50 protein-coding genes and 4 pseudogenes (2 of these 54 only partly in view) are annotated in these 56,693 nt (G+C 70.0%); 22 read left to right on the top strand and 32 right to left on the bottom strand.

Annotated elements, in window-relative coordinates; translation table 11 throughout:
* From OG453_RS36645 to OG453_RS36610, 8 genes and pseudogenes are all read right to left on the bottom strand, one after another.
* Positions 1–71, bottom strand: a pseudogene (locus OG453_RS36645) (alpha-amylase); its annotated part reaches 526 nt to the left of the window's first position; the annotation flags it as partial.
* A 34-nt stretch (positions 72–105) separates the two neighbouring features.
* Complete coding sequence (gene pulA / locus OG453_RS36640) at positions 106–2,814, bottom strand: pullulanase-type alpha-1,6-glucosidase (RefSeq protein ID WP_323178705.1); 2,709 nt, start codon at positions 2,812–2,814, stop codon at positions 106–108.
* A 116-nt stretch (positions 2,815–2,930) separates the two neighbouring features.
* Positions 2,931–4,328, bottom strand: a pseudogene (locus tag OG453_RS36635) (alpha-amylase family protein); the annotation flags it as partial.
* A gap of 352 nt (positions 4,329–4,680) precedes the next feature.
* Entirely contained in the window at positions 4,681–5,739 is a 1,059-nt protein-coding gene (locus OG453_RS36630; RefSeq protein WP_266872850.1) for a LacI family DNA-binding transcriptional regulator, read from the bottom strand.
* Positions 5,727–7,385, bottom strand: coding sequence for a glycoside hydrolase family 13 protein (locus tag OG453_RS36625; protein WP_266872849.1), 1,659 nt, complete (start codon positions 7,383–7,385; stop codon positions 5,727–5,729). Before OG453_RS36625 ends, OG453_RS36630 begins: the two co-directional genes overlap by 13 nt.
* 57 nt (positions 7,386–7,442) lie before the next feature.
* Positions 7,443–8,333 (bottom strand): sugar ABC transporter permease, encoded by an 891-nt coding sequence (locus OG453_RS36620; RefSeq protein ID WP_266872848.1) that lies wholly within the window; start codon positions 8,331–8,333, stop codon positions 7,443–7,445.
* Between the two features lie 5 nt (positions 8,334–8,338).
* Entirely contained in the window at positions 8,339–9,349 is a 1,011-nt protein-coding gene (locus tag OG453_RS36615; protein ID WP_266872847.1) for a carbohydrate ABC transporter permease, read from the bottom strand.
* Positions 9,350–10,621 (bottom strand): extracellular solute-binding protein, encoded by a 1,272-nt coding sequence (locus tag OG453_RS36610; RefSeq protein ID WP_266872846.1) that lies wholly within the window; start codon positions 10,619–10,621, stop codon positions 9,350–9,352.
* Positions 10,622–10,956: 335 nt separating this feature from the next.
* Between OG453_RS36610 and OG453_RS36605 the strand changes: the two genes are divergently transcribed.
* The 4 genes from OG453_RS36605 (at position 10,957) to OG453_RS36590 (ending at position 16,126) form a co-directional block, all read left to right on the top strand.
* Positions 10,957–11,991, top strand: a complete 1,035-nt coding sequence (locus OG453_RS36605; RefSeq protein WP_135331887.1) for a LacI family DNA-binding transcriptional regulator — start codon at positions 10,957–10,959, stop codon at positions 11,989–11,991.
* A 189-nt stretch (positions 11,992–12,180) separates the two neighbouring features.
* Positions 12,181–13,560: an alpha-amylase family protein gene (locus OG453_RS36600; RefSeq protein WP_266872845.1), complete on the top strand. Its 1,380-nt coding sequence runs from the start codon at positions 12,181–12,183 to the stop codon at positions 13,558–13,560.
* 106 nt (positions 13,561–13,666) lie between these two features.
* Positions 13,667–14,611 carry an aldo/keto reductase family oxidoreductase gene (locus tag OG453_RS36595; RefSeq protein WP_266872844.1) on the top strand — a complete coding sequence of 315 codons (945 nt, stop codon included), beginning with the start codon at positions 13,667–13,669 and terminating at the stop codon, positions 14,609–14,611.
* Between the two features lie 123 nt (positions 14,612–14,734).
* Positions 14,735–16,126 (top strand): NADP-dependent succinic semialdehyde dehydrogenase, encoded by a 1,392-nt coding sequence (locus OG453_RS36590; RefSeq protein WP_266872843.1) that lies wholly within the window; start codon positions 14,735–14,737, stop codon positions 16,124–16,126.
* Between the two features lie 34 nt (positions 16,127–16,160).
* On the opposite strand, the gene OG453_RS36585 is transcribed toward OG453_RS36590, so the two are convergent.
* The 7 genes from OG453_RS36585 to OG453_RS36555 form a co-directional block, all read right to left on the bottom strand.
* On the bottom strand, positions 16,161–17,339 hold the full coding sequence (locus OG453_RS36585) for a 4-hydroxybenzoate 3-monooxygenase (protein ID WP_266872842.1): 1,179 nt from the start codon (positions 17,337–17,339) through the stop codon (positions 16,161–16,163).
* Between the two features lie 169 nt (positions 17,340–17,508).
* Entirely contained in the window at positions 17,509–19,044 is a 1,536-nt protein-coding gene (locus tag OG453_RS36580; protein WP_266872841.1) for an alpha/beta hydrolase, read from the bottom strand.
* Positions 19,045–19,176: 132 nt separating this feature from the next.
* Positions 19,177–20,901: an acyl-CoA dehydrogenase family protein gene (locus tag OG453_RS36575; protein WP_266872840.1), complete on the bottom strand. Its 1,725-nt coding sequence runs from the start codon at positions 20,899–20,901 to the stop codon at positions 19,177–19,179.
* A complete protein-coding gene (locus tag OG453_RS36570) occupies positions 20,898–21,491 on the bottom strand; it encodes a PadR family transcriptional regulator (protein ID WP_266872839.1) in 594 nt (197 codons plus the stop codon). The genes OG453_RS36575 and OG453_RS36570 overlap by 4 nt, the downstream gene beginning before the upstream one ends.
* A 124-nt stretch (positions 21,492–21,615) precedes the next feature.
* Positions 21,616–22,908 (bottom strand): MFS transporter, encoded by a 1,293-nt coding sequence (locus OG453_RS36565; protein ID WP_266872838.1) that lies wholly within the window; start codon positions 22,906–22,908, stop codon positions 21,616–21,618.
* Positions 22,905–24,020 carry a PLP-dependent cysteine synthase family protein gene (locus tag OG453_RS36560; protein ID WP_266873263.1) on the bottom strand — a complete coding sequence of 372 codons (1,116 nt, stop codon included), beginning with the start codon at positions 24,018–24,020 and terminating at the stop codon, positions 22,905–22,907. Before OG453_RS36560 ends, OG453_RS36565 begins: the two co-directional genes overlap by 4 nt.
* Before the next feature lie 111 nt (positions 24,021–24,131).
* Positions 24,132–24,506 (bottom strand): hypothetical protein, encoded by a 375-nt coding sequence (locus OG453_RS36555; protein WP_266872837.1) that lies wholly within the window; start codon positions 24,504–24,506, stop codon positions 24,132–24,134.
* Positions 24,507–24,678: 172 nt separating this feature from the next.
* Between OG453_RS36555 and OG453_RS36550 the strand changes: the two genes are divergently transcribed.
* Positions 24,679–25,068 carry a hypothetical protein gene (locus OG453_RS36550; RefSeq protein ID WP_266872836.1) on the top strand — a complete coding sequence of 130 codons (390 nt, stop codon included), beginning with the start codon at positions 24,679–24,681 and terminating at the stop codon, positions 25,066–25,068.
* 240 nt (positions 25,069–25,308) lie between these two features.
* Positions 25,309–26,559, top strand: coding sequence for a cytochrome P450 (locus OG453_RS36545; RefSeq protein WP_266872835.1), 1,251 nt, complete (start codon positions 25,309–25,311; stop codon positions 26,557–26,559).
* Positions 26,560–26,584: 25 nt separating this feature from the next.
* Here the strand turns inward: OG453_RS36545 and OG453_RS36540 are convergent, their stop codons facing one another.
* A complete protein-coding gene (locus tag OG453_RS36540) occupies positions 26,585–27,868 on the bottom strand; it encodes a lipase family protein (RefSeq protein WP_266872834.1) in 1,284 nt (427 codons plus the stop codon).
* A gap of 114 nt (positions 27,869–27,982) precedes the next feature.
* Positions 27,983–28,381 (bottom strand): helix-turn-helix domain-containing protein, encoded by a 399-nt coding sequence (locus tag OG453_RS36535; protein ID WP_266872833.1) that lies wholly within the window; start codon positions 28,379–28,381, stop codon positions 27,983–27,985.
* A gap of 99 nt (positions 28,382–28,480) precedes the next feature.
* Between OG453_RS36535 and OG453_RS36530 the strand changes: the two genes are divergently transcribed.
* Positions 28,481–29,125, top strand: coding sequence for an NAD(P)-dependent oxidoreductase (locus OG453_RS36530; RefSeq protein WP_266872832.1), 645 nt, complete (start codon positions 28,481–28,483; stop codon positions 29,123–29,125).
* A gap of 7 nt (positions 29,126–29,132) precedes the next feature.
* Here OG453_RS36530 and OG453_RS36525 read toward each other — a convergent pair whose 3' ends face one another.
* Positions 29,133–30,023, bottom strand: a complete 891-nt coding sequence (locus OG453_RS36525; RefSeq protein ID WP_266872831.1) for a helix-turn-helix transcriptional regulator — start codon at positions 30,021–30,023, stop codon at positions 29,133–29,135.
* Positions 30,024–30,287: 264 nt separating this feature from the next.
* On the opposite strand from OG453_RS36525, the gene OG453_RS36520 reads away from it, so the two are divergent.
* On the top strand, positions 30,288–31,139 hold the full coding sequence (locus OG453_RS36520; protein WP_266872830.1) for an aldo/keto reductase: 852 nt from the start codon (positions 30,288–30,290) through the stop codon (positions 31,137–31,139).
* Between the two features lie 246 nt (positions 31,140–31,385).
* Positions 31,386–32,282, top strand: a complete 897-nt coding sequence (locus OG453_RS36515; protein ID WP_266872829.1) for a class I SAM-dependent methyltransferase — start codon at positions 31,386–31,388, stop codon at positions 32,280–32,282.
* A gap of 195 nt (positions 32,283–32,477) precedes the next feature.
* Here the strand turns inward: OG453_RS36515 and OG453_RS36510 are convergent, their stop codons facing one another.
* Positions 32,478–33,635: a nuclear transport factor 2 family protein gene (locus OG453_RS36510; protein ID WP_266872828.1), complete on the bottom strand. Its 1,158-nt coding sequence runs from the start codon at positions 33,633–33,635 to the stop codon at positions 32,478–32,480.
* A 112-nt stretch (positions 33,636–33,747) separates the two neighbouring features.
* On the opposite strand from OG453_RS36510, the gene OG453_RS36505 reads away from it, so the two are divergent.
* The 3 genes from OG453_RS36505 to OG453_RS36495 all read left to right on the top strand — a co-directional run bounded on the left by OG453_RS36505 (position 33,748) and on the right by OG453_RS36495 (position 35,919).
* A complete protein-coding gene (locus tag OG453_RS36505; protein WP_266872827.1) occupies positions 33,748–34,629 on the top strand; it encodes a LysR family transcriptional regulator in 882 nt (293 codons plus the stop codon).
* Between the two features lie 302 nt (positions 34,630–34,931).
* On the top strand, positions 34,932–35,186 hold the full coding sequence (locus OG453_RS36500) for a hypothetical protein (RefSeq protein ID WP_266872826.1): 255 nt from the start codon (positions 34,932–34,934) through the stop codon (positions 35,184–35,186).
* A 148-nt stretch (positions 35,187–35,334) separates the two neighbouring features.
* Positions 35,335–35,919, top strand: a complete 585-nt coding sequence (locus OG453_RS36495; protein WP_266873262.1) for an NUDIX domain-containing protein — start codon at positions 35,335–35,337, stop codon at positions 35,917–35,919.
* A gap of 915 nt (positions 35,920–36,834) precedes the next feature.
* Here OG453_RS36495 and OG453_RS36485 read toward each other — a convergent pair.
* From OG453_RS36485 to OG453_RS36470, 4 genes are all read right to left on the bottom strand, one after another.
* Entirely contained in the window at positions 36,835–37,146 is a 312-nt protein-coding gene (locus OG453_RS36485; protein ID WP_266872825.1) for a hypothetical protein, read from the bottom strand.
* Between the two features lie 223 nt (positions 37,147–37,369).
* Positions 37,370–37,861: a hypothetical protein gene (locus tag OG453_RS36480; protein ID WP_266872824.1), complete on the bottom strand. Its 492-nt coding sequence runs from the start codon at positions 37,859–37,861 to the stop codon at positions 37,370–37,372.
* A complete protein-coding gene (locus tag OG453_RS36475) occupies positions 37,854–40,148 on the bottom strand; it encodes a CHAT domain-containing protein (RefSeq protein WP_266872823.1) in 2,295 nt (764 codons plus the stop codon). Before OG453_RS36475 ends, OG453_RS36480 begins: the two co-directional genes overlap by 8 nt.
* A 235-nt stretch (positions 40,149–40,383) precedes the next feature.
* A complete protein-coding gene (locus OG453_RS36470) occupies positions 40,384–41,970 on the bottom strand; it encodes an ISL3 family transposase (protein WP_266872822.1) in 1,587 nt (528 codons plus the stop codon).
* Positions 41,971–42,182: 212 nt separating this feature from the next.
* On the opposite strand from OG453_RS36470, the gene OG453_RS36465 reads away from it, so the two are divergent.
* Complete coding sequence (locus OG453_RS36465) at positions 42,183–42,419, top strand: hypothetical protein (protein WP_266872821.1); 237 nt, start codon at positions 42,183–42,185, stop codon at positions 42,417–42,419.
* 211 nt (positions 42,420–42,630) lie between these two features.
* Here OG453_RS36465 and OG453_RS36460 read toward each other — a convergent pair whose 3' ends face one another.
* Together OG453_RS36460 and OG453_RS36455 are read right to left on the bottom strand one after the other, a co-directional pair.
* Positions 42,631–42,861 carry a hypothetical protein gene (locus OG453_RS36460; RefSeq protein ID WP_266873286.1) on the bottom strand — a complete coding sequence of 77 codons (231 nt, stop codon included), beginning with the start codon at positions 42,859–42,861 and terminating at the stop codon, positions 42,631–42,633.
* Between the two features lie 724 nt (positions 42,862–43,585).
* Positions 43,586–43,702: pseudogene (locus OG453_RS36455) on the bottom strand (AraC family transcriptional regulator); the annotation flags it as partial.
* A 77-nt stretch (positions 43,703–43,779) separates the two neighbouring features.
* Here OG453_RS36455 and OG453_RS36450 point away from each other — a divergent pair.
* Positions 43,780–44,112 (top strand): hypothetical protein, encoded by a 333-nt coding sequence (locus tag OG453_RS36450; RefSeq protein WP_266872820.1) that lies wholly within the window; start codon positions 43,780–43,782, stop codon positions 44,110–44,112.
* On the opposite strand, the gene OG453_RS36445 is transcribed toward OG453_RS36450, so the two are convergent.
* Both OG453_RS36445 and OG453_RS36440 read right to left on the bottom strand, forming a co-directional pair.
* Complete coding sequence (locus OG453_RS36445; RefSeq protein ID WP_266872819.1) at positions 44,109–45,281, bottom strand: hypothetical protein; 1,173 nt, start codon at positions 45,279–45,281, stop codon at positions 44,109–44,111. The genes OG453_RS36450 and OG453_RS36445 overlap by 4 nt on opposite strands.
* A 332-nt stretch (positions 45,282–45,613) precedes the next feature.
* Positions 45,614–45,778, bottom strand: a pseudogene (locus tag OG453_RS36440) (pirin family protein); the annotation flags it as partial.
* A gap of 95 nt (positions 45,779–45,873) precedes the next feature.
* Between OG453_RS36440 and OG453_RS36435 the strand changes: the two are divergent.
* Positions 45,874–46,986, top strand: a complete 1,113-nt coding sequence (locus OG453_RS36435) for a site-specific integrase (RefSeq protein ID WP_266872818.1) — start codon at positions 45,874–45,876, stop codon at positions 46,984–46,986.
* Between the two features lie 148 nt (positions 46,987–47,134).
* On the opposite strand, the gene OG453_RS36430 is transcribed toward OG453_RS36435, so the two are convergent.
* Positions 47,135–47,992: a hypothetical protein gene (locus OG453_RS36430; protein ID WP_266872817.1), complete on the bottom strand. Its 858-nt coding sequence runs from the start codon at positions 47,990–47,992 to the stop codon at positions 47,135–47,137.
* Positions 47,993–48,564: 572 nt separating this feature from the next.
* On the opposite strand from OG453_RS36430, the gene OG453_RS36425 reads away from it, so the two are divergent.
* From OG453_RS36425 to OG453_RS36410, 4 genes are read left to right on the top strand one after another with little or no spacing between them, the layout of a single operon-like run.
* Positions 48,565–48,795 carry a hypothetical protein gene (locus OG453_RS36425; protein ID WP_266872816.1) on the top strand — a complete coding sequence of 77 codons (231 nt, stop codon included), beginning with the start codon at positions 48,565–48,567 and terminating at the stop codon, positions 48,793–48,795.
* Entirely contained in the window at positions 48,792–49,631 is an 840-nt protein-coding gene (locus OG453_RS36420; RefSeq protein ID WP_266872815.1) for a hypothetical protein, read from the top strand. Before OG453_RS36425 ends, OG453_RS36420 begins: the two co-directional genes overlap by 4 nt.
* A complete protein-coding gene (locus OG453_RS36415; RefSeq protein WP_266872814.1) occupies positions 49,628–50,560 on the top strand; it encodes a hypothetical protein in 933 nt (310 codons plus the stop codon). Before OG453_RS36420 ends, OG453_RS36415 begins: the two co-directional genes overlap by 4 nt.
* Entirely contained in the window at positions 50,557–51,654 is a 1,098-nt protein-coding gene (locus OG453_RS36410) for a serine hydrolase (protein ID WP_266872813.1), read from the top strand. Before OG453_RS36415 ends, OG453_RS36410 begins: the two co-directional genes overlap by 4 nt.
* Positions 51,655–51,836: 182 nt before the next feature.
* Here OG453_RS36410 and OG453_RS36405 read toward each other — a convergent pair whose 3' ends face one another.
* On the bottom strand, positions 51,837–52,802 hold the full coding sequence (locus OG453_RS36405) for a pirin family protein (protein ID WP_266872812.1): 966 nt from the start codon (positions 52,800–52,802) through the stop codon (positions 51,837–51,839).
* 112 nt (positions 52,803–52,914) lie between these two features.
* On the opposite strand from OG453_RS36405, the gene OG453_RS36400 reads away from it, so the two are divergent.
* A complete protein-coding gene (locus tag OG453_RS36400; RefSeq protein WP_266872811.1) occupies positions 52,915–53,262 on the top strand; it encodes a tetratricopeptide repeat protein in 348 nt (115 codons plus the stop codon).
* Between the two features lie 81 nt (positions 53,263–53,343).
* Here OG453_RS36400 and crcB (OG453_RS36395) read toward each other — a convergent pair whose 3' ends face one another.
* Genes crcB (OG453_RS36395) through OG453_RS36385 form a run of 3 tightly spaced genes read right to left on the bottom strand, consistent with a single transcriptional unit; the run spans position 53,344 to position 54,521 of the window.
* Positions 53,344–53,718 carry a fluoride efflux transporter CrcB gene (gene crcB / locus OG453_RS36395; RefSeq protein WP_266872810.1) on the bottom strand — a complete coding sequence of 125 codons (375 nt, stop codon included), beginning with the start codon at positions 53,716–53,718 and terminating at the stop codon, positions 53,344–53,346.
* Positions 53,715–54,122 (bottom strand): fluoride efflux transporter CrcB, encoded by a 408-nt coding sequence (gene crcB, locus OG453_RS36390; RefSeq protein WP_266872809.1) that lies wholly within the window; start codon positions 54,120–54,122, stop codon positions 53,715–53,717. The genes crcB (OG453_RS36395) and crcB (OG453_RS36390) overlap by 4 nt, the downstream gene beginning before the upstream one ends.
* Positions 54,123–54,155: 33 nt before the next feature.
* The gene (locus OG453_RS36385; protein ID WP_266872808.1) at positions 54,156–54,521 is read right to left on the bottom strand and encodes a helix-turn-helix transcriptional regulator; all 366 of its coding nucleotides are present in this window, start codon (positions 54,519–54,521) and stop codon (positions 54,156–54,158) included.
* A 95-nt stretch (positions 54,522–54,616) separates the two neighbouring features.
* On the opposite strand from OG453_RS36385, the gene OG453_RS36380 reads away from it, so the two are divergent.
* Together OG453_RS36380 and OG453_RS36375 are read left to right on the top strand one after the other, a co-directional pair.
* Positions 54,617–56,596, top strand: coding sequence for a heavy metal translocating P-type ATPase (locus OG453_RS36380; protein ID WP_266872807.1), 1,980 nt, complete (start codon positions 54,617–54,619; stop codon positions 56,594–56,596).
* A 94-nt stretch (positions 56,597–56,690) separates the two neighbouring features.
* Positions 56,691–56,693: the start of a hypothetical protein gene (locus OG453_RS36375; protein WP_266872806.1), read on the top strand. The gene runs 591 nt beyond the window's last position; the window shows 3 of its 594 coding nt (coding positions 1–3); it begins with the start codon at positions 56,691–56,693; its stop codon lies beyond the right edge, outside the window.

Below are 56,693 nucleotides of genomic sequence, written 5' to 3'. Positions count from 1 at the left end.
TAGAGGGTCGGGATGCCGCGGAAGGTCCACATCAGGGCCATGTTCTCGGCCCAGGCGTCGGCGCCGCCCGCGCGGCGGGTCACGGGGGCCGCTGGGCCCCCTCGTTCAGCCCCGCTCAAAGACGGCGACCGTCCGTGCGGGGACGCTGAAGGTTCCTGAACTCGGGTCGTACGAAGATGACTTGACCACCGGGTCGGCGCCCTTCGCCTGGACCGGGTGCAGGGCGTACGCGGTGTCCTTGTGCGCTGCGACCCGCTGGGACTGCGCCTCAGGAGTGGCGTTGAAGACGATCACCAGGTCGCCGAGCTCCATGGTGATGACGCCGGGTGTCTCGGCGGAGGTCCCGGAGAGCGGGAAGGAGAGACGGGACTGGACCTGGTCGGCGGTTGCCAGGGAGAACGCGGGCTCGGTCGCGCGCAGCTTCACCAGGTCCTGGTACGCGGCCGACGCCCCGTTGATCTCCGCGCACCCCGGGGTCAGGGTGCCGGATGTCAACAGGGGCTTTCCGTAAGGCCACTTGTCCTTGTTGTCGGCGGCCGGGGGCAGTCCGCGTCCGAAGCCGTTGCCGTCCTGGCAGTTCCAGTGGATGGCGTTGAACCAGTCCCCGCTGTCGTAGGAGTTCCGGTCGAGGGACTTGGAGCGCAGCAGGTCGCTTCCGGCCTGGGAGAGGGAAGGGCCTTGGGCGAGGGTCGCGGTGGCCATCGCGAGCACCTGCATGCGGGAGCGCTCGGCCGCCGTGGTGTCCGCCGGGAGCTTGAAGGCGAGCGCGTCGTACAGCGATTCGTTGTCGTGGGCGTCGGCGTAGGAGAGGGCGTCGCCGGGGGCGGCCGCGTATCCGGCCGGGGCGCCGTTGTAGTCGACCTCCGAGCCCTGCACGCGGCGGCCGGCGGAGTCGGTGAAGGTGTACCCGGCCAGGTTGCCGGTGAGGGCCACCTTGAGGAGGTCCTGGTAGCGCAGGAGGCGGGCCTTCTGCTCGGCCGGAGTGCCGTTGGCCTTCGAGGAGTTGGGGTCGGTGTAGAGGCCGCTCGCGAACCCTTGGACGCCCGGGTCCTCGTCGAAGGGGCCGCCGCCGCGCACCGCGTCACGGCCCCGGTCGGAGAAGGTGGCGATGCCCGTGCCCGCCATGTTCTTCTGGGTGGCCTGCACGAAGCGGGCGTCGTCGGCGATCTCTCCGAAGTTCCAGCCCTCCCCGTAGAGCACGATCTTCTTTCCGTCGACGCCGTCCTTCTCCAAGGTCAGCGCGTCGACGGCCTTGCGGACGGCGAGGATGTTGGCCTTGGGGTGGTGGCCCATCAGGTCGAAGCGGAAGCCGTCGACCTTGTACTCCTTGGCCCAAGTGACCATCGAGTCGACGACGAGCTTGCCCATCATGGCGTTCTCTGGCGCGGTGTTGGCGCAGCAGGTGGAGGTCGCGACGGTCCCGTCGGCGAGCAGCCGCTGGTAGTAGCCGGGCACGATCTTGTCGAGTACGGACTTGTCGGCCTGGCCGGAGGCGACCGTGTGGTTGTAGACGACGTCCATCACGGTGCGCAGACCGGAGCCGTTCAGGCCCTGGACCATCCGCCGGAACTCGACCGTGCGCCGGGTGCCTTCCGGGTCGCTGGCGTAGCTGCCTTCCGGCACGGTGTAGTGCAGCGGGTCGTAGCCCCAGTTGTAGGCGTCCTTGGCGGCGGTCTTGGTGATGCACGCCTGCTGCTCGTCGGAGTCCGGTGCGAGTGCCGTCAAGTCGCAGTCGGGGGTGGCCTGTTCGGCGGCGCGCTCCGGGATGGTGCCGATGTCGAACGCGGGCAGAAGGTGCACGTACGACGTGCCCGCGCCGGCCAGCTTCCGCAGGTGCTTCATGCCGTCGGACGCGGTGTCCGTGAACGCCAGGTACTTGCCGGGATGCTTGGCCGTGCGGTCCTCCACGGAGAAGTCCCGGATGTGCAGCTCCTGGATCTGCGCGTCCCGCAGCGGCGTCGCCTTCGGCTTCTTCAGCCGATCCCATCCCGCGGGGGCGAGCTTCGGGTCGCCGAGGTCGACGGCGATGCTGCGCTCCGAGTTCGCGGTGAGCGCGGTGGAGTAGGGGTCGGTCACCTTGTTCGTGACGACCTTCTGGACGCTGGGCGCCCACACCTTCACCACGTACCGGTACGGCTTGCCCGACCAGCTGTCGGCGCCGGTGACGGACCAGACCCCGCTCGCGTCGTCGCGCCGCATCGGCACGCTCTTGCCGTCGAGTTCGAGGGCGACGGACTGGGCGGTGGGGGCCCACACGGCGAGGGTGGTACGGCCCTGGCGGAACTGCGGGCCGAGGGTGGCCTTGGTCGCGGCCGCGCTGTAGAGGTCGTCGAGGACACCCTGGGTCTGTACGCCGGTGGCGGCGAGGAGCTTGCCGTCGGCGTCGCTGCGGGTGGCGACGAGCTGGCCGGTGAGCGCCCTGCGGACACGGTCGCGGTCGCGCGGGTCGACGGTGAACGCCGCGTACGCCTTCAGGTGCGGGTACTTCTTCTTCTGGGCGTCGGTGAGGCCGCCTTCGGCCGGGGTCAGGCGTATGCGCTGCCCCTCACCGGAGAGCTTGCCGTCCTTCACCGTGAGTCGCCCGTCGCGCGAGTACGCCAACTCCTGGGTGGCGGCCTCTCCTTGGACGTCCCAGGCGAGGGTGTTCCGGTCGATCCACTGGGCCTTGGACTTGGCCAGGTCGACCTCGGCTGCCGCGTCGGCGGCGGCGACCGACACCCGGGGAACTGCGGCCACCGAGGAGGTGAGGGGCGCGACCGCGGCGAGCAGGGCGAGAGCCGTGGTGACGACGGTGCGGCGCGGGGAGCCGGTCAAGGGTGCTTCTCCTTTGTGCGGAAAGTGCGGAAAGTGCGGCCGCCCGGCGGCGGGGAGGAGCCGGGCGGCCCGATTTATGGGGGGGGGAGAGTGCGGGTGCCGTGTGACGGCACTCAGCAGCTCTTGGCCCCGGTGTGCAGGGCGAGGGCGGTGTTCGCCGCCACGGTGGCCGTGAACCGGCCGGAGGCGTCCACCGTGACGCTCTTGCCGCTCTGGACATCGCAGTAGCTGCCCGCTGCGAGAGACGTCTGGAAGGTCTGGCCGACCGATGAGCCCTCGTGGTTGATGACCACGTACGCCTTGTCGCCGCGGCCGAACGCGATGGCGTTGTTGCCGTTGTCCCACCAGTTGGTCATTCCTGTTCCGCTCGCGGTGTTGCGGAACTTGACCATGCTGCGGATCTCGGGCCAGGCGTGCTGGCACTTCCAGCCGTCGCTGTAACAGGCGTTCACCTGGCCGCCGTTGGGCGATCCCGCGTCACTGCTGCTGAACTCGTAGCCGGAGTGCACGTCCGGACTGCCGTAGGGCAGGGCCAGCATGAAGACGTGGGCGAGGGTGTAGTTCGCGCCGTCCTTGTAGCTGAGGGTCTGGCCGTGGCGCTCGGTGTCGTGGTTGGCGACGAAGACCGCGGAGGAGCCGCTGGACATGTAGCCCCAGCCCTCGCCGAAGTTCTTCAGGTAGGCGAGCTTCTCGTTGTTGAAGACGCGCTTGAGGTCCCAGCCATAGCGGAACTCCTGGGCGTCGCCGGTGGCGGTGTACTCACTCGGGGAGACCGCCTCGCCCGCGCCGTAGATCGTCTCCTGCTTCCAGTGGACGCCGGGGTTGCTCAGCCGGGACTTGATGTTCTTCAGGTCGTCCACGGGGATGTGCTTGGCCGCGTCGACCCGGAAGCCGTCGACGCCCAGGGACAGCAGGTCGTTGAGGTAACCCGCGATCCGTCCCCGGACGTACTCCTCACCGGTGTCGAGGTCGGCGAGTCCGCCCAGTTCGCAGTTCTGGACGTTCCAGCGGTCCTGGTAATTGCTGATGTCCGCCCGGCAGTTGTCCATGTCGAAGACCGAATACGTGCCCGGGTAGTCGTACTTGGTGAAGGCGGATCCCGCCGAGCCGGTGCCCGAGGCGTTCGTCATGTGGTTGATCACCGCGTCGGCGACGACCTTGACCCCCGCGGAGTGGCAAGTGTCGACCATGTTCTTGAACGCGGCCCGGTCACCGAGCCGGGTGCCGATCTGGTAGCTGACCGGCTGGTACGCGGCCCACCAGGCGTCGCCCTGGATGCGCTCCTGGGGCGGCGAGACCTGCACATGGCCGTAGCCGTCCGGGCCGAGGCGATCCGTGCACTCCTTGGCCACGGAGGCGAACTTCCACTCGAAGAGGACCGCGGTGACGTCCTTGCCGCCGGGCGGGGCGGCCTGCGCCGGCGACGACCCGCCGACGATGCCGAAGGCGGCTCCCGCCACCAGGGCGAGCACGCCGGCCATCGGTCTGCGGGATCTGGTCTTCCGGACAGCCATGAAGGGCCTCCTGCAGCAGAGAGGGATGACCTTGTCCGGCAACGCGCCGTGCCCGTAAGGCCGTTGAAGGATGTTGCAGAAATATTTCAACGCCGTTTTCGGTCGAGACCGTACGACTCCCATGGACCCCGGTCAACCCTCTGGACGCACTCTCGCCCCGGGCCCGGCATCTCTGGGGGTTCCATGAGCCTTCATGGGCCTTCATGGACCTTCAATGGGTCGCAAGACCTTACGCAAGTGATTGCGACGGTGTTACGTTCAACCACATCCCCGGTCCGAGCAGTCGGGGGACCCGGACAACGGGCCCCACGCGCCCGGCTGTTCGGACCGGGGCCCTGATGCGCCGTCTCGCTCAGCGGCGTGGCTGCGCCGTGGAGCCGCGCACCACCAGCTCGGGCTGGAAGACGAACTCCGTGTGCTGCACCGGGTTTCCCTGGATCTCCTCGAGCAGCGCGCCCACGGCGGCGGTGGCCATCGCCTGCACGGGCTGGCGCACCGTGGTGAGCGGCGGGTCGGTGAACGCGATCAGCGGCGAGTCGTCGAAGCCGACCACGGAGATGTCACCGGGCACCGAGAGGCCCCGCTGGCGCGCCGCGCGGACGGCGCCGAGCGCCATCATGTCGCTGCCGCAGACCATCGCCGTACAGCCCTGGTCGAGCAGCGCGCTGGCCGCCGCGTGCCCGCCCTCGACGGTGAACAGCGTGCGCTGCACGAGCTGCTCGGCCTCCCCCTGTGCCAGGCCGAGAAGGTCGTGCAGCGCCGCCGTGAACCCCTCCGCCTTGCGCAGCGAGGGGACGTACCGGGTCGGGCCGATGGCCAGGCCGATCCGCTCGTGCCCCAGATCGACGAGATGGCGCACCGCCATCCGCGCGGCCGCCCGGTCGTCGGGCGAGACGAAGGACACGGGGATGTGCTCGTTGAAGCCGTTGATGAGCACGAACGGCACGCCGCGTCCCGCCAGTTCGAGGTACCTGGCGGGGTCGGCCGTGGTGTCCGCGTGCAGTCCGGAGAGGAAGACGATGCCGCTGACCCGGCGCTCCTCCAGCTGCTCGACCAGTTCGTCCTCGGTGGCGCCGTCCGGCATCTGGGTGCAGAGCATCGGGGTGTAGCCGTGCCCGGACAGGACCTGCTCGATGACCTGGGCGAAGGCCGGGAAGATCGGGTTGCTGAGCTCGGGCACGACGAGCCCGACCAGGCCCGCGCTGTGCCGCTTCAGCCGCACCGGACGCTCGTAGCCCAGGACGTCGAGGGCCGCGAGCACCCGGCGCCGGGTGCCGGTCGCCACGCCCGGCTTGCCGTTGAGCACCCGGCTCGCGGTGGCCTCGCTGACCCCGGCCTGGGCCGCGATGTCCGCGAGCCGCGGGGCGCCTCGATCGGCGCCCCGCGGCGGGGAGAACGTCACACCGCCCACCAGACGGTGGTGTCGGCGGGCAGCTCGACCTTGCCGGCTGCGGTCTCTGCGGGCTCCACGTCGGCGTTCGCGAGCAGGATCCGGCCGGGAGCCGGGATCCGCACCGCGGCGCCGGTGGTGTTCGCGGTGCACACGAAGCCCTCGCGGCGAAAGGCGAGCACGCCATCGGGCGCCTCCAGCCACTCCAGCGAGTCGCCCGCGCCGAGCCCCGGCTGCGTACGACGGATCGCGAGCGCCCTGCGGTACAGCTCCAGGGTCGACCCTGGGTCACCCGTCTGCGCCTCGACGCTCAGCTCGCCCCACCCGTCGGGCTGCGGCAGCCAACTGCCGCCCACGCCGAAGCCGTAGCTCGACCCGTCAACCGTCCACGGTATGGGCACCCGGCAGCCGTCACGGAAGCCGTCCTGCCCGCTCGCCCGCACGAACGACGGGTCCTGGCGCACCTCGTCGGGCAGGTCGGTGACGTCCGGAAGACCCAGCTCCTCGCCCTGATAGACGTACGCCGAACCCGGCAACGCGAGCATCAGGAGCGTCGCCGCGCGGGCCCGCCGCAGGCCTAGCTCGCGGTCGCCGGCCTCGCGCAACTGGGTGCCGAGCCCCGGCGGGTTGGCGAACCGCGTCGCGTGCCGGGTGACGTCGTGGTTGGAGAGCACCCAGGTCGCCGGGGCGCCGACGGGCCGCATGGCGGCGAGCGAGACGTCGATGACCTCGCGCAGCTCCGCGGCGTCCCAATGGGTGCCCAGGTACTGGAAGTTGAAGGCCTGGTGCATCTCGTCGGGGCGTACGTACGCGGCGGCGCGCTCGACGGTCGGGGTCCACGCCTCGGCGACGAGGATGCGCTCCCCCGCGTACTCGGCGAGGACCTTGCGCCAGCTGCGGTAGATCGCGTGCACGCCGTCCTGGTCGAAGAACGGCATGGCGTCGTTGCCGAGCAGCTTCAGCTGGTCGCGCGTGCCGATGTCCGGCAGGCCTTCGGCCTTGACCAGGCCGTGGGCGACGTCCACGCGGAAACCGTCGACGCCCATGTCGAGCCAGAAGCGCAGGATCGAGCGGAACTCGTCGTGGACGGCCGGGTGTTCCCAGTTGAAGTCCGGCTGCTCCGGGGCGAAGAGGTGGAGGTACCACTCGCCGTCCGGCGTGCGCGTCCAAGCCGGGCCGCCGAAGATGGACTCCCAGTCGTTCGGGGGCTGCGAGCCGTCCGCGCCCTTGCCCGGCCGGAAGTGGTAGCGCTCGCGCAGGGGCGAGCCGGGGCCCTCGCGCAGGGCGCGCTGGAACCAGTCGTGCTGGTCGGACGAGTGGTTGGGCACCAGGTCGACGATGATGCGCAGGCCCAGGTCGTGGGCGTCGCGCACCAGGGCGTCCGCGTCGAGGAGGCTGCCGAACATCGGGTCGATCGCACGGTAGTCGGCGACGTCGTAACCGGCGTCGGCCTGCGGCGAGGAGTAGAAGGGGCTGAGCCAGACGGCGTCGACGCCGAGGTCCCTGAGGTGGGGAAGGCGGGTGCGGATGCCTTCCAGGTCACCCATTCCGTCGCCGTTGCCGTCGGCGAAGCTGCGCGGATAGACCTGATAGATCACCGCGCCGCGCCACCAGTCCGTGTGGGTGCCGGAGGCGGGGGCTGCAGGGGCAGCGAGATGCTGGGTCATGTCTTCCCTGAGATCGAGAGTTCGAGAGACCGAGGGGGGTGTGCGCGGGGCGCCGGGTCAGGACTTCGTCGCGCCGGCCGTCAGTCCGGAGACCAGGTGCCGCTGGACGAAGCCGAAGATCACCGCGGCGGGCAGCGCGACGATCACCGCGGACGCCGTCAGCGAACCCCAGTCGCTGGTGTACTGGTTGACGAAGGTCTGCAGGCCGCCCGCGAGCGTGAGGTTCTCCTCGCCGGTCATGAAGGCGGATGCGTACGCGACCTCGGCCCAGCCGGTGATGAAGCTGTAGAAGCCGGTGACGGCGAGACCGGGCTTGGCCAGCGGGATGATGAGCCGCCAGAAGGTGCCGAACGGGTTGAGACCGTCCACCCGCCCCGCCTCGTCGATCTCCACCGGGATGGTGTCGAAGTACCCCTTCATCATCCAGGCGCAGAACGGCACGGCGATCGTCAGGTACGTGACGACCAGGCCGATCGGCTGGTTGAGCAGGCCGAGGTTCGCGAGCAGGTTGTACAGCGGCACGATGAGCACCGCGACGGGGAACATCTGGGTGATCAGGAGCATCCACATCAGCGGGCGCATGCCGGGGAACTTGAAGCGGCTGACCGCGTATCCGGTGGTCGCGGAGATGAAGACGCCGATCACCGTGGTCAGTCCGACGACGAGCAGCGAGTTGACCACCCAGCTGAGGAACTCGGTGTCGTTGATGACGTGGCTGTAGTTGCCGAGCGTGAAGTCCTTCACCACGTCGGTGGAGAAGGCCTCGCTCTTCGGCTTGAACGAGGTGATCAGGAGCCACAGCGGCGGCAGGACCGCGGCGGCGGAGGCGATCAGCAGAGTCAGGTGCAGCCCGACGGAGGCCAGCGGCCCGCGCTCGCCGCGCGGCCTGACCTTGGTTTTCGTAGGCGTACTCGTACTCGTAGGCGTAGTCGTACTCGTCTTGGTCATGGCGGTCACCACACCTCTCCCTGCTTGCGGAGCGCACGGCGGTAGACCACCGCGAAGAGCGAAAGGAGCAGCAGAATGATCACGCCCCAGGCGGCGGATCCGGCGAAGTCGCGCGGGCTCACCACGAACGAGAGCCGATAGGCGTACGTCACGAGGATCTCGGTGGCGTCTCCGGGGCCGCCCCGGGTGAGCAGGAAGATCACCGGGAACATGTTGAAGGTCCAGATGCCGCTGATCAGGATGACCGTGCTGCTGACGGACCGCAGGCCGGGCAGGGTGATGTTGCGGAACCGCTGCCAGGCGTTGGCACCGTCCATCTCCGCAGCCTCGTACAGCTCACCGGGTATGGACTGCAGTCCGCCGAGCATGGCGACCAGCATGAACGGGACGCCGAGCCAGACGTTGACGGTGATCACCGAGAGCTTGGCCCAGGTGGGGTCGTTCAGCCACGGGATCGCGTCGATGCCGCCGCCGGCGAGGATCTTGTTGAGGATGCCGTTCTTCTCGTTGAAGATCAGCCGCCAGGTGAAGACGGAGACGAAGGCCGGCACCGCCCACGGCAGGATCAGCGCCATCCGGTAGAAGGAGCGGCCCGCGAGCTTGCGGTTGAGCATGTTCGCCAGGATCAGGCCGATCCCGAAGGACAGCGCGACACAGGAGACCGTCCAGATGACGGTCCAGGTCAGCCGGTCCCAGAAGACGCCGTCCTGGAAGACCGCGGTGTAGTTGTCCAGGCCGACCGACTTGTACGTCGCCGGGATGTGGTTGACGCCGATGGTGCGCTCGACGTTCGCCTCGTTGGCGTCGGTCGTCGACAGATAGAGGCCGCGCACCAGCGGATAGCCGATGATCACGCCGATCACGGCGACCACGGGGGCGACCATGGCCCACGCGTACCAGTGGGTGGACAGCGCCCTGCGCAACCGTCCGGGGGTCTTGCCGGCCCGCCGGCCGCGGCCGCGGACGCCCTGGGCGTCCGCGGCCTTGGCCAGTGACCGGCTGCTGTCAACAGCCATTTACTTGTAGTCCTTCAGGAGCTTGCGGTACGCGTCACCGACACCCTTGGCCCCGCCCTCGGGCGAGGTCTTGCCGCTGAGCACCTTCTCCATCTGCAGCCGGATCGGCTCGAAGAGGGCGTTCGCCTCGGGGATCCACGGCCGCTCCACGGACTTGTCCACGGCCGGCTTGAAGAACTGCACCATCTGGTTGTCCTTGACGGACTTCACGTCGTAGACGGAGGTGCGGGTCGGCAGCAGGCTCAGCTTCTCGGTGGTCTGCTGCTGCACCTTGGCGGAGCTCATGTACTTGATGAACTCGTAGCTCGCGTCGAGGTTCTTGGAGCCCGCGTATGCCGCGAGGTTCCAACCGCCCTGCGGGGCCGCCTGCCGGTCGCTGCCGCCGGGGACCGGGGCAACACCGAGGTTGTCCTTGTCGCCCTTGAACTCCTTGCCCTGCAGGGCGCCCTCGATGGACCAGGGGCCGTCGAGCGCCATCGCGACGTCGCCGTCCTTGAAGGCGTTCAGCTGGTTGTTGTAGCCGTCGCTCGCGTCGGTGGTCGCCGCCTTGGAGTCGACCAGGTCCTTCATGACCTTGAACGCGGCCGCGCCCTGGGGGTCGTCGACGGTGATCTTCTTGTTCTTGGTGTCGAGGAGGTCGCCACCCTCTCCGTAGAGGTACGGGAGGTAGTAGTACGGGTCGTCGCCGCGCAGGTAGAGGCCGGTCTTGCCGGACTTCGACTTGATCTTCTTCGCGGCGCTCTTCACCTCGTCGAAGGTCTTGGGCGCCTCGACACCGGCGTCCTTGAGCATCTTCTTGTTGTAGAAGAGCGCCAGGGTGTCGATGGTCTGCGGGGCCGCGTACGTCTTGCCCTTGAACTTGGTGCTCGCCGCGGCCTGCGGGAGGTAGTCGCCCGCGTCGTCGAGCGCGGGGGTGCCCTCCAGCGGGGCGAGGTAGCCGAGGTTGGCGAAGTCCGCGACCCAGGCGACCTCGGTGCGCATCACGTCCGGGGCTCCGGAGTTGCCGCCCGCGGCGTTCTTGAACTTGGCGTTGGCCTCGCCGAACGCGACGCTCACATAGTTGACCTTGACGCCCGGGTGGAGGTCCTCGAAGCCCTTGGCGAGCTTCTCGTACGTCCCCTTCTCGGCGTCGTTCGAGGTGTCCCAGAAAGTGACGGTGCCGGACAGCTTGCCCGAACTGTTCTTGCCACTGTCACCGTCGTCGCCACCGCACGCTGCCGCTGTCAAGGTCAGGGCCGCGACCAGCGCGGTGGCTCCTATGCCACGCCGCATGTGAACTCCTTCAACTGAACCCGAAGACAAGGGGAGACGGGACCCCGACGAGAGGTGTCTCCTACGAGCCGCACTGGACGCGGCGCCGGGTTGCCACGGAACGTAACAGGATTGAAAAGCCGCCGAAAGACCTTGCGGGAAATTTCTGCAAGGCCTGTTGATCGTTACCGCCGCGTGTCCTGAAGGTTGCCGTCACGCCGCTTGACAGGCCTCATCAGACGCCCCGCTCCCGCCCGTTCCCCCACCGCGGCCTGCAAGTACCTTGCAGAGACGGACTTTCTGCAAGTTTCGGCAGCCTGTGGGCAATCCGGCAGCCGCCCGGTACAGTCCCGTCCATGACCGCACGGCTCGTCGACATCGCAGCGCAGGCGGGCGTCAGCGAAGCCACCGTGAGCCGGGTGCTCAACGGCAAGCCCGGAGTCGCGGCCGCCACCCGTGAATCCGTCCTCGCGGCGCTCGACATGCTCGGCTTCGAGCGCCCCTCGCGGCTGCGCCACCGCAGCAGCGCGGGCCTGGTCGGTCTGATCACGCCCGAGCTGGACAACCCCATCTTCCCCGCGCTCGCCCAGGTCATCGCCCAGGCCCTGACCCGCCAGGGCTACACGCCCGTGCTCGCCACCCAGACCCCGGGCGGCTCCACCGAGGACGAGCTCACCGACATGCTGGTGGACCGCGGCGTCTCCGGGATCATCTTCGTCTCCGGGCTGCACGCCGACACCACCGCCGACATGGAGCGGTACGAAGTCTTGCGGGGCAAGGGCGTCCCGTACGTCCTGGTCAACGGCTTCTCGCCCAAGGTGCAGGCCCCTTTCATCTCCACGGACGACCGGGCCGCGGCCCGACTCGCCGTCACGCATCTCGCGTCGCTCGGCCACACGCGCATCGGGCTCGCCGTCGGGCCCAAGCGCTTCGTGCCCGTGCTGCGCAAGATCGAGGGCTTCCAGATCGGCATGCGCGAGCGCCTCGGGATGTCGCCCGCGGAGTCGGAGGAGCTGATCGAGCACTCCCTCTACACGCTGGAGGGCGGCCAGGCCGCGGCGGGCACGCTGATCGGCCGTGGCTGTACGGCGATCGTGTGCGCCAGCGACATGATGGCGCTCGGCGCCGTCCGGGCCGCCAGGGAACGGGACTTGGCGGTGCCGCGCGACATCTCCGTGGTCGGCTACGACGACTCCCCGCTCATAGCGTTCACCGATCCCCCGCTGACCACCATCCGCCAGCCCGTCCAGGCGATGGGCCAGGCGTCGGTGCGTACGCTCCTGGAGGAGATCGGCGGAACGCCCGCCCCGCACAGCGAGTTCGTGTTCATGCCGGAGCTGGTGGTGCGCGACTCGACGGCTTCGGGGCGACAAGACCAGCGGCCCGCCTGAGAGTTGAGGCTTTCAGGCTCTCTCAGACCGGTGCACACCCCTCCGCAAGCCCATGACGGTTCTTGCGGAAAATCTTGACGGGTTCCTGCACAACAGGCAGGCTCGGCCGCGGAAATCCCCCCACGACAGCCTGGCGCGTGGCTGTCTTCGTGGGCACTCCCGTGCCCGTTCCTCGAAGGAGCCGCATCCATGCACCACCGATTCCGCCTGCTGGGCGGGGTGTCGGCCGGAATACTCGCCGCGGCCGGCCTCGCCACGTTCGCGCCCTGGCAGTCACAGGCGACACCCCCCGGCGAGAAGACCGTCACGGCCACCATGTTCGAGCGCCCGTTCAAGGACGTCGCCACGGCCTGCACCGATCAGCTCGGCCCCGCCGGATACGGCTATGTCGAGGTGTCACCCGCCACCGAGCACATCCAGGGCGAGCAGTGGTGGACCTCGTACCAGCCCGTCAGCTACAAGATCGCGGGACGGCTCGGTGACCGCGACGCGTTCGCCGGCATGGTCGACGCCTGCCACAAGGCGGGCGTGAAGGTCATCGCGGACGCCGTCATCAACCACATGGCGGCCGGTTCCGGGACGGGCACCGGCGGCACCGCGTACACGAAGTACGGCTATCCCGGGTACTTCCAGGACGCGGACTTCCACACGTGCCGCTCGAACATCAACGACTACACCAACCGCGACAACGTCCAGAACTGCGAGCTGGTGGGCCTCGCCGACCTCGACACCGGAAGTGACGCGGTCCGCACCACGATCGCCAACTACCTGGGCGATCTGCGGTCGTTGGGCGTGGACGGCTTCCGCATCGACGCCGCCAAGCACATGGCGGCCGACGACATCGCCGCCATCAAGGGCAAGATGAGCGACCCCGGCTACTGGGTGTCGGAGGTCATCCACGGCGGCGGCGAGGCGGTTCAGCCCGAGGAGTACACGGGCATCGGTGACGTCGACGAGTTCCGTTACGGCGGGCACCTCAAGAGCGCCTTCCAGGGCGGCTCCATCGCCCAGCTGAAGTCCGTCGCGGACGGCAAGCTGGGCAGCGGCTCGGCCCGTACGTTCGTCGACAACTGGGACACCGAGCGCAACGGCTCGACGCTCACCTACAAGGACGGCGCGAGCTACACGCTGGCCAACGTCTTCATGCTCGCGTCGCCCTACGGCTCGCCCAACGTGTACTCCGGCTACGAGTGGTCGGACAAGGATGCGGGCCCGCCGAGCGGCGCCGACGGCTGGACGGACACGCACGCCGACAAGGCGGTCACCGGCCTGGTCGGGTTCCGCAACGAGGTGGGCTCGGCCGAGCTGACCGACTGGTGGGACAACGGCGGCAGCGCGCTGGCCTTCGGCCGCGGCGCCAAGGGATTCGTCGCCCTCAACAACGGCGACGGCGAGCTGACGCAGACCTTCGCGACGTCCCTGCCCGGCGGCACGTACTGCAACGTTGCCAAGGCCTCGCCGGACAGCTGCGACGGCAACACGGTCATCGTCGGCGACGACGGCAAGATCGAGACGAAGCTGCCCGCGCGCAGTGCCCTGGCCCTGCACACCGGGGCAAAGTCCGGCTGACGCCGCGCCTCGCGCGGGTGCCGCCGTTCCCAGGACGGCGGCACCCGCGCGAGGATGTCCGGGGTCGTCATCGGACGATGGCCGGATCCATCATCGAGGGAGTGGCATGACAGCACAGTCCGACGTACGCACCCACCGTCTGCTGTACGGGTGCATGGGACTCGGCGGGACCTGGGACACCACGCCGTACACGGCCGCCGACATCGCGCACGCCGAGGCGTCGGTGGAAGCCGCGCTCGCCGTCGGCATCACGGCGTTCGACCACGCCGACATCTACCGGCACGGCAAGTCCGAGGCGGTCTTCGGCGAGGTCCTCGCCAGGGCGCCCGAACTGCGCGGGCGCATCCTCCTGCAGACCAAGTGCGGCATCCGGCTCACCGACGGCGAGCGCCCCGGCCTGTACGACCTGCGGGAGGCGAGCATCGTCCGGCGCGTCGAGGAGAGCCTCACCCGGCTGCGCACCGATGTCATCGACGTACTGCTGCTGCACCGGCCCGACCCGCTGACCGGCCCCGACGAGATCGCGAAGGCGCTCGCCTCGCTCCACGGGCAGGGCCTGGTGCGCCACTTCGGCGTGTCCAACATGAGCGCCGCGCAGATCGCCCACCTACAGGCACATCTCGACGTTCCGCTGGTCGCCAATCAGCTGGAGATGAGCCTGGGCAGCCGCGACTGGGTCGAGTCCGGCGTGCTCCTCAACACGCCGGCCGCGACCGGCAACGGCTTCCCTCACGGAACGATCGAGTACTGCGCCGCCAACGGTCTCCAGCTGCAGGCCTGGGGGTCCCTCGCCCAGGGCCGCTACAGCGGAGGCCAGGACTCACCGGCCGGGCGGCTCGTCACCGGCTTGGCCGAGCGCAAGCAGACGACGCCGGAGACGATCCTCCTGTGGTGGCTTCAGCGTCATCCGGCCCGTATCGCGCCCGTCATCGGCACCAGCAGGCCCGAGCGCATCCTCGCCTGCCGCGACGCCGCACACCGCGAGCCGGACCTCACGCACGAGGAGTGGTACGAGCTGTGGGTCGCCGCCCGCGGTGAACCGTTGCCCTAGGTGAAGCATTGCCCTAAACGACCACGGCTCGTGCACGTGCCCCCTCGGCTCCGTCCCCCTACGCTGGAAATCCCGGGGGACGCATCGTCCGGACGCCGCCCAGGCGCCCCGAGGAGGAACGGCATGCCCATCGCCACGGTCAATCCCGCCACCGGCGAGACGCTCGAGACCTTCCAGCCGCTCGCGCACGCGGAGGTCGAGCGCCGCCTCGCGGCCGCCGACGCCGCGTACGCCGAGCATCGCCTCACCGAATTCGCCGAGCGGGCCCGGCTCCTGAACCTGGCCGCGGACCTTCTGGAGGAGGACGTCCCCTTCGTCGCCCGCACGATGACGACGGAGATGGGCAAGCCCGTCAAGGCCGCGAGGGCCGAGGCGGCCAAGTGTGTCAAGGCCATGCGCTGGTACGCCGAGCACGCCGAGGCACTGCTCGCCGACGAGCACCCCGCGTCGGCCGATGTGGCGGACTCCGGCGCGTCCCGGGCGGTCGTCCGCTACCGGCCGATCGGCCCCGTGCTCGCGGTGATGCCGTGGAACTTCCCGCTCTGGCAGGTCGTCCGCTTCGCCGCCCCCGCCCTGATGGCCGGGAACGTCGGGCTGCTCAAGCACGCGTCGAACGTCCCCCAGACGGCCCTGTACCTGGAGGATCTCTTCCTGCGCGCCGGGTTCCCGCACGGCTGCTTCCAGACGCTGCTCGTCGGCTCGGGTGCCGTGGAGGGCATCCTGCGCGACCAGCGGGTGGCCGCGGCGACCCTCACCGGCAGCGAACCGGCGGGCCAGTCGGTGGCATCCATCGCGGGCCACGAGATCAAGAAGACCGTCCTGGAGCTGGGCGGCAGCGACCCCTACCTCGTGCTGCCGAGCGCCGACATCGACCGCGCCGCCACGGTCGCGGTGACGGCCCGCGTGCAGAACAACGGCCAGTCCTGCATCGCCGCGAAGCGCTTCATCGTGCACGCCGACGTCTACGACGCGTTCCGCGACCGATTCGTCGCCGGAATGCGGGAGTTGACCGTCGGCGACCCGATGAACGAGGAGACCGACGTCGGCCCGCTCGCCTCCGAGCAGGGCCGCACCGACCTGGAGGAGCTCGTCGACGACGCGCTGGGCCACGGTGCCACCGCGCTGTGCGGCGGGCAGCGCCCCAAGGAGCAGGAGCGGGGCTGGTACTACTCCCCCACCGTCCTCGCCGATGTCACCCCGCAGATGCGCATCCACCGCGAGGAGGCGTTCGGCCCGGTGGCCACGCTCTACCGCGTGGCGAACCTGGACGAGGCCGTGGACCTCGCCAACACGACGCCGTTCGGGCTCAGTTCAAATGTCTGGACCCGTGACGACGACGAGATGGCGCGCTGCGCGCGGGACATCCAGGCGGGCGGCGTCTTCTTCAACGGCATGACGGCGTCCCACCCCGGCCTGCCCTTCGGCGGCGTGAAGCGCTCGGGTTACGGGCGTGAGCTGTCGGGGCACGGCATCCGCGAGTTCTGCAACATGACGACGGTCTGGTACGGGCCGTAGGCGACCCCAAGGCTCAACTCCCGCCTTCACCGGCTCAGTTGTCGGCTTCCCTGCCGATGTAGAGCTCGGCGAAGGCGGCCGCCGCGGCGCGCGAGCCGAGCACCCTGCGCAGGCGGGCACCCGCGGTGCCCGCCTTGAAGGGGTCACCGGACGACGTCCCGTGCAGCACGTCCGCGAACCACTGCGAGAACTCCTGGTACTGCCACACCCGCGGCAGACAGGCCGCCGAATAGCCGCGCAGCCCGCTGTCGTCACCGTCCTTGTCGTACGCGACGAGCGCGTCGCCGAGGAGGAACGCGTCGTGCAGCGCGAGGTTCATGCCCTTCGCGGCGATCGGGGCCGCGAGGTGGGCGGCGTCGCCGGCGAGGTGGAGCCGCCCGTAGGACATGGGCTCCACGACGTAGTTGTGCATGTCCAGGACGCGCTTCTCGACGATCCGCCCTTCGGTGAGCGGCCGCGCGCCGTCCGCCGCGAGGCGGGCGTGCAGCTCGGACCACACCCGCTCGTCGGGCCAGTTGACCGGGTCGTCACCCGGCGGGCACTCCAGGTAGTAGCGGGTGATCTCGGGGCTGCGGGCCATGTGGGCGGCGAAGCCGCGGGGGTGGAGTCCGAAGACGACACAGTCCGACGACGGTGGCGCCTCGGCGAGCAGCGCCAGCCACCCGATGCCGTAGTCGTGCCGGGCGACGGTCACCTGCTCTTCGGGCAGGCAGGCGCGCGTCACACCGCGCGCCCCGTCGCAGCCGGCGACGGCGTCGCACTCGACGCGCACCCGCTCACCCGTATCCGGGTCCGTGTACGACACCGATGGCCGGTCCGTGTCGAGGCCGTGCAGTTCCACATCACGTACGCCGAAACGGATGTCGCCGCCCGCGACATCGGCGTAGGAGCGCACCAGGTCCGTCACCAACAGCGGCTGGGGATAGACGAAATGGCGGTGGCCTGACAGCTCGGCGTAGCGGAACCGGTGCCGCTCCCCCGCGCTGCGGAACTCGCACTCGCTGTGCGCCGTCGCGTGTTCCAGGAGCCGGTCGGCGAGCCCGCGCTCCTCCAGGGCGCGCACCGCCCACTCCTCCAAGAAGCCCGCGCGGGGCCGCTGTTCGATGAATTCCCTGCTCTCCGTCTCGAGGACCACGCAGTCCACGGATGCAGCACGGAGGATGTTGGCGACGGTGAGACCCGCGGGTCCGGCGCCCACGACGACGACAGCCATCCGCACATTATGGCGTGAGCGCGAGAGAGGCATGGCCCGCCGGTTTCGGGGAACCCGAACAGCACACCCGGGGACGGGACTTGGACCGCACCCTTCCCGAAGGGCCCTCCGCCTGCCGGTCCCAGCAGGCGGGCTCGGGTGCGGTCCAACCCCGGGCACGAACCGCGGGCTAGGCGCGGCAGGTCACGTCACGCTCGGGCAGCTTCCCGGTGGCCAGGTAGGCGTTGACCCGCCGGTCGGTGCAGGCGTTGCCGTAGTCGCCGTAGACGCCGTGCTGGTTCGCCCCGGGGAGGGTGAGCAGCCGGGACTTCGACCACTGGTCACGCATCCGGCGGGCCCCGGAGTAGGTGGTCCGTGTGTCGCCGGTGGCGTTGACCAGGAGCGCCGGTACGTCGTTGTCGACGACGGTCGGCTTCTCGGCCGGGGCGTCCCAGAACTCGCAGGCGGAGATGTTGTACGTCAGCGGGGCGGCGAAGGGGGCCTTGTCGCGGGCGGCCTGGATGTCGCGCCAGTAGCTGTCGGTCCCGCGACGGGTCGCGACGTCCCCGCAGAGGATGGCGGCTTGCACGCTGCCCTGGTGCGAGCCCGCCTCGGTCGTCAGGTAGGTCAGTACTTCGCTCAACTCCGGCCCCGCGTCGACGTGTTCGCGGTCGGCGGCTCGCTCCAGCGTCCTGGTCATGGTGGCCAGAACGGCGCGGTTCTCGTCGCGGTCGCCGCCCAGACCGCCGAAGTAGACGACGGGCAGGGAGTGCTCGTCGACCCGGAACTCCCCGACCCGCAAGGGCTTGTCGGCCGCGGCCTCGTGGATGTGGCGCACGGTGGCAAGGACGGCGCCGGTCGTGTCACCGAGCCCGTAGGTGTCGTCGCGGGCCGCGGTCCATGCCGCCCAGGCGCGCAGGGCCCGCTCGTTGGCTCCGGTGGCGTCCGCGAGCAGGGTCTGGCTGTAGCGGGCGGGGTCGATGACTCCGTCGAGGACCATGCGGTCGGTGCGGCCGGGGAACAGTTCGGTGTAGACCTCGCCGAGGTAACTGCCGTACGAGTAGCCGAGGTAGGAGATCCGCTTCGCGCCGAGCGCGGCCCTGACGACGTCCATGTCGCGGGCGGTGTTGCGGGTGCTGACATGCGGCAGCACGTCGCCGTTCGTCCGCTTGCACCGCTCGGCCAGGTCCCGCTGGCGTGCGACGGAGCGCTGGTATCCGGCCCGGTCGGCGCCGGCCGAGAAGACCATCGAGCCGATGTCCCAGCCGCAGTCAAGGGGCGTGGAACGGCCGACGAACCGCGGGTCCATGCCGATGAGTTCGTACTTCCCTGCCACCTTCCCCATGGTCTCGCCGACGGTGACCGGCATCTCGAGGCTCGGGCCGCCGGGGCCGCCGTTGTTGAGCAGCAGCGGGCCGACACGGTGCGCGCGGTCGGTGGCCCGGAGGCGCGAGACGGCGACGGTGATGGTCCGGCCGCCGGGGTCGCCGTAGTCGAGCGGCACGGTCAGGTCGGCGCACTGGGCGCCCGCGGCGTCCAGCTTCTTTCCGGTGCTGTCGTCGGGGCCGAGCGTGCAGTCGTGCCAGTCGACGGACTGACCGTGGTAGCGCGCGAGGCCCGGCGGCCCCGTCGCCTCGTCGGCGGCAGCGGCGGGTGAAAGGCCCGCCCCCACGGTCAGTATCGCCACACCGGAAACAGCAGCCCGTATATAGGAGTTCATCCGCATGCACCGCACGCTAGGCCGCGGCACCGCTCTGTCTCGCCCCGGCCATCCCCCGAGTTCTTCCTGTGGCCAGCCCTACCCTCAGCCCTGTAGAGGCTGAGGGCGGGCGCCGGACCGGAGCGGGAGTGGTGACGGCTACTCCGCCATCTCGTACGCCCCCGACAGTGCCTCGACGCGCTGCCAGACCCGGCCCGCACGCGCCTCGTCGACGGCCGGACGCCGCACGGCACCGAGCGCCCAGCGCTGCTGCTGCTCGGTGGCGGAGTCCTTGCCGTGCAGCTCGACGGCGTGCGCGGAGAAGTCCCGTACGAGGACGGCGAACAGCTCGTCCAGAACGTCCTCGTCGAGCTCCGTCAGACGCGCCTGCTCCAGGACCAGCTGGCCGTGCACGACGAGCGCGAAGAGCTGGCCGACGGCGAGCAGCAGGTCGAGGTCGCGGCTCTGCTCCTCGTCGGGGGCCGCGGTGGTGACGAACTCGCAGAGGGCGTCGGCCTGTTCGCGCAGGCGGCCGACGTTGGGCAGGTGGGCGTACGCGTCGTAGGCGGTGCGCCAGTCGTGGAAGCGGATGGAGCCCAGGCCGCGGGCCGGTCCCTGCCGGAAGAGGAAGTCGTCGTCGGCCGCGTCGAGGCGGGTGGGCACCGGCTCGTACTCGGCCGGGTTCAGGAGGTGGTTGCCCATGAACTTGAGGATCAGGGCGAGGTTGACGTGGACCGTGCCCTCCAGCTTGGGCAGGCCGCGGATCTCGACGGCCGCCTGGGCGAAGTAGTTGTCCTTCTCGAAGCCCTTGGCGGCGATGACGTCCCACATCAGGTCGATGACCTTCTCGCCCTCCGTGGTCACCTTCATCTTCGTCATCGGGTTGAAGAGGAGGTAACGGCGGTCGTCGGGTCCTGCCGAGCGGAAGTAGTCGACGGCCCGGTCGCTGAACAGCTTCATGCCGACGAGCCGGACGTACGCGTCGGTCAACTCGCGCCGCACGTGCGGGAATGCGGTGACGGGGCGGCCGTAGAGGATGCGGTTCTGCGCGTGGGTGACGGCCTCGTACATCGCGTGCTCGCAGATGCCGATGGAGGCGGTGCACAGGTTGAACTTGCCGACGTTGACGGTGTTGAGGGCGGCGTCGAAGGCGGCGCGGCCGGTGTGCAGGACGTCCTGCGGGGCGACCGGGTAGTCCTCCAGGCGGAACTCGCTGACGTACTTCGACGAGTCGACGACGTTCTTGACGAGGTGGTACGCGTCGTGGCGGCTGTCGGCGGCGAAGAAGACGTAGCCGTCCGGACCCTCGACGTCGGTGCGGCGGCCGAAGACGGAGACCAGCCCGGCCGCGTTGCCGTTGCCGATGTAGTACTTGGAGCCGGTGGCCCGGAAGCCGCCCTGGCCGTCGGGCTCCAGGAGCATGTCGGTGGAGTAGATGTCGGCGCCGTGCGACTTCTCGGAGAGGCCGAAGGCGAACACCTCGCCCTGGGCGAGGAGTTCGGCGGCGCGCTCGCGGGCGGCGGCGTTGTCGCTCTGCCAGACCGGGCCGAGGCCGAGGATGGTGACCTGCCAGGCGTACCAGTAGTCGAGGCCGTAGAAGCCGAGGATCTCGTTGAGGGCGGCGATGCGGGCGGTGTCCCAGCGCTTGTCTCCCTCACCGTCACCGGCGGCCGACGACGGCGTCAGGAACGTCTCGAACAGCCCCTCCTTGGCGGAGAAGGCGAGGAAGTCGCCGAGCCAGGCACGGGTCCGGTAGTCCTCGATCAACTGCCGCTTGCCGCGCTCCTCGAACCAGTCGACGGTGGCGCGAAGAAGCCTGCGGGTCTCGGGGTCGAAGTGCGCCGGGTCGTAGGTGCGCGGGTTGAACAGGAGCGCGTCGGTCATGGGTCACGCCTTTCGGCTCGGAGGGTGTGAGGGGTGGTGGCGAGTCGGCGGAGGGTGGCGAGCACGTCGTCGAGCCAGAGGAGCGTCATCCGCTCGTACGCGATGCCGCCGCGCAGCACGACGTGCTGGAGCTCACGGCCGGCGTCGGGCGGACCGGCGGCGGGCGCCCCCGACCCCGGGAAGTCGCGCTCCTCGCCCGCGAGGTAGTGGGCGAGGCGCTCGGTGTGCACCTGCTGGTACCGCTCCACCTCGCGGATCAGCGCGGCCGGGTCGTCGAAGGCCGCGCCCCGGATTTTCACGGCGAGGTCGTGCCGGACGCTCTCGGGTTCGATCGGCTCGTGCAGCCATGCGGAGAGCGCGGCCCGTCCTTCGGCGGCGACGGCGTACTCCTTCTTGTCCGGACGGCCCTGCTGCGGCACATCCCGGACATCGAGCAGGCCGTCGCTCTCCATCCGCTTGAGCACGCGGTAGATCTGCTGGTGGGTGGCGGTCCAGAAGTATCCGATGGACCGCTCGAACCTGCGGGCCAGTTCATAACCCGAGCCCGGCTGCTCAAGGAGGGACACGAGGATCGCGTGCTCGATCGCCATACCTGGATCTTGCTGTGCAACTAGTTGCATAGGCAAGGGCGACCGCCCCGGTGAGACGCGGCTCACCCCCTCGGACCAGGGGCGGGCGGGATCACCGCCCGCCCCCGGTCAGCTGCGGATCCGGTCAGACCGTCGCCGGCTGTGCCGGTGGCGCGGCGGGTTCAAGGCGGCCCGCCCGGTGCAGGCCGTAGAGCGCGGCCGAGCAGCCGAGCCCCACCACGAGCAGCGCGAGCCAGGGCAGCGCGGACATGCCGGCCTCCCGGGCCGTGTCCAGGGCCGCTCCGGTCAGCAGGTTGCCCGCGGTGATCCCGATGCCGCAGATGGTGTTGTACAGGCCGTAGTGCGTGGCGACGAGACGGTCACCCGAGAGCCGGACGATGGTGTCCATCTCGAAGGGGTACGCGACCATCGTGCCCAGGGCCAGCATCAGTGCCGCGAGCATCGGCGGAACGGCGGCAAGGAGCCAGCGGCCGGTCCCGCCACCCGGAACGGGCAGCGCCGTGGCCGCGAGCAGCGGCAGGAACGCAGCGCCCATCATCAGAAGACCCCAGGCAAGCGCCTGCCCCGGATCCAGGTGCTCCTTGCACCAGGCCGTCACCCGGGTCTGGCCGAGGATGGTCGCCAGACCGGACGCGGCGAAGAGCAGGGCCACGGCGACGGTGCCGAACTCGCCGTCCCCGCCGACGCGTCGCACCTCCAGCGGCAGGGCCAGATAGACCTGGAACGACAGGACGTACGAGCCGATCATGGCGAGGGAGAAGAGCAGGAACGCCCGGTTGGCCAGCACACCGCGCCACTGGGAGAGCACACTTTCCCGGGCAGCGCCTTCGCCTCCTCGGGTGCCCCGGCGGGCAGGCAGCGCGCGGATCTGTACGACGCTGAGCAGCGCGAAGATCGCCGCCGAGACGAGGCAGGTGATCCGGAAGTCGACTCCGGTCAGCAGCATGCCCACCAACGGGCCGAGGAGAATGCCCGCCTGGTAGAAGACGTTGAACAGCGCGAAGGCCTCCACACGGCGCTCCCCCGCGTCGGCGGCCAGATACGCGCGCACCGCGGGGTTGAAGAGCGCCCCCGCGAAGCCGGTGGCCGCCGATGCCGCGATCAGCGCCGGCACGGAGTCCACCAGGCCGAGCGTCGCGAAGCCGACGGTGCGCAGGACGCATCCGGCGACGATCAACGGCTTGTAGCCGAACCGGTCGGCGAGCGTTCCGCCGATGAGGAACATGCCCTGCTGGCTGAAGTTGCGTACGCCCATGACGAGTCCGACCAGCCAGCCGGCCAGCCCGAGGGAGCCGGACAGGTGCTGTGCCAGGTACGGCATCAGCATGTAGAAGCCGAGGTTGATGGTGAATTGATTGGCGAGGAGCAGCTGGACGCTCCGGTCGTAGGAACGGACCTGCGCGATGGTGCCCTTCACCGGTCCGCTCCTTCCACGCCTTCGCCGCGGTCCTTGGCCAGGAGCGAGAGCGGGTCGACGACGTCGGCGCAGCGGGTCCAGCGGTTCACTTCCTTCTCGTCGGGCCGGCCCACCACCTCCGGTTCCGGCGCGGGGACCACCCCCGACAGGCCCTTGTCGGCGCAGTACTGGTCGTCGTAGACGGTCTCCAGGTAGCGCTGAGGTCCGTCCGGGAAGATCGCGACGATCCGTGTGTCCTTGGGGAGCGTGCGGGCGAGCCAGCCGGCCACGAGCGCGACGGCTCCGACGCTCCAGCCGCCCGTCGCGTAGTGGGATGCCGCCAACTGCCTGCAGGCCCAGACGGATTCGGCGGGTGCGACCCAGTGCACCTCGCTGAAGTTCTCGTACGCGACATTGCGCGGGTAGATGCTCGACCCGAGCCCGCGCATGAGCCGGGGCCTCGCGGGCTGGCCGAAGATGGTCGAACCGACGGTGTCCACCCCGACGAGCCGCAGCTCGGGGTAGAGCTGACGCAGGACCCGGGAGATGCCCGCCGAGTGGCCGCCGGTGCCGACACTGCAGACGAGTACGTCGACATGGCCCATCTGGGAGGCGAGTTCGAGGCCCAGGGGTGTGTACGCGGCGACGTTGTCGGGGTTGTTGTACTGATCGGGGCACCAGGCACCGGGCAGCTCGGCGAGGAGTTCGCCCACCCGGTCCCGGCGGGCCTGCTGCCAGCCGCCGGTGGGGTGTGGTTCGGACACCATGTCGACCGTGCCGCCGTAGGCGGCAAGGAGCCGGGTCATGGAGGGTTCGAGGCCCGGGTCGGTGACGAGGGTGACGGGATGGCCGTAGGCCATTCCGGCCAGGGCGAGGCCCAGACCGAGGGTGCCGCTCGTCGACTCGACGATGGGGCTTCCCGGCTGCAAGTCGCCGCGGGTGCGGGCCCGTTCCACCATGTGGAGTCCGGGGCGGTCCTTGATGCCGCCGGGGTTGAAGCCTTCCAGCTTGGCCCAGAATCCCCGGTCGGCCGGGGTGAACGGCTCGGACACCCGCAGCAAGGGGGTGTTTCCGACGAGCCCTTGGAGACTGGATCCCGCGGGATGGAAGTCACTCGTGGTCAGGGAGTGCATCTGGTTCGCTCTCATTTCGCTGTAGAAGCTGTGCGGGCGCTCGTCTCGCACGGAGCGCTTGTCGGGCGCGCCGTGCGGCGGATCGACCGGGGCCGACCGCAAGGGCCGCTTCTAGATCAGCCACCTGCACAGGGCGGCGAGAGTGGTCCGGCCGCCGCTCGGCGCCGGTCCGTGCGCCCCGCCGAAGAGCCCATCGGCGGGTGGCCGGACGGTGCTCTGCGAAGTGGAGACCGCGGGCGCGTACGGCAGGGCGCGTACGGGTGCTGGAGCGGGCCTGCTGGGGCCCGGGTCGGTGACGGAACAGTCCTCGCGCGCCTCCGGCGCCGGCGGCGAGCTCGACGCCTGGCCGGAGCGGCTCGGCGTGTGGGCTGCCTCATGTGACGGCTCGGCGGCGCACGGCACCAACGTGAGGAGCAGAACGCTCAGAACAGTCCAGATGAGGACGATCCGGTGCCTGAGGCGCGGATCGACGGAGCAGGGCTGCACAGATCCTCCGTGCGGCGGCTGCCCGCGCCGGGACATCCCGGGCAGGGCAGGAAATGGGTGGGGGCGGCTGTGAACCGTCGACCATCCCCACGCCGCGCGCAGAAGGGCACAGGAGGGAGGTCAGACGCCGAGAAGCGCTGACCTAGATACGCAGAACAGGGGACTCCGCCGCATGCGGTATCGGAACGACGAAGCCCCGTACGGCAGATGGATGGACGTGCGCGATGTGCGGCGCCTCGTCCTCGACCGCCAGGCCCAGTGGAGACAGCGCGGGGACATCCACTTCGGGCCCCTGGGACGGCTGCCCGAGGCCACATTCCTCGAAGGCGTGCTGCCCGCCGTGGTCTCCGTGACCGCCGCTCGGCCGGTCGGGGGCGTCATGCTCGTGCGCGGCACTCGCGGCGCGTGGCACGGTGGCGGAGTGCCGGGCGTCGACGACCTGCGCCGAGACGCCTTCTGCCGACTTCAGGTGACCCACCGTCGCATCGGGGCTCGCCGCATGGGTGTACAGCAGACCGAAGAGGATCAGGCCAAGGCCAAGGAGACGCAGCGGAGCCGCTGATGAGCGACTCCGCAACACACCGGAAAGTGACCTGGCTGTCATCACGCCGTGATCCTAACCGCTTGCCCGCGCTCGCGGCTTCAAGATCTCCGCGAACATCGCGTGAACAAGCCATTCCTGCCAGGACGGCGCCAAGGGCCCCTGGATGGCATCACAGGGGTGTCATTTCTCGGGGGCAGCCGCGAGCATGTCGATCGCCACACGTCCCGACCCGTCCCCCTTCGACGAGGAGACTCCCTGTTGAACACGTCACCGGTGAACGCCGCGGCCGGCCGCACACACCGCCTGGACCCGGCCGGCGGCTGCCCGCACGCGGACAATGCCCGGCTGCTCGCGCAGGGCGACGTGACGCCGGTGGTCCTGCCCGGCGAGGTGGCGGGCATGGCGGTGCTCGGCCATGACGCGCTCAAGGAGTTCCTCGCACACCCCGATGTCGCCAAGAACGCCCAGCACTTCGCCGCGCTACAGGCCGGGGAGATAGCCGACGGCTGGCCGCTGCGGACGTTCGCCACGGTCCAGGGCATGACCACGGCCGACGGCGCCGACCACCGGCGGCTGCGCTCCCTGATGAGCAAGGCGTTCACCGCCCGGCGAGTGGAGGAACTGCGGCCGCGGGTCCAGGAGTTGACCACCACGCTGCTCGACCGGCTCGACCGGGCCGCCGCCGCGGGAGACGGAATCGCGGACCTGCGTACGCACTTCGCCCTGCCGCTGCCGATGGGCGTCATCTGCGAGCTCCTCGGCGTGGACGCCGAGCACCAGGACCGGCTGCATCACTTGTCGAACCAGATCGTCGCCACCGACATCGGTCCCAAGGAGGCGATGGCAGCCAACCGGGAGATGGTGGAGGTCCTCGGTTCGGTCGCCGCGGCCCGCGCCGCCGACCCCGGCGACGACCTCACCAGCGCGCTGATCGCGGCCCGTGAGGAGAACGGCGACCGGCTCGGCCCGCACGAGCTGCTCGGCACCCTGATGCTCACGATCATCGCGGGGCACGAGACCACCCTCAACCTGATCACCAACGCCGTACGCGCCCTGTGCGCGCACCGCGATCAGCTCGCTCTGCTCCAGTCGGGCGAGGTGCCCTGGTCGGCGGCGGTGGAAGAGACCCTGCGCTGGGACAGCCCCGTCAGCTACTTCCCCTTCCGGTATCCGACCCGCGACCTGACGCTCGACGGCACCGTCATCCCCAAGGGCACACCGGTGCTTGCCGGTTACTCCGCCGCGGGCCGTGACAAGCGGGCCCACGGCCACGACGCGGACCGCTTCGACCTCACCCGCGACACCGCGACCCGGCATCTCTCCCTCGGCCACGGCCCGCACTTCTGCGTCGGCGCGCCGCTGGCCCGCATGGAGGCCACCATCGCCCTGGAGCGGCTTTTCACCCGCTTCCCGGACCTGGACCTCGCCGCACCGGAAGCCCAACTGCCGCGCCACGCCTCCTTCGTGGGCAACAGTGTGCGCAAGCTGCCGGTGCGGCCGGTACCGTGACCGGTCGTCAGGTCACCTCAGCTGCCTACGTGCCGCAGTTGCCGGAGGTGGGCTGGTCGGCGAAGCGCTGGCCCAGCCACTCCAGCGCCGGGCCGTTGCCCTGAATCGCCGTCCCCACATGGGACTGCCCGGCGAAGGTCGTCCACTGCACGGCGTGCCCCTTCGCACACCAGTCGGCGCGCAGCTTCTGCCCGACCGCGTAGGGGATCGTCTCGTCCGCGTCCCCGTGGTAGAGGAACGTCGGCGCCGAAGGCCGTTCGGCCCCGATGAACTGATCGGCGATGGCCTGCTGCCAGTCCGGCTGGTCCAGCGGGTTGGACGTCGTCACGTCCTCGATCGATTTGCCGCGCCCTGCTTCCAAGGCCGTCCCGACGCATTCGTTCCGGACCACTTCAGCAAGCTTGCGGCCCTCGTCGTTGAGGTACTTGTCGAGGTTCAGGGCGGGGTTGGCCGCGTTCTGCCCGACGGCGGACATCAGCAGATAGCCCGCGCTGTCCCCGCCCTCCAGCGAGTCGGCGACCTTGGCGAGATCGGCGGGCACACCGCCGCTCGCCGTGCCCTTGACCTTCAGTTCGGGGGCGTACGTCGCGGCCAGCTCGGCGGCCTTCGCGCTGGCGCCGCCGCCCTGCGAGTAGCCCATGATCCCGACGGGCGCCTCCTTGGCGACCCCGTACTTCGCGGCCTCCGGGTGCCGCTGGGCCGCGCGAGCCGCGTCGAGAACCGCGGTGGCCTGCGCCTTGGCGACCATGTAGGTGTGGTCGCCGGGTGTGCCGAGGCCCTCGTAGTCCGTGACGACGACCGCGTAGCCGCGTACCAGCGCGGCGTTGACGAGCGGCGCCTCGGCCGTCGTACCGCCCGGGAATCCGGCGGACGGCGCGCACTTGTCACCGAGGCCGACGGTTCCGACGGCGTATGTGATCAGCGGGCGCGGGGTGGTCTTGCCGTCGTCGGGGACGATCACGGTTCCGGAGACGGCGTTGGACTTCCCGTCGGCCGATGTCGACCGGTAGGTGATCTTCCAGGCCTTGGTGGGGGTGGGGACGCCCGGCGTGTACTGGAACGAGGACGGCTCCGAGCCGAGGATCTCGCCGGGGTCGGTCTTTTTGCCCGGCTTTCCCGGCTTCCCTGGCTTCCCCGGCTTCTTGCCGGGCTTGTGGTGCTTGTCGTTCCGCTGCTCTCCGGCGCCGAGGGCCTTCTCGGCGGCCGGCGCGTCCACGCTCTGCGCGGCGGCGGACCCGGGCAGCCCGAGCACCGCCACCGCGAGCACGGCGCCTGCGGCCACCGGCCGTCTGCGTAACGCTGACATCATGCGGCTCTCCCAACTCTCCTGTGGGCAAGGGGGGTTGGCAGCACCGTACTGACCCGTCAGTAAGACAGCCATAGGCGTGCAGAGGTCGGTGGTGTCACGGGCCGGGGCGTACGGCTACGCAGTCCTCGCACGGTCGGCGCCGTGGTCCTCGTACGCCTCACGCGCGTCGAGCAACTCGTCCCAGTGCGCGGCCGCCCACGCGCACGCCGCGTCCATAGGCTCCAGCATGCTGCGGCCCAGTGGCGTGAGGGCGTACTCCACCCGCGGTTGCGGGTCCTCGTACACCGTGCGTGACACGAGCCCGTCGCGTTCCAGGCCGCGCAGCGACTGCGTCAGCACCTTCGGAGTGACGCGGTGCAGCGGCACACGGAGCTGGGAGAAGCGGCGCGGGCCGTCCTGCAGACAGCGGAGGACCAGGGCGCCCCACTTGTCCCCGAAGCGGAACGGCAACAGTGCCGACGGGCACAGCTCGTCGAACATGTCGGGCGGCAACGGCTGCTGACGGTGCGTCATGGAGATCTCCTGCCTCACGCCGGTGCCGGCGGTATCCAACTGGTAACCGCCCTCACGGATACCTTCCGGAGCAACCACTCACCAGGAGGTATTCCGACGATGAGCAGGATCGTGATTTTCGGTGCGGGCGGCAGGGCCGGTCGGCAAGCCGTCGCCGAGGCGCGTCGCCGTGGGCACGGGGTCACCGCGGTGGTGCGCGAGCCCGCCCGCTACGGCGGCCTGGCGGACAGCGGCGTACGGATCGCCGCCGGGGACGTCACCGACGCGGCGGATGTCGCCGCCCTCGCGGACGGCCATGACGCCGCGATCAACGCGGCGGCGGTGTACGGCGATGGCACCGATCCGGACACCTTCTTCAAGAGCGCGGCGCACTCCCTCGTCGAGGGCCTGCGACAGGCCGAGGTGGACAGGCTCGTCACGGTCGGGCTCTCCTCGCTGCTGCCGGGCCCGGACGGGACCCGGCTCCTCGACGCCCCGGGTTTCCCCGCGGAGTTCCGGCCCTTCTGCCTGGCCCACGCCGCCGGTCTGGAGGTGCTCCGTGCCCAGGGCGGCGCACTGGACTGGGTGTATGTGAGCCCGGCCGGCGACTTCGACCACGAGGGCGAGCGCACCGGCCACTACGGCACGCGCGAGCACGGCGACATGGCGGCCCGCATCTCTTACGCCGACTTCGCCCTCTCGCTGCTCGACGAGGCCGAGGCCGAGACTCTGCGGCACGGTCGCCGCCACCTGGCCGTGACGTGACGGCAGCTCATGAGCTCCTCCCGGCGGTCGGGGCGGGGGCCGACGGCTCCGTGATCAGGTCGAGCAGGAGCATGGCGTCGTGGTCGGGGGTGCCCGGTTCGGCGGTGTAGGCGCTGAGGCGTTGGCCCGGGGTGCCGTCGAGGTGCATGCTCTGGCCGCTGAGGGTGAGGACGCCGACCTTGGGGTGGTGGAAGGTCTTCGTGACCTTCTTGCGTCCGACGACGTCGTAGCGCTCCCACAGCCTGGCGAAGTCCGGGCTCTTGAGGAGGAGTTCGCCGACGAGGCTGGTGAAGTCGGGTGCGTCGGGGTTGGTCCCGGCCTCGGCGCGCAGCCGGGCGACGCAGGAGCGGACCAGGTTCTCCCAGTCGGGGAACAGCTCGCGTGCGGCGGGGTGCAGGAAGAGGTAGCGGGCCAGGTTCCGCTGCTTCACCGGCCAGTCGGCGAGGCCCGCGTACAGGGCTAGACCCGCGGGATTCCAGGCGAGCAGGTCCATGCTGCGGCTGACGATGTAGGCCGGGTTCGGCCGCATGGTCTCCAGGATCAGCTTCAGATGGGGGCGGACCGTCCGGCTGGGCGGAGGGGGCGGCTCGGGCGCATGGCGTGCGGCTCGGGCGGCGAGCTCACGCAGGTGGTGGTGCTCGTCGTCGTCGAGCTGCAGGGCACGGGCGAGGGCGTCGACGACTCCGGGGCCCGGCCGGGTCTCCTTGCCGCGCTCGAGGCGGGTGTAGTAGTCGATGCTGACCCCGGCGAGCGTGGCCAGCTCTTCGCGGCGCAGGCCGGGCGTACGGCGTACGCCGGGACCGGGGATGAGGCCGGCGCTCTCGGGGCTGGTCTGAGTACGGCGGGCGCGCAGGAAGCGCGCCAGTTCGTCGCCGCCGGTGTGCTGCTCGGGTGCCATATGACCAGTCTCCCTCTGCCGCCACCCGGGCCCCACTCACGAGAGGGGCCCTGTCACACCCCCGCTGACCTCCCCCCGGATCGACTCGGCCTGCCTGCCCGGCGCGCGCGGCGGCAGGGTGGATGACGTCGCCCGTACACGGCCGCCGCAGGGCGGTGGTCCGGTTGCGGCAGCACCGACGGCGCGAGGCAATGGCTTCACCGCCACGCCCCAGCCCCAGCCCCAGCCCCACGTCCACGTCCACGTCCGCTGAGAAGGAACGTCATGCAGCAGGTCACCCTCAACAACGGCGTCGAGATGCCGATCCTCGGTTTCGGCGTCTACCAGATCCCGCCGGAGCAGACCGAGCAGGCCGTCTCCGATGCCCTCGCGGCCGGCTACCGCCTCCTCGACACCGCCGCCGCCTACGGCAACGAGGAGGCCGTCGGCCACGCCATCAAGAACAGCGGCGTCCCGCGCGAGGAGCTGTTCGTCACCACCAAGCTGTGGGTGCAGGACGCGCCGGCCCAGGAGAACACCGAGCGTGCCTTCGAGACGTCGTTGACCAAGCTCGGCCTCGACCATCTCGACCTGTATCTGATGCACCAGCCGTACGGCGATGTGTACGGACAGTGGCGCGCGATGGAGAAGCTCCAGCGCGACGGACGGGCGAAGGCGATCGGCGTCGCCAACTTCTACCCCGACCGGCTGCTCGACCTGATCATCAACAACGAGATCGTGCCCGCGGTCAACCAGATCGAGACCCATCCGTTCTTCCAGCGCGCCGCCTACCAGGAGCTCATGCGCGAGCACGGAGTGCAGACGCAGTCGTGGGGCGGCTTCGCCGAGGGCAAGAACAACCTGTTCGCGCAGCCGCTGTTGACCGAGATCGGCGAGACGCACGGCAAGTCCGTCGCTCAAGTCGTCCTGCGCTGGCTGATCCAGCGCGGCGTCGTCACGATCCCCAAGTCGGTCCGCCCCGAGCGGATGGCGGAGAACTTCGACGTCTTCGACTTCCGGCTCACCGACGACGAGCTGGCCGCGATCGCCACGCTCGACACCGGGGAGACGCTGTTCTTCGACCACCGCGACCCGGAGATGGTCACCTGGCTCGCCAAGCGCCGCCTGGACGGCTGAGCCAGGGCCATGGAGTCCGCTAGGAAGTCCCGTGGGCCGGTGGCCGACATCTCGGCTCCTACCGCATCGCCGCCGCCCCCGAGCCGAACTCCAGCCGGGGCTGCACCACGAATTCGTACTCATCGATCAATCCCAGATCCGCCAAGGCCAGCGGGAGCTTCATATCGAAGGGGTCGCATTGCGTAAGACTGCCCTTCGTCGTCGCGGCGCCTGACAAGAATTGACCCCGTAGCAGGAGGCAAGGACGTGACCGAGGACCACACCACCGCACCCCGGGCCGAACCAAGGCAGCACGCCCCGGCCGCCGCCTCCGCCGAGCAGGCCCAAGCCTGGAACGGCGACGACGGCCGGCACTGGGTCCGGCACCGGGATCGCTACGAGGCCATGCAGCGCAACTTCACCCCGCACCTGCTGCGAGCAGCCGCCATCAGCACGGCCGACCGCGTCCTGGACATCGGCTGCGGAGCGGGCGCCACCACCCGTGCCGCGGCACGCGACGCCGGGCGAGGCCGCGTTCTCGGCGTCGATCTGTCGGTGCCGCTGCTCGCAGAGGCGCGCCGGCTTGCGCTCGAAGAAGGCGTGGGCAACGTGGCGTTCGAGGAAGGGGACGCGCAGGTGCATCCCTTTCCCGACGGGGCGTTCGACGTGGCGATCAGCCGCAACGGGGTGATGTTCTTCGCCGATCCGCCGGCCGCCTTCACGAACATCGCCCGAGCGCTGCGACCGGGCGGCCGGCTTGCGTTCTCGTGCTGGCAGGAGGCGGCGGTCAACGAATGGCTCGTCACCCTGTGGACGGCCATCGCTCCGTACGTCGAACTGCCGGACATGGGCGGATCGGGACAGCCGGGGGCGTTCTCGCTCGCCGACCCCGAGCGGGTACGGCAGTTGCTGGGCGGGGCGGGTTTCACCGACATCGCCGTCGAACCGGTGGCCGAGCCGATTCACCTGGGCGACGACGCCGAGGACGTCGTCGGATTCGTCGCCGGCCTCGGCCTGATCCGCGATCTGCTGGCGCAGGCGACGGAAGAGAACGCCCGCCAGGCTCTGGCCGCGCTGCACACCGAACTCGCCGGCCACCAGGGCCCGGACGGCATCGCCCTGGGCGCCGCCGCCTGGCTGGTGACCGCCCGCACCCCGGAATGACGACCGCCCAGGACCCGGCCCGCCGCTGGGCCGCGCTGCTGCAGGACGCGATCACCCCCTTCTGGAGGCGGACCGCCGGCGGCTGTCAGCCCAACCGCGACACCGAATCCGCCCTCCGCGCCACCGACTTCACCCGGGGAGACGTCGAGCGCTTCCCCTTCTCCCCCACGCCGCCGATCCCGAAGCCCACGATCCTCACGAGTGCCGGTGGTAAGCCTTGTTGGCGATGCGCCAGCCGTCGTCGACGCGGACCAGCAGGAAGATGTCGGTGAAGGTGTTCGCGCCGTGCGAGAGCGTCATGGTCGCGGTCGCGACGGTGCCGTGGACGTCGATGGCGTCGATGCGGCGGAAGCGGGTCGGTTCGTCCGCGGCCGGGCGGCCGTCGAAGAGAGCGCAGTACTCCTCCAGGCGCCACGAGACGAACGCGCCGTCCCGGATTCCCTCGATGTGGGCGGTGGGCAGGAACGCGTCGTGGAAGTGGGTGGGGTCGCCGGTCGCGTGTCCGCGGATGTAGGCACGGAGCGGTTCGAGCACGGTGTCCTCCACCGCGGGGACCGTGGCGGCAACGGCGATGTCGGCCTCAGGGTCGGCAGTGGGGTCGGCCAAGTCGGCTGCGCTGCGCAGCGGGGTGTTCGACGCGGCGGCCAGCAGAGCCATGTCCTTGGCCAGCGCGCCGATCGTGAATTCGGCCATGGCAGGGGCCGACTGGCCGGCGAGGAAGGGGCGTTTGCGGGCCACGAGCCCGCCGAGCTGGCCGAGTTCGAGAACGTCAAGCACCTTGGCACGGGGCAGGCCGAGGGCGTCGGCCTGGCGCAGTGCGTCACGCAGCGCGAGGACGGCGCCGGCAAGGCTGCTGTTGGCGATGAGCTTGAGCGCGGCGGCGGTGGCGGCGTCGTCAACACGCCGCACGGTGCCAAGCGCCTCCAGAACCGGTCGGACCCGATCGAGCGCGTCGTGCTCGGCGGCGGCAAGAATCTGCAGGGCGCCGGCCGCGGCGGCGGGAACAGAGCCGAGCAGGGGCGCGTGGACGTAGGACGGGCCGAGGTGCCGGGCCAGTTGCGACGCTTCGGCGGGGGCGATGGTGCTGGTGTTCAGCACGATCGTGTCCGGTCGCAGCGAGTCACGGACGTCGTCGAGGACCTGCCGGCAGGCCGGACCGTCGAACAGTGCCAGGAGTACGAGATCGGCCTTCGCCACCGCCTCGTGCGCATCGCCGGTCGTCCTGACGGCGTCTGACGTGCGCCCGGAGCGCGTCCAGCCGACGACGTCCCGGCCCTGGGCAGCGAGGCGCGTCGCGATCGCGTCGCCCATGCGCCCCAGGCCAAGGATGGTGATCAGGTGCGGTGTGGTCATACGGGCCAGAGTGGTGCGCCCCGACGGCTGCGACAAGCGCAGATTTCGCAGGCGAGACCTGCGGTGCTCGCATACCGGCCGGACATACTGGTGTCATGGAATTGCTGGTGTCATGGAATTGACCGTGTGGCGGACCTTCGTGACCGTGTGCCGGCTCGGGTCGCTGTCGGCGGCGGCCGCCGAGCTCAATCACACGCAGTCGGCCGTCTCCCGACAGATCGCCGGTCTGGAGCGGCAGCTCGGCGTGCCTCTGATGGAGCGTCATGCGCGCGGTGTGCGTCCGACGCCTGCCGGCGAGGTCTTCCGGAGCCACGCCCTGGCCACGCTCAACGAAGCCGACCGCGCCGTTCGCGCCGTACGAGAGGCTGGTGACGGGGCGTCCAATCGGCCGCTGGCCGTCGGTGCCACTCCCTCTCTTGCCGCAGGGATCGTCCCCGAGGCCATCCGGAGCCTGCTGGAGCGAACCGGATCCGTCCGGTGGAGCCTGCTCCCCGGCCTGAGCGCACAGCTGCACAACCGTGTGATCGCCGGTGATCTCGACCTCGCTGTCGTCACCGATGCGCCACCGGGGCTCCCCCATGACCCGCGGATCGAACGGCGGTTCCTCGGTCTGGACGACATGGTCGTCGTCCTGCCCGTCGGTCATCCGCGGGCCGGGCGCGGCCCGGTGGACATTCAGACGCTGGCCGACGAGACCTGGGTCGAGGACAACGACGGCTCGGCGGCGCTCCTGCGCCGGCACGCCGCCCGCGCCGGGGTCAGCGCCCGCATCGATCTCACCGCGGCCGATCTGCTCGGCAAGCTGGCCCTGGTGGCAACCGGCCACGCCATCGCGCTGATACCCGGGGTACTGACACGCGCGCTGCGGACCGACGTCACCGCGGTGGCCCTCGCCGATCCCCCGACCCGCGGGATCTACGCGATCACACCACGCCGCGACCCCCACTCCTCCGCGACGCCCCTCCTCGAGCAGCTCGCCACAGCCTTCACCTAGCGGAGACCACCGTCGTCAGCGCGCCCGTCCCCGCGGCCTCGCGCGTCGCATCCTCGTCCAGATCCTCCTGGAAGATCTCGGCGAGTTCCGGCCCGACGACGCCGTTGGGTCCGAGCGGGGTTGCGCAGCGCGGAGCCTGAAGGCAGGGGTACGGATAAACAAGGACGGCTGCACCACACGGTCCGAAGTCCTCCGGGCCGAAGCACTCACCGCTCAACGTCGCGACCCAACACCACGCCCTCGGCGCACGCTGGCTCCAACGTCATCTCGGCGACCGGTTCCGCATCCACACCATGCACCGCTTGGACAGTAACCACATCGACACCCAGATCCTGCCGCTGCGTCCCGGCACCCTGCTGCTGCGCGGCCCCGAGGTCCTCGACCGCCTGCCCGAACCGCTCCGGCGCTGGGACAAGATCTACGCCCCTGAACCCGACCCCGCCGAGTTCCCCGCCGACGGCCCCAACGATCTGACCCTCACCAGCTTGTACATCGACGTGAACGTCCTATCCCTCGACGAACACCGTGATCGCCAACTCAGGCGCCCCGGCTCGTGAAAGCGCTGGAGGGGCACGGGTTCACCGTCAGTCGCTGCGCGCATCGACAGCGTCGGTGCCTGGAGCGTCCTCCGGTCTGCCGCTGGAAGCCCGCTTCCGCCTGCTGCCGCCGCGCTCCAGCCGGGACCGGCCACCCGCGATCAAGACGATGGGGACAAGATCGCCAAGCTCCTCAAGCCGGGTGTCAGTGGTGCCTGCGATCGTGTGCGGCGTGGATGAACTCGTGGAACGTGTTGACGCTCAGGACCGTGTGCTGGGGGTAGTCAGTCGGTGGGAGGCCGTTCGGGAGGGCTGGCTGCACCGGGTTGGCGTGGTGGTGTGCCGTGATGGGCAAGGCCGTTTTCTCGTCCATCGGCGTGCCGAGCAACTGTCCCGTTTCCCAGGGCACTACGAACTCGGGGTCGGGGGTGCTGCGGGAGTCGGCGAGTCCTATGAGCAGGCAGCTGCCCGCGAGCTCAGTGAGGAGCTGGGAACATCGGCGACAGTGTGCCTTCGGTTCAAGTTCCTCAGCCGGGGCGGGCTCAGCCCTTACTGGCTTGCGGTCTGTGACGCCGTGCTTCCGGAGATCGTCGCCCCTGATCCAAGTGAGGTGGCCTGGCACGGGTGGCTGACCGCGTCCGAGCTGCGGCGGGCTCTCCAGCAGTGGACTTTCACTCCTGATAGCCAGGCGGTTTTCGACCGGTATCTCGCTTGTCGTGCTGCCCCGGCCTCTGCGCAGGAACGGTGCTCATGAGCTGGGTCAGTGGGACGAAGGTGCTGGTCGTTCCGAGGTTTCTTGGGGTTGGGCCGGCGGGGTGAGGGTGTCCGCGAGGCTGCGGTCTCCTTCGACGGCTTCGCGCTCTTCATCTGTGAGGTCGAGTTGTTCGAGCATCTGTTGGCTCTTACACGCCTGAGCATGTGGCGGACGAGCTGTCTCCCCCGGTGACAACTAGCTCGCCCCAGTGCCATCTATCTCGAAGTCGCAAGCAGGTGTGACTTAGCGTTGTAGTTGGCTCGTCCGGCCACATACGCGCTCAGTAGTCGGTGGAGCTGCTCCACGGCGTCCCGTACGGTCGGCCAGTGCTGATCAAAACGGGCGACCACCTTCGAGACTGCCGTCCACGCGGACGCCCACCTCTATGAGTTCGTCGTGCCCATGGTTCCCCCGACGTGGAACGAGAGGGAGCGCGTCGAGGAGTACGTCGCGCTCATGGAGCAGGGATCGGCCCCCACGGCGGCGGCGATCTCCACGCTGGACGTGTGCCAGCCGGCTGGTGCGGCTCCTCTCTCCTGGCCCTCGGCCAAAGCCTGGCCAGAGCGGGCGACTGTGCCCGGCTGCCCGCCCTGCGCGCCCGACCCCGCTCGGCCCGAGCAACCGGCACCTGAACCAGCACCGAAGATCACGCCTGCAGGCCAACAACAGCGCACATCCAGGGTGTGACCGAGCCACATCGCTGTCGCCTCGGGCATGGCCCTGATGGGGCTGTGCCCAAGCGTCGGCGAGTGCTTCCAGGGCGTTGACGGGGGTTCTGGCCGCGCTTCCGTGACGGCTACGCCAGACAGGGGGCCTGCGTCCAAGCCGGCCAGTTGAGCGCAGTGTCCTCGAAGGTCGGCAATCTCGTCGGAGCGACGTTCCACACTCCAGGATGCGGTGCGCCCAGGTGTCCGATCAGGATGCTTCCATTGCGGCGCGCGCCGCTTCGACGAAGCGCGTGTGCGCGTCCGCGTCACCGCAGGTGATGCGCCGTAGGCACCGGTTAGCCTTCTTCGCCGCGTCCAACACGCCCTGGCCCGCTTCAGCAGTGGCAGGCGGCCCTTCAAGGACGACGACACGAACACTGCGCATGAGAGGGTCGTACGCTTCGCGTAGCTCTGAACGCAGTTCCTCGAGGCGGGTCAGCTGCTGGTCCGGGTCGGCGATCTGGTGGAATGCGTCTATGACCCGCCGGTACCACTCACCGATGACGTGAGCGCGGTCCATCAGCTCCAGGTAGGCATCCCGCCTCAACTCCCGTACCCGTACTCGGTGCTGGACCCGCGCCGAAGCCTCGGCCTGGACTCGGGCGGCCCGCGCGTTCCCCAGGGTGGTCACCCAGCTCGCGAGCACGGCCGTACCGCCACCGTCCCAGGATCCTGGCCACCTGTGTGATGCGGGCCCTGCGTCGTATCCGTCGCTGAGAGACGGACGGAACCAACAGGTTGGCTCAGTCAGTGGGCTGGGCTTCGTCGAGTGGGGAGCGCCAGCGGCTGCGGGTGAGGTCGTAGTGCAGGGGGCCGAGGCGGTACCGGGTCAGGTCGAGGGACAGGAGCTGCTGGTAGGCGCCGTGGGGCAGGTCGGGATCCAGGACGATGCGCAAGCCGGTGGCCGGATCTTGGAGCACCACGGGGCGTGACGGCTCCGGTGGTGCGGCTGCGGTAGCCGTGGCGGAGGAGGCGCGTAGGTTGCGGACGGCGTTCTGAAGGTGGTGGTAGGCGGCCTCGGCAGCCTTGTTTCCCACCTTGGTCAGGAAGGCGTGCAGGGGCAGAGAAACAAGGATCAGCCAGGAAAGCGGCTCGACTACCCGGCGTGGTGGCAGTACCCGAACGCTGGGGGTGAAGCCGAGAGCAGTCAGTGCGTCGGACAGCGGTTGTTCCTGTTCGCGTGTGATCCGGTGGTCGACGAAAAGGTCTGCGCGCATGCGGTCGGGCTCAGCCATCATCGCCCTCCTCCAATTGCCATATCCGCGCCGTGTTGTCCGAACTGGCGGTGGCAAGTCGGCGACCGTCCGGACTGAACGCCACCCCGACCACCCCGCTGTCGTGGGTGAGGGTCAGGCATCGCGTGCCGGTCTCGGCGTCCCACACCCGCGCCGTGTTGTCCAAACTGGCGGTGGCGAGTCGGCGACCGTCCGGACTGAACACCACCCCAGTAATCAATTCTGCCCTCCATCCTCTCCAATTCTTGTGCCGGAGCGTGAGGAGCTTCTGCCCGTGGCCGTCAACGATGAGCGCGGTCTTGTCATATGCGAGGGCGAGGCGTTCGCCGTCAGGGCTGAACGCGATCGCGTTGACCCTGCCGGCCCCCTCGATGAGGGCCGAAGGCTCGGCTTTGAGGGTGCGGTTGGTCTTCGGGCGGGCTTTGGCGGTGAGTTGTGCAGTGGCGTGATAGTCGGGGTCGATCTCCCGGACTTTCTCCAGTGCCTGCAGGGCTTCTTGCCAGCGGTCGGCATCGACGTGTTCGAGGGCCTGGCGGTAGTGGTCTTTGAGGGTCTGCTGACGGTTGGTGGTCTCCGCAGTCTCCTGGGCGGCTTTGACGATCGCCTCCAGTTCTGGGTCGGGAGCCGGTGCCGTGTTCAGGGGGGTGTGCTGGTTGAGTTTTTCGGCTGCGGCCAGGACGGCCTGCCACTGCCTGGCGCGGTGCAAGGTGGTGATCTCCTCGCGCAGCCTGGCACGGACCTGCTGGGCGCGGGCTTGGTCCAGCAGGGATTGGGCGTCGCGGTAGTCGGCTTCGGCGGCGACGACCGCTTCGAGGTGCTCGATGGCCTGGCCCCAATGGCGGGTGCCTGCTGCGTCCATGGCTGCCTGATACAGCGCGTTGAGGCGCTGGCCGTGGCGCGCCTTGGTGAGTTTGGCTTGACTGTCGCGGTAGTTGCGGTCGCAGGCGATGATCGTGCGGAACGTCTCGACGGCCTCGTCCCACCGTTCGGTGTGAAAGGCAGCGAGCCCCTCGGTATACAGCTCATCCAGGTCTGCTTGCCCCTCCTTGCGGCGTTGCTCCATCAGCCGATTACCCGCCTGCTGAACATCGGTGCCCGGGTGGTTGGACGGCCGTGTGGTGGGGCCGGGGGTGTCGGTGAGGTCGAAGAGGTGGCCGTGGCCGTCGGGGGAGCGCATGTACAGCACCGGTGTGCCCCACTCCAAAGAGCCGGGGCGGGCCAGCATCATGGCCTGGCGGGCTTCCATGACCGCCACGTCGATCGGCAGTTGCCGGGCCAAGGCCGAGTAGAAAGCGTGCGCGCACTCCAGCGCGGCCTCGTCGCTTACCTCGTACTGCATCGCCAACACCGCGGGCAGGGCCTTGTGCATCAGTGCACCCGCCACGCTGGAGAACGGGTTGAGTCCGCCCGCTCGCCCGGTCTCGCAGGCGTTGAGTACCGCCAGCCGCAGCGAGGGGTGGCCGGCCACCAGCATCGCCAACTGCCCGGCACTCAGCAGGTAGGTTCCTCCCTGCTCGCCGGCCAGTGCCAGGGCGCCTTCCTGCGCGCGGGTGTCGTACCCTCCGTGCCCGATGAAGTGCAGCACATGCCACTCACGCCGGGCCCCGCCCGGTTGCAAGACACCTTGCACAGGAGCGCTGCGAGCATCTCGGCGGAGCGCCTCACGCAGATCACGCCAGGTCTGCCCTTCCGTCCAGTCCAGCTCCACCCGGCCCTCCGCCACCAGGCCGGACAGAGCTTCGCGCAGAAGCAGCTGTTCGGCCTGGACCGCCAGCGGATCTTGATCCTCCGGGCGGGCGACCATGCCCAGGATCCGCAGCGGCGGCATCACCCGCAGCGGCGCCACCGGCCGCGCCACCTGCGGATGGCGCACCAGCGGGACCTCCAGGCACAGATAGTCGCCCTCGCTGGTGTCGTAGAGGAACTCCCACGGCAGCCGCGCCAGCTCGGGAGCCTGTACGTGCAGCACCAGACGGACTTGGCCGCCCTGCAGGGCGGCACGGTTGCGCGCAGCCCGCAGCAACCCCGCTCCGGGCCCGCCCAGCAGGGCGTCGAACAGTGTGCGCCCCAGCTCCCGTACTGGTGCCTCGCCATCGGCCAGGGCGCGGCGCACCAGGGCCGAGGAAGCCACCACCGCATCCGGTATCCGTGCCGCCTGAGCCTCCAGTTCGTGCGCCGGCGGCAGCCGCATCACACCCGGCGTTTCATCCCCGCCCGTCGTCCGGAACACCACCGGGTAGCCGTCGCTGCCACCCGGCCCGACCTCAACCTGAAGATCGACATCCACCACAGCGCCCCCCACGTCCTGCCGGCCAACCAGACCGCCAGCGACCGGCATCGCCGTTCGCCCCCCACCCCACGCTACGGCCATTGCTCCCGTCCGTCCCCACAACGGCACCAGGCCAGCACGCGGGAACTCCCGTCAACTCAAACGCTCGGCCCTGCCGGTGAACAGCGAGGCCACGTGAGGGAGATCCCCTGGCGAAACGGCCCTGGAGCCCGGGGCGATGCTTCCGGGACAGCTACGGCTGGAGGAGGATGCGGGCTCTGAGCAGAGTGAAAGAGGCACGGCCGTACATTTGCCGCTTGATCGTCTTGATCCTGTTGATGTGTCCTTCGACGATGCCGGAGCTGTAGGGCAGGGTGAGGCCGGCGGTGACGGCCTGGAGGTCTTGGCGGATGGAGTCGGCAAAAATGCCGATGGCTTCAGGTCCGCTCAGTTCAGCTTTCTGGATCCAGTCCCGAAGTCGATGGCCGTGGCGGTGGCGGTGGCGGTGGCGGTGGCGGTGGCGGTGGCGGAGCAAATCGGTGAACTCCCGCGCGAGGTCGCAGGCGGCGGCAACCTCAGGGCAGGCGTTTCGTAGGTCATCCAACTCCGCTGCCTCCGAGGGGCGCAGTGCCTCCTGCGGACGCATGATCCATGCGGTGATGGTACGAGGACTGGGTGCAGCTGCCTGGGCGGGGATCGCCGCGCCCTTTCTGACGTCCGCCATGTAGCGGTTCACGACGCGATAGCCACCCGTGTGGCCGAGAGCGCACACCTCCCGGTAGAGCTGCATCGAACTCGTGCAGCCCACGCGGAAGCGGTGCTGGACGTATGCGGTGAACGGGTCGAGGACACCGATGCCCCGGTCCCGTGCCGAAGCGAGGAGGCCCTCAAGGTCTTGGTTCCGGTAGCGCCGTACCGTCTTGCGGTCCAGGTGCAGGCGACGCCCGATGCCGCTGAGTGAGAGCCCCGCAGCGGCCAATTCGGTGATCTCCCGGTGGCGTTGGCACACGCGCTCCGGAAGAGGAGTCGCCGGCACAGCAGAGGGCGATCCGTTGTCTGGGGCGACAGGTCGGCGCAGGCATGCGCGATGGCTGCGGCACGTCTTCTCCACGGCCGTTGAGAGGTTCTGGAGGAGGTGCCAGCGATCGGCCACTTCCCGGGCGTTGGGGGCCGCCTGCTGGATGGCCCTGGTGAAGGCCATCAGACGGTCGCGGCACACGATCTCCGTGCCGGGGTGCTCGCGAAGCCACGTCGCGACCGAGGCGGTCTCCCGGTCCGGTAGAACGTCCACGGGCCTGGAGGTCTCGACGTCGACGAGAACGGTGCCGCAGGTCCGTCCCCTGCGGAACGCAAACTCGTCGATACCGAGTATCCGCGGTGCCTGGGCTGGAACGGACGGTGCCACCAGCTCGCCCAGGAGCGCGGTGCGTCGGCCATTGATCCGTAGATTGGCGCACAGACGCTGGCCCGCCCGCCCGCCGAGTTCCATGGCGACCGCCCGCATTGCCGCTCGCGCCACTACTGAAGCACGGCGTCGTGGCTCGGTCAGGCCCGCCACCTGTTCCACGACCGCCCTGCGCAAGCACTGACTCTGATCACAAAAGAACCGACGCACGTGAAGGCGGATGACTACCTCCCGCCTCCCCCCAGCGGGCAACTCGGATATCTGACGCCAGTAGCGGCTGTGGACCCGTGAGGCACGATGGCCGCACGCGGGACATCTGCCGGGTGAGCCGCATCCTGACGCGTCAACAGTCAAGCGGCCATCGACGGCCACGATCTGCCGCACCTTGAGGCCCAAACCCGCGAAGAGTAAGTCTTCAAGCGTCTCCACCTGCATGGCAGTGCAATCCCCGTCGGAATGTCCCACAGTCCCGCAGGCGCTCCATCAAACGTCTCACCTGTCACGGAAACGCGGCCACAACCAAGTAGGACGCTCAGGCAGCGCGTGCAGCCGGATCGGCGGCAGCGCCGAGAGCTCTACGAGGGGTGGCTCACCCGCTCGGATGCGCTCGGCGAGCGACTGGTCGCGAGGGTGGGCATGGTGAATGCATGAACACCACACCTCACTCCAAGAAGTCCCTGTCCCTCATATCCCGGGCATTCGCGGTGAGTGCCGTCGTGGGCATCGCTTGTGCGGCGGGGGTGGCAACTGCCACATCCGCCGTGGCCGCGACGCCCGCCACGTCCGTCGCCGCAAAGGCCGCCCCTGCCCAGGGCGGCCACGGCGGCGGGGACGAGTTCCAGTGCGGCAACGGCCTCCTCGCCCTCCTCAACTTCTGTAACTGACGGACAACTGCGGGCAATTCCTGCCCGCACACCGCACAACCGCACAACCGCACACGGAAGAAGTCCACCCACCCCCAGGGCGGTCAGGGACAGGGACAGGATCCCTCTCCCTGACCGCCCTGCCGACCACAACCGAAGGCCTGATCAGAAACGCGAGGGCGGACACGGGGCTATTGCCCGTGTCCGCCCTCCGTACGCGAGTCGGCGTCGCTCACACCCCCTTGAAGCGGCGCAGCCGGAGGCTGTTGCCGACGACGAAGACCGATGAGAAGGCCATGGCCGCGCCAGCGATCACGGGGCCCTGAATGCCGAGGATTTGGGGAGTTTGCCGATGGTGGTCGCCGAGTAGGTTTACCTGCGCAGCGAACTCCCGATATGCCGTTCGCCGTATCTCGCGCCGAGCTGCCGACTGCTGCACCTCGGCAGCTGCTTGTGCCTGCACGCGAGCAGACTGTGCGTTCCCCCTGCTTGTTACTCGCGACGATCGCGGTGACTCCTGCTAATACGGCCACCCTATTCAAGGTCGCCGACTTGCATCGGGTCGGGAACGGCGGCGCCGGTCTCGGTGAGGATGGGTCCCGGGGTGAACGGGCAGCAGCACAGAGCGACCGCCGTCGTCAGCGTGCGCGACGGTTCGAAGGCGCCGAGGTGCCGAGGTGCCGCGGACTGAGCGCCTGCATGCGGAGGCGTAACCGACTGCCGCGGTCGCGAGCGGGTCCGACGCGTGACGCCATTGAGGCGTCACCACTCGTCACAGAACGCGAGCTCAAGTACGAGGCGAGGCAGCCGACCGTTCCGGCCGCCGCCGCGCTGCCCGCCTGGCCGACTGGGACCCCGAGCTGCGCCACGAGACGCTGAGCTCCCTGGCCGTACGGGACTGGCTCGCCACCGGGCCGGCACACACGCAGTGCCTGGATACGGACCTCATCGTCTACCTGGTGGCCTCGGTCGACGTCACCTGTCTCATGCCCGACAAGCAGCACATCACCGTGAACAGTGCCGACATGGGCACCGGCTGGACCGGCCCAGACCGCCTTGCCGCCCTCGACCACCGCTACGGCAACGTTTATTCGTATGCCAGAGGTCGAGCCAGCCATGCACCTCTGCGGTACAGAACCGCAGCACCATCACGGCGCGCTGACCCGTGGGGACTACCGCGCCGTACAGAACTGCGCGCGCCGGTGTTCGTGCCAGTCCAGTCCGTGGCCGGGCGGGTAGTCGGTGCCGATCGGCAGGACGGCCCGGTCGACGTGGTCGACGTCGGCCAGCGGGACATTCTTCATGTGCACGAGATCCGCCAGCGAGCCCCTTCGGGACACCGCCCGAGGACTGCACCAAGCCGTGCCCCATCGCCCGGGCGATGTCGGCGGCCGATGCCGCCTGGCGAGCGTCGCTGCAGGCGGTCTCCATCGCCGCTCTGGTCGGCTCGGTGGAGCAGGACAGCGGACCCGAGGCACGTGGCTCAACACGGCGCTCGGATCCGGCGAATGAGGGGCGCGTAGTCCACGCCCGGTGCAGGCGGTTCGCTCCCGGGCTCCGGCTGGACAAGCTGCAGCTCCTGCCGGATCGGCGCGGGATCCATCTGCTGGAAATCGCCGAACTCCCGGCGAACGCCCCGCACTTCCGCAGCTTCCGGCTCGCGCTCATCGGCGATGTCGTCGATCAGCGCGAGCATCTCCTCGTGTACGCCTAGCTACCCGGGGCGGGGTCCCGGTTCGCCGGGGCCCGGAGGCCGGCGACCGTGAACGCCACGACCAGCAGGGAGGCCCCCGTCGCGACCACCGCCGACAGGGCGGGAAGCGCTGCTGTCACCCCGTCAGGCCGCAACACGTAGGCGAGCGTTCTGGAGTCGACCCGATCATCCACGAGGTGGCTGACGACCAGCACACCTGCCACCAGGGTGCTCACCACGGCCACGACCGGTGACCCGCTCAGGCACAGTGCCGCCCCCGCCAGAGCGCAGATGACGGAGACGCCGAGCGCGGCGGAGAGACCGAGGGTGGACGCGTCCGACCAGTTCAGCGGGAAATGAGCCGCCGCACAGAGCAGAAGAAGTACACCTGCCGCACGACGCAGCCACACCAGGGGTGTTGTGCCTCGAGCGTGCGTGGCCTCGGCAGCCGGGACGGGTGCGGGGCTGACGGCCTCGGCCGGCGGCGCGATCGGCATGGCCGGGGGGCAGGCCTCGGTGTTGTCGGCGTCCTTGCGTTCTCTCAGGCTGCCCATCAGCTTCATCAGATCCTCGACAGATCTGGTCGTACCGGCGGCACGCACCGCCTCGGCGCCGCTGTGCGGATCGTGCGGGGGCTGGGAGAGCAGGTGAACGAGACGGCTCACCTCCGGTATGGGCCGTTCCTCGACGGCGTGCCGAATTGCCTCGTCCATGTGCTCGGCGGCGTGTTCCGGCGGGCCCATCAGTTCCACCAGCCGGGAGACGTCGTCGACGGAGCGGGCCACGGCGGCCAGGCGGAGCACCGAGGCGGCGGCCGACACGCCGTCAGGTGTCTGCTCCAAGAGAGTGACGAGGTCGACGACGTCGTCCAGGGGCCTGGACACCACGGCGACGCGTATGAGCTCTTCCACCGCGTCGTCGTCCAAGCCGGACACCAGCTGTTCCAGGGGCCCGTCGTCGGCCTCGTGCGCCGTCTGTTCCGAGGGTCCGTCGGCGGCGTCGTGCGCGGTCCGCTCCGAAGGAACGTCGTCCGCGTCGTGGTCGAATGCCTGCGGCCACGGGGCGTGCGGGGCGTGGGGGGCGTGGGGTGGGGCGCCGAGCTGCGCGGTGCCCCAGTGAACCGACGTCGAAAACAGAGGTTCGCCGGTCCCAGAAGTATCCCCCGCGGCAGAGAATGACTCAGCGGCCATTTTCACCACTCCATTTCAGCGGGACGTACTTGTCCCGCATGTGTGCGTGTCTCCCGTTCTATCCACGCTTCTTTCGCCCCGCCACCGGAGGAGTTGCCCGGCGTTGCGCAATCCATCGCATCGGGAACCTTCCGCGGACCCAGGGTCTCTGCAAAGGGTGGGAACCCACGCGTCGCACCACAAGCAGCGAAGGGGCGAGGGTGCACTCCGCCGACCGGCTCCACGCCCCGGGCGGAGGACCTGACCCAGGAGGCGCTCCTACGCACGTACCGGGCCCACTGCGGTTCGAAATCCTGCGAAGACAGCTTGGCTGCGTTGCCGTGGTCGTGTGGTCAACGCACCCGTCCCCGCGGCTTCAGCGGCACCGGCGGCAAGTCCGGCGCGGGGATCCGGTCGCCGTCATAGCCCTTCACCTCACCGAAGCGCGAGCTGTCCATCCAGTCCGAACGGGCCTGTGCGATGTCTTCGTTGGAGCGCCCGACGAAGTTCCACCAAATAGCCCATGTTTCGCTGCTTTATACAGGTCAGAGGCATCTTGGTCCTCGGACGGTCAGCAAACCGTCAGCATTGGACCTGAGGAGTCGGCGACACGATGGCGAGCAAGACCCTGGCCCACGGCATGGGCACCTTCTTCAAGACCTGCGACCACGCCCTGTCGAGATGGCCGAAGTGCCCCCATCCGTACAAGATCCAGTTCCGCAATGCCGCCGGGAAGCAGACCGTCGAGTCCGGGTTCAGGACCGATGTTGCGGCGATCGCACGTTTGACGGACATCTACAAGGCAAAGCGGGCCCCCTGTCGGGAGAGCAAGGCGGTTCGTGTTGCGAAGTACGGGGCGATGGCATTTGAGGAGTACGCGAAGGAGTGGCGGGAGAGCCAACGCCATCTGGAGGGCTCTTCGCTGAGGCATCTGGACTCGCTCCTGGAGCATCACATCTTTCCGGCGCTGGGAAGCCGGCGGATGGATGCCTTCGACCACAAAGTGGTGGACGGGTTCATCAAGACGATGGAGCGCAACGGGGCCGGGCTGGCCACACAGTCCAACGTGTTCAACAAGGTGAAGTCGATCCTGCTGGATGCCCACCGGCTGGGCCTCTACGAGGACAGTCCACTCGACGGCGTTAGGCCCCGCAGTACGACCCGGCGAAGGCCGTCATTCCGTCGGTGGCGCAGCTGGCCGACATTCGCAACCTTGTGGCCCACGACGTGTACCGGATCGCCGAACAGGTCAACCAGAGCAGCGGCCAGTACGCACGACTCAAGCACCGCAAGATCGGCGAGTACCGTGACGTGCCGCACCCGCACCCGCACCCGCACCCGCACCCGCACCCGCCAGACCATCGAGTGGTACGCCGACAAGTACGGCACCACCGACGGCTACCTGCTGCGCCACCCCCAAGACCCCAGCAAGCCCTTCCCGCACTACCACCTGGGCAACCGGTGGCGGCGCATCAAGAAGGCCGGCGAGGTCGAGATCCCCGACGGGATGGTCCTATACGGGATGCGGCACTTCTTCGCCTCCAACTGCCTGAGTCACAACATTCCCATCACTGACGTCGCCGACGTGGATGGGCCACAAGAGCATCGACATCACATACAAGATCTACCGACACCTCATGCCCGGCTCCATCAGCGCCGCCGCAAAGGTCCTAGAGATGGAGTTGATCGCATAGCCGTGTTGGCCGAGGTGCAGGAGATTTCGTGAGGGACGCCGTTCTCCCGCCATGGCGACACATGGTTGAGGCGGGGACGGCTGTGGGAGAGAGTCAAGCGCTTGCCGTACTCGCCCTCCCGGGTTCCCGCGCGTTACACCGCCAGCGGCCACGTCCCGGAGGGCCGGAAAGCAGGGCTTGTCAGAGGGCCGCGTTGAGAGCTGTCAGGAACACTGACGAAGCCGCATCCCGGACCTTCGACCCGTCACTGTCCGGGTCATCTTTGGCGACCACACGGGAGACCATGACGCCGGCTCCAATGACGATCGCCATCGGGTTGATCATGCAAACCCCCACCTTGGCCAGACATGTGACCAGCTTGGCGAAGGCTCCCCGCCTCCGGCTCGCGCCCGACTCCAGCACTTTGAGGGGGCCGCTCTCGGGTGAACCCCAGGTCGTGATGAAGGCGGCAGTGGCCTCCAAGACGCCTTGGAATGGAGTGACGCGGAGACCATCAGATGCCCGCAGGCGAGGACACACGACGTCCAGCTTCACCCCGCCCCTGTCCAGAAACTTCTCTGCATCCACCCCAGGAGGCTCCCGCCCGGCTACCGGCGCGAGGATGGTCTCTGCGCGCGCCTTCCCCTTCCGCGTATGGAGTTCGACGCCGGGGAGGTCCACCACGGATTCGGCGAACTCACATGGTGTGGCAGAGACTTCGAGGATCCGCTGCGGGCGGGCGACGGCGACCTTGCCGTGTCCGATGAGGCGGGGGTCCCATGTGACCTCAGGCAGCACAAGCCCAGGGTCCGGCTTCTCGAGGATCTCGGCGGGCAGGTTGAAGAACCAGTCAGGCATGTCCGAGACCTCGCACCTGGAGAAGGTGTCGAACCCGTACAGAGTTGTGTGCCCCTTGTGCTTGCGTGCAACATCGCTCGTGTACCAAGTCCCGGCGAGCTCCAGGTTCTGCGCCGTGCTGGGCGGGAGGATCCTTTGCCGCTCGGGCGTCTTTGATGGCGACGCTTCCGGCCTGGACGAACACTCGCTCATGCGAACCATGACGCCTCCTTCGGCGGGCGGCTCTCACAACAGAGTGCCTGCCGTACGGGCCAGGTACCAGAGCCGCAGGAAATACAGCCAGGAAGTCAGCTCGCTACCGCCAGCCCTGCTTCCACCAGCCCCTCGCCCCTCCTGGTGACCACTGAGAGTGCCGGCTTGAGTCGAACGTTCACCCAACTGCCGCTGCCGGAACGTGAGCTGGCGCGCTGCCAGTGTCAGGGGCCCTGCCGGACCATCGCCGTTCGGTCCTGAGTCAGCAATCAACTCGCCTTCCTAGAGCCCTGAACGGCGGCAGGACGATCCGGCTGACCTGACCAACTACGCCGGGCTGACAGGCCGGGCCCCCGACGCGACCGCCCTCGCGCTCTACCGGCTGCGGTGGAGCCTGTTGGACATGGCCGAATCGTGCACTGGTTCCGCGGGCCGCACGAGCGGACGTCCGACAGACCGTCCACGTGCGACGGCTTCAACGAGGCGCTGACACAACTGGCCGGGTGAGGCGCCGACGTCTCCCGACCGCACCTCGCGGCTAACTAAACAGACAATAATGGTGAATTGCCCTAAACTGGCGTATGGCCGTCACTAGACACGGTGGCGACCTCTACCACGAGGAGGCACTGATGCTTGCTCAGCACACACCGCTTCTCGTCACTCCGACGGACACCATGGCGCTCGGCGCGGCCATGGTGGAGACCGAGGCCGCCGTCAGCGATGCGCCGACGTATGCGCCGGAGGCCACGGGAGCGCTCCTCCTGGGCCTGCTCATCTCGCCGAAGGAACCGAAGGAACCGAAGGGCAAGTGAGTTCTGATCGGTCGCAGACGGTGTACGCCGCTTCGGCGGCCGACCTGGCGCTTTGTGCCCTTGACGCCTTGCGCGGCGTCGAGGGCACCGCGTTGGTGGCCGCGCATGTCGAGCGCGCGGACGACCCCAAGGCGGCGCTGGCCGCCATCCGGATCGTCGGAGCCGACGCCTTCGCCCCGCACCTGCTGGGGGACGCGGTCCTCCACCCCGAGGACGCGGCCGCCGTCAGCCAGTCCTTCGCCGTGTTCCCGCCCCCGGTGAGCACGCCCGGCCCGCCGCCGTCGGGGCCCGTCGAGCCCTGGATCGCCGCCTGGCGGGACTGGGCCACCGCCGCGCTCGTCGCCCGCCTCGCCGGCACGGAGGGGGACGGCCTCCTCGCGCCACAGCCCTCGGGCGCCCCCGTCCTCACGGACCACTCCGAGGGTGCGGCCCGCGGCGCCGATACCGGCGGCCCGGACACCAGCGCGCCTGACGTCGCCGCCTCCGCCTCCGCCGCCGCTGCCTCTGCCACCTCCGACACCGACTGGCAGCGTTGGTCCGTCCACATGGGACAGCTCTCCCCGCTCGCCGTTCCCGCACTCGACAGCCCCGTGCACGCCGCCGCCCGCGCCGCCCCCCTCGCCCTCGCGCACGGCGCGACCCGCGCCGTGCTGCGCCGCGACTTCCCCACTGCCACCCACATCACGCGCTGGCTCGCGCTGCTGCACGCCGACGGCGTGCGCCTGCCGCTCGACCCCGTACCCCTGGTCGAGCACCTCCGCCTGCACGGCGGCGGACCGCGGCTCGCGCTCGACGTCGCGATCGCCCGGCGGCTGCTCGGGATGGAGTCCCCATGACAGCCTCCGTGACCCGGACCGCCCACCAGGTGAGCGCGCAGGCCCTGGCGTGGCTGCACGCGCAGCGGGAGTGCGGCGCGCTGCCCGCCGACACCACCGCCGACCTCGGCGATCCGGACAGCGTCTACAAACCCCTCGGCGAGATCGCGCTCGCCGCCTCCCTCGTGCTGCGCGAGTCCGCGGCAGGCAGCGTCGAACTGCGCCAGGCCCGCGACCTGATGGAGTTCTGCTGGCAGCAGCTCGGCGAGGGCGACATGCTCTACGAACGGCTGCTGCGGTACTCGATGATGACCGACCCGCTGGAGACGTACGCGCCCTTCGCCCGCTGCGGATTCCGCCACGAACCGCTGGAGCGGCTGCTCGCCCACACCGGCGCGCTGCGCTCGGTGCGGGCCGTCGAGGTCGTCCCCAACCGCAGGCTCGCCGTCGCCAACGCGGCCCGCATCGTGGGCCTCGGCCAGGGCGAAGGCGGCTACGACTGGCCGACGCTGACCCGCGCCACCTGGCTCGGCGCCGCCCCCGAACCCTGGCTCATCGACTGGATGACCGGCTACTGCGTCACCCACACGGTCTTCCACCTCACCGACTGGGGCGGCACCCCCACCGGCCTGCCCGACGACCTCACCGCATACGTGGCCACCTGGCTGCCCGTGTGGATCGACATCTGGGCCGAGATCGAGCAGTGGGACCTGGTCGCCGAGCTGATGATCGTCGGCTGCTGTCTGAAGGAGCCGTACTGTGCGCCCGCGGACTGGGAGCGCCTGGCCGGAGCCCAGCACCCGGACGGCCTGGTGCCCCGCGACGGCGACCCTGTCCCCGACGACCCCGCACAACGGTTCAAGGACCACCAGCACACCGCGGTCGTCGCCGCGATCGCCGGCACCCTCGCGGTCTCCCGTGCGCTGGGCGGGACGACGGAACAGCGGTGAGCACGGGGGCGCCCGCCTGGGCCACGGACCTGCTCGGTGTGCTGCGGAGCGCCGCCCCCGGGGCCAGCGCGGTCGCCCTCGCGGTCCGGCGGGGCCCCGAACGCGCCCTCCTCGCCACCGGCACCACCACCCTGCACGGCGGCGCCCGGGCCGACCCCGACACGCGCTTCGAGATCGGCTCCCTCACCAAGACGTTCACCGCCCTGCTCCTCGCCGAGATGGTCGCGCGCGGCGAGGTCGCGTACGACGACCCGATCACCCGCTTCCTGCCGCGCACCGCCACCCCGCACCTCCACGGCGCCCCCATCACTCTCATCCACCTGGCCACCCACACCTCGGGCCTGCCCTCGCTGCCCCCGGGCTTCCTGCGCAGGGGTGCGTCCGCCTGGTTCAGCAATCCGTACGCCGACTTCTCCGCCGCCGACCTTCGCCGCGCCCTCGCCCGCACCCGGCCGCGCGCCGCCCCCGGCACCCGCGTGCGCTACTCCAACTTCGGTGTCGGCCTGCTCGGCGCCCTGCTCACCCACGCCGCCCACGGCCCCGGCGGCACCTTCGCCCCCCTGCTCGCCGCCCGCGTACTGGACCCGCTCGGCCTGACCCGCACGAGCTGCGACCCCGACCAGCCGCAGCCCACCGGTTACTGGCACGGCCGGGCGCGCCCTCGCTGGCAGATGCCCGCCATGCCGGGCGCGGGAGCCGGCCGAGCCAGCGCCCGTGACCTCCTCACGACCCTCGACGCCCTCGCCGACCCCGCCACCGCGCCCCCCACCGTCCCCGGCACGCTGCGCGCCGCGCTCACGGACGTCACCACACCCCGCATTGCCCTGCCCCGCACCGGCCGCCGCATCGCCCTCATCTGGAATATCAGACCCCGGCCCGGCCGCGACCTCTACCACCACTCCGGGGGCACCCGGGGCTTCACCACCTTCGCGGGCTTCAGCCCGCAGACGGGCGTGGCCCTCACCGCCCTGGCCAACACGAACCCCACCCTGACCGGCACGTTCATCCAGCGGGCGTATCTGGAGCTGTGGTCGCTGGCACAGGCCTCGGCATGCAATCCACACATCTACGACGCGGCGCCCGTACCTATGTAATGCGCATGCCATGCGCCCTTCCGAGCTCGTACGCCCGCCCGTAAGACCCTGCGCGCGCGTCGGACCCCGCGTACGCGCTTCCGTCATGAGCCGCGTACGGTCCGTGCGCAGCGCAGGTCAGCCACCCCCCGCACCGAGCTCTACGCTGACTGCGCTCCCGGCCGGTCGGAAATCCGCACAGATCAGCGCACCCGACCCCGCGGTTTCAGCGGCACTGACGGGAGTTCCGGGGCCGGCAGCGGCTCCCCGTCGTAGCCCTTCACCTCGCCGAAGCGGGCGCCAGTCATCCAGTCCGAGCGGGCCTGCTCAATGTCCGATTGGGAACGCCCCACGAAATTCCACCACATGATGAGTTCCTCCTCGAACGGCTCACCCCCGAGCAGCATCAGGCCCGCGTCCGACCTGGCGTACAGCGGCAGTTCGGTACGGCCGCAGCCGAGGTAGAGCATCGATCCCGGGAGTACGGGGACACCGTCCACGTCGGCCTCGCCGGACATGGCGAGTACGGCGTACTCGAAGTCGGGGTTCAGGGGCAGGCGCACGTCGGCGCCGCTGGTCAGGGCGAGGTCGGCGCCGACGATCGGGGTGTACGTCGTGCCCGGCGATGTCGCGCCGTCGAGCGCGCCGAGGATGAGGGTCGCGGAGATGCCGGGAGCCGTGACGATCGGCAGCTCGGCGTGGTGCTCGAAGCTCGGGTCGGTGTGGCGGTGGGCGTCCGGCAGCGCCACCCACAGCTGGGCGCCGTGCAGGAAGCGGGCGTGCGACCTGGGGCTCTCCTCGGAGTGCGAGATCGCCCGGCCCGAGGTCATCAGGCCCAGCTCGCGCGGACGGATCGTCTGGAGGCCGCCGGTGGAGTCGCGGTGCAGGACCTCGCCGTCGTGCAGCCAGCTGACCGTCTGCAGGCCCATGTGCGGGTGGGGCCCCACCTGCATGCCGGGCTCGTCGGCGATGTCGTCCGGGCCGTAGTGGTCGACGAAGCACCAGGCGCCGACCATGCGGCGGCCCAGGTTGGGCAGTAGGCGGCGGACCTCGGTGGACTCGCCGAGCTTGACCTTCTTGGGGCTGAGGAGTTCCCGCACCGGTTCGGCGACGACGAACCCGCGCCCGCCGCACAGGGCCGGAACCGCCTCGCGATCAAGATTGCTCATGTCGCACAACCTAGCCCCGCGGGGCGCCGGACGGCAGGCACGCGGCGCGCCCGTCACCCGGTGGAATTTCTGACCACGTGGCGGAGTTGTGCGCACCAGTAAGGAGGCAACAGTGGAGATGACCTATTACGGCCACGGAACCGCGGCCGAGCGCTGGGAGCGCGCACGGCAGTTCTTCGACGCCAAGGAGTACGCGACGGCGGCACGCATCCTGGCCGACCTGGCCGACGAGGTGCCCGAGCAGGTCGCCCCGCGGCTGCTGCTCGCCCGTGCCTACTACCACTCGGCGCAGCTGCTGCGCGCGGAGGCCGAGCTGCGTACGGTCATCGACCTCGACCCGGTCGAGCAGTACGCCCGGCTGCTCCTCGGCCGCACGCTGGAGCGGCAGGGCAGGGACGCGGACGCCGCCCCGCATCTGCGGATGGCGGCCGCCCTCTCGGGCGATTTCGCGGACGTCTGACCCGACTCCGGGGCGCCGTCGGCTTTGGCCGACGGCGCCCCCGGCCGTAAAGCTGCGCGCCGAGCGGCGCGCAGCCGCTCGTCACGCCCACACCGCCTCGGCGAACGCCACGCCCGCGAAGACCGCGCCGAGCCCCGCGACGACACTGCCAAGGACGTTGGCCGCGGCGTAGAAGCGCGCTCCGCCCTCGGCCAGCCGCAGCGTCTCGTACGAGAAGGTCGAGTACGTCGTCAGGGCGCCGCACAGGCCGGTGCCGAGGAACAGCTGCAGCTGCGAGGCGGCGGCGCCCGCGACGACGGCTCCGGTGAGCACGCCGAGGACCAGGCTGCCCAGGACGTTCACCGCGAACGTCCCCCACGGGAAGGCCGTGCCGTATCTCGCCTGCATGGCACGGTCGGTGAGGAAGCGCAGCGGGGCGCCGATCATCGCCCCGGCCACCACGCAGAGCCAGTTCACCGTCGCCTCCCCGCAACCACGCGGCGGGTCGCCCACGCCGCGCTCCACACCGCGCCGAGGGCCGCGAGCACGGTCAGTCCGAGATAGGCCAGGCCCGTGCGGACGTGGCCGCCGTCCACCAGGCGCTCGATGTCGGCGGCGTACGTCGAGAAGGTGGTGAAGCCGCCGAGGACGCCGGTGCCGAAGAAGGGCCGCAGCAGACGGTGGGCGGTCCACAGTTCGGTGAGCAGCACCATGAAGACGCCCATGACGGCGCAGCCGACGACGTTCACGAGGAGCGTGGTCCAGGGGAACGCGTCAGGGGCGGTCGGCCAGATCAGGGACGCGCCGTAGCGGGCCGACGCGCCGATGGCACCGCCGAGGGCCACGACCGCCACCACGGGCCACACGCCGTACGTCCTCACTCCCCCGCCCGAAAGATCACTGCCGCCCTCAGGCTAGCCGCCCCGCGGGGTGTCCCGCAGACCGAGGCGCAGGTGCTCGACGTGGAAGAGCGCCTGGTCGAGGAGTTCGGCGACGTGGTGGTCGTAGAGGGCGTAGATGACCGAGCGGCCCTGCCGCTCCCCGGTGATCAGGCCGAGGTTGCGCAGCAGGCGCAACTGGTGCGAGCAGGCGGACTGTTCCATGCCGACCGCATCGGCCAGATCGCCGGCCGCGCAGGGCCCTTCCTGCAGTCGGGCGAGGATCCGCAGCCGGGAGGGCGTCGCCAGGGCCTGGAGGGTGGCGGCGACTTCGGCGGCCCCCACGGTGTCCAGGCGATCTCGTGTGGTGGCGGTGCTCTTGTCGTCGACTCCGTGGCCCATGGCGTCATCCTATCGACGACACATGAAAAGCTGTTCATTCATTCCTGTACGGTGATGAGGTCGCCGTTCCCCAGCCCGCGAAGGGTCACTTCGTCATGCCCACCACCCTGATCCCACGCCCCGACCAGGCGCCCTCCGCCGCGGCGGCGTCGGCTCCGCGCCGGCGCACCCGGGTCCTCGCGCTCGCCGAGGCCCGCTGGGCCGCGGCGGCCACGGTCGCGTTCCTGATCGCGCTGCCGCTCCAGCTGACGGGGGCCGCCACGTGGCTCTGGGGCCCGCTCTACGCGGTCGCGTACGTCACCGGCGGCTGGGAGCCCGCGCTCGCCGGGCTGCGGGCGCTGCGCGAGAAGACCCTGGACGTGGATCTGCTGATGATCGTCGCGGCGGTCGGCGCGGCCTCGATCGGGCAGGTGATGGACGGCGCGCTCCTGATCGTCATCTTCGCCACGTCGGGCGCCCTGGAGGCCCTGGCCACCGCCCGCACCGCCGACTCGGTCCGCAGCCTGCTCGACCTCGCGCCCGCCACGGCGACGCGGCTGACCGACGGGGGCGGCGAAGAGACCGTGGGCAGCGGCGAGTTGAAGGTCGGCGACGTCGTGCTCGTACGTCCCGGTGAGCGGGTCGGCGCGGACGGCGAGGTCCTTGAGGGCGTCAGCGACGTCGACCAGGCGACGATCACCGGGGAGCCGCTGCCGGTCACCAAGGAGGCCGGTGACGAGGTGTTCGCGGGGACGCTGAACGGGGCGGGTGCGCTGCGGGTGCGGGTGGGGCGCGACGCGTCGGACTCGGTGATCGCGCGGATCGTGGCGATGGTCGAGGAGGCGTCGGAGACGAAGGCGCCGACACAGCTGTTCATCGAGAAGGTCGAGCAGCGCTACTCCCTCGGCATGGTGCTCGCCACGCTCGCCGTGTTCACGGTGCCGCTCGCGCTCGGCGACGACCTGACGGGGGCTCTGCTGCGGGCCATGACGTTCATGATCGTGGCCTCGCCGTGCGCGGTGGTGCTCGCCACCATGCCGCCGCTGCTCTCGGCGATCGCCAACGCGGGGCGGCACGGCGTCCTGGTCAAGTCGGCCGTCGTGATGGAGCGCCTGGGCGAGGTCGACGCGGTCGCCATCGACAAGACGGGCACGCTGACCGAGGGCACTCCCCGGGTGACCGCCCTGCGCCCGCTGCCCGGCAGCGGCCTGACCGACGACGCCCTGCTCGCGCTCGCGGCGGCCGCCGAGCACCGCAGCGAACATCCGCTCGCCCGCGCCGTCGTCGACGCCGCCCGCACGCGCGGCCTGGACATCCCGGCGGTGACGGACTTCGCCTCGGCGCCCGGCATCGGCGTGAGCGCCACGGTCGAGGGCTCGGCCGTCGAGGTCGGCGCGCCTGCGCGGCTGCTCGGCGCGGCAGCCACGGACGACGCGCACGACAAGGCGGGCGCATGGGTACGCCAGTTGGGCGACGAGGGCCAGACCGCGGCCCTCGTGCTGCGCGACGGGACCCCCGTGGGCGTCATCGGCATCGCAGACCGGCTCCGCCCGGACGCCGCAGCGACCGTCGCCTCCCTGGAGACGCTCACGGGCACGCCGCCGATGCTGCTCACCGGCGACAACTCCCAGGCCGCGGCCCGCCTCGCGACAGAGGTCGGCATCGATGACGTACGCGCCGGGCTGCTCCCCCAGGACAAGGTCGCGGCGGTGCGCGCGGCGGCAGGCGACGGACGCAAGGTCCTGGTCATCGGCGACGGCGTCAACGACGCACCCGCCCTCGCCGCCGCCCACACCGGCATCGCCATGGGCCGGGCCGGCTCCGACCTCGCCCTGGAGACCGCCGACGCCGTCATCGTGCGCGACGAACTCACCACCGTGCCCAAGGTGATCGCCCTCTCCCGCCGCGCCCGGGGACTCGTCGTACAGAACCTGGTGATCGCCGGCGCGTTCATCACCGTCCTGGTCGCCTGGGACCTCATCGGCACCCTGCCACTGCCGCTTGGCGTACTCGGCCACGAGGGCTCCACGGTGATCGTGGGGCTCAACGGGCTGCGCCTGCTGCGGGATTCGGCGTGGCCCGAGGCGGGGAGCTGAGGGGCTCGGGGCGTGAGCGGGACCGTCCCGGCGTTGCCCGTGTGGCGGTTGAGTACTGTGGGGCGCCGGAGAGCGGGGGTCAGGTGTGACAGGGATG

The sequence above is a fragment of the Streptomyces sp. NBC_01381 genome, from assembly GCF_026340305.1.
Classification (GTDB): Bacteria; Actinomycetota; Actinomycetes; order Streptomycetales; family Streptomycetaceae; genus Streptomyces.
The sequence above is the reverse complement of the archived record's forward strand: the minus strand, read 5'-3'. Positions and strand labels throughout refer to the sequence as shown.

Excerpts from the sequence above, each read along its gene's own strand:
- OG453_RS36445 (WP_266872819.1), bottom strand. The coding sequence starts at position 45,281 with ATGGCCGCTGAGTCATTCTCTGCCGCGGGGGATACTTCTGGGACCGGC.
- OG453_RS36590 (WP_266872843.1), top strand. The coding sequence starts at position 14,735 with ATGCCCATCGCCACGGTCAATCCCGCCACCGGCGAGACGCTCGAGACC.
- OG453_RS36520 (WP_266872830.1), top strand. The coding sequence starts at position 30,288 with ATGCAGCAGGTCACCCTCAACAACGGCGTCGAGATGCCGATCCTCGGT.
- OG453_RS36610 (WP_266872846.1), bottom strand. The coding sequence starts at position 10,621 with ATGCGGCGTGGCATAGGAGCCACCGCGCTGGTCGCGGCCCTGACCTTG.
- OG453_RS36480 (WP_266872824.1), bottom strand. The coding sequence starts at position 37,861 with ATGGCTGAGCCCGACCGCATGCGCGCAGACCTTTTCGTCGACCACCGG.
- OG453_RS36450 (WP_266872820.1), top strand. The coding sequence starts at position 43,780 with ATGTCGGCGGCCGATGCCGCCTGGCGAGCGTCGCTGCAGGCGGTCTCC.
- OG453_RS36470 (WP_266872822.1), bottom strand. The coding sequence starts at position 41,970 with ATGCAGGTGGAGACGCTTGAAGACTTACTCTTCGCGGGTTTGGGCCTC.
- OG453_RS36530 (WP_266872832.1), top strand. The coding sequence starts at position 28,481 with ATGAGCAGGATCGTGATTTTCGGTGCGGGCGGCAGGGCCGGTCGGCAA.
- OG453_RS36505 (WP_266872827.1), top strand. The coding sequence starts at position 33,748 with ATGGAATTGACCGTGTGGCGGACCTTCGTGACCGTGTGCCGGCTCGGG.
- OG453_RS36620 (WP_266872848.1), bottom strand. The coding sequence starts at position 8,333 with ATGACCAAGACGAGTACGACTACGCCTACGAGTACGAGTACGCCTACG.
- OG453_RS36435 (WP_266872818.1), top strand. The coding sequence starts at position 45,874 with ATGGCGAGCAAGACCCTGGCCCACGGCATGGGCACCTTCTTCAAGACC.
- OG453_RS36605 (WP_135331887.1), top strand. The coding sequence starts at position 10,957 with ATGACCGCACGGCTCGTCGACATCGCAGCGCAGGCGGGCGTCAGCGAA.
- OG453_RS36425 (WP_266872816.1), top strand. The coding sequence starts at position 48,565 with ATGGCCGTCACTAGACACGGTGGCGACCTCTACCACGAGGAGGCACTG.
- OG453_RS36615 (WP_266872847.1), bottom strand. The coding sequence starts at position 9,349 with ATGGCTGTTGACAGCAGCCGGTCACTGGCCAAGGCCGCGGACGCCCAG.
- OG453_RS36550 (WP_266872836.1), top strand. The coding sequence starts at position 24,679 with ATGCGGTATCGGAACGACGAAGCCCCGTACGGCAGATGGATGGACGTG.
- OG453_RS36405 (WP_266872812.1), bottom strand. The coding sequence starts at position 52,802 with ATGAGCAATCTTGATCGCGAGGCGGTTCCGGCCCTGTGCGGCGGGCGC.
- OG453_RS36485 (WP_266872825.1), bottom strand. The coding sequence starts at position 37,146 with ATGGACCGCGCTCACGTCATCGGTGAGTGGTACCGGCGGGTCATAGAC.
- OG453_RS36380 (WP_266872807.1), top strand. The coding sequence starts at position 54,617 with ATGCCCACCACCCTGATCCCACGCCCCGACCAGGCGCCCTCCGCCGCG.
- OG453_RS36595 (WP_266872844.1), top strand. The coding sequence starts at position 13,667 with ATGACAGCACAGTCCGACGTACGCACCCACCGTCTGCTGTACGGGTGC.
- OG453_RS36570 (WP_266872839.1), bottom strand. The coding sequence starts at position 21,491 with ATGGCGATCGAGCACGCGATCCTCGTGTCCCTCCTTGAGCAGCCGGGC.
- OG453_RS36535 (WP_266872833.1), bottom strand. The coding sequence starts at position 28,381 with ATGACGCACCGTCAGCAGCCGTTGCCGCCCGACATGTTCGACGAGCTG.
- OG453_RS36385 (WP_266872808.1), bottom strand. The coding sequence starts at position 54,521 with ATGGGCCACGGAGTCGACGACAAGAGCACCGCCACCACACGAGATCGC.
- OG453_RS36600 (WP_266872845.1), top strand. The coding sequence starts at position 12,181 with ATGCACCACCGATTCCGCCTGCTGGGCGGGGTGTCGGCCGGAATACTC.
- OG453_RS36580 (WP_266872841.1), bottom strand. The coding sequence starts at position 19,044 with ATGCGGATGAACTCCTATATACGGGCTGCTGTTTCCGGTGTGGCGATA.
- OG453_RS36430 (WP_266872817.1), bottom strand. The coding sequence starts at position 47,992 with ATGGTTCGCATGAGCGAGTGTTCGTCCAGGCCGGAAGCGTCGCCATCA.
- OG453_RS36625 (WP_266872849.1), bottom strand. The coding sequence starts at position 7,385 with ATGACCCAGCATCTCGCTGCCCCTGCAGCCCCCGCCTCCGGCACCCAC.
- OG453_RS36465 (WP_266872821.1), top strand. The coding sequence starts at position 42,183 with ATGAACACCACACCTCACTCCAAGAAGTCCCTGTCCCTCATATCCCGG.
- OG453_RS36525 (WP_266872831.1), bottom strand. The coding sequence starts at position 30,023 with ATGGCACCCGAGCAGCACACCGGCGGCGACGAACTGGCGCGCTTCCTG.
- OG453_RS36560 (WP_266873263.1), bottom strand. The coding sequence starts at position 24,020 with ATGCACTCCCTGACCACGAGTGACTTCCATCCCGCGGGATCCAGTCTC.
- OG453_RS36540 (WP_266872834.1), bottom strand. The coding sequence starts at position 27,868 with ATGATGTCAGCGTTACGCAGACGGCCGGTGGCCGCAGGCGCCGTGCTC.
- OG453_RS36575 (WP_266872840.1), bottom strand. The coding sequence starts at position 20,901 with ATGACCGACGCGCTCCTGTTCAACCCGCGCACCTACGACCCGGCGCAC.
- OG453_RS36495 (WP_266873262.1), top strand. The coding sequence starts at position 35,335 with ATGGGGACAAGATCGCCAAGCTCCTCAAGCCGGGTGTCAGTGGTGCCT.
- OG453_RS36585 (WP_266872842.1), bottom strand. The coding sequence starts at position 17,339 with ATGGCTGTCGTCGTCGTGGGCGCCGGACCCGCGGGTCTCACCGTCGCC.
- OG453_RS36415 (WP_266872814.1), top strand. The coding sequence starts at position 49,628 with ATGACAGCCTCCGTGACCCGGACCGCCCACCAGGTGAGCGCGCAGGCC.
- OG453_RS36510 (WP_266872828.1), bottom strand. The coding sequence starts at position 33,635 with ATGACCACACCGCACCTGATCACCATCCTTGGCCTGGGGCGCATGGGC.